The 57,671-nt window shown below is 30.5% G+C and carries 42 protein-coding genes and 1 pseudogene (2 of these 43 only partly in view); 34 read left to right on the top strand and 9 right to left on the bottom strand.

The window, feature by feature from the left end:
* The 3 genes from IMX26_RS08560 to IMX26_RS08550 form a co-directional block, all read left to right on the top strand.
* Positions 1 to 6,838 carry the 3' portion of a stalk domain-containing protein gene (locus IMX26_RS08560; protein WP_195161253.1) on the top strand. Its footprint begins 2,531 nt before the window's first position, so only the last 6,838 of its 9,369 coding nucleotides appear in the window; the start codon falls outside the window, past its left edge; its stop codon occupies positions 6,836 to 6,838.
* Between the two features lie 405 nt (positions 6,839 to 7,243).
* Positions 7,244 to 9,409, top strand: a complete 2,166-nt coding sequence (locus IMX26_RS08555; protein WP_195161252.1) for a stalk domain-containing protein — start codon at positions 7,244 to 7,246, stop codon at positions 9,407 to 9,409.
* Between the two features lie 26 nt (positions 9,410 to 9,435).
* Positions 9,436 to 11,568: a stalk domain-containing protein gene (locus tag IMX26_RS08550; RefSeq protein ID WP_195161251.1), complete on the top strand. Its 2,133-nt coding sequence runs from the start codon at positions 9,436 to 9,438 to the stop codon at positions 11,566 to 11,568.
* A 94-nt stretch (positions 11,569 to 11,662) separates the two neighbouring features.
* On the opposite strand, the gene IMX26_RS08545 is transcribed toward IMX26_RS08550, so the two are convergent.
* Positions 11,663 to 12,382 carry an AraC family transcriptional regulator gene (locus IMX26_RS08545; protein WP_195161250.1) on the bottom strand — a complete coding sequence of 240 codons (720 nt, stop codon included), beginning with the start codon at positions 12,380 to 12,382 and terminating at the stop codon, positions 11,663 to 11,665.
* Between the two features lie 191 nt (positions 12,383 to 12,573).
* Between IMX26_RS08545 and IMX26_RS08540 the strand changes: the two genes are divergently transcribed.
* From IMX26_RS08540 to IMX26_RS08495, 10 genes are all read left to right on the top strand, one after another.
* The gene (locus tag IMX26_RS08540; protein WP_243259332.1) at positions 12,574 to 12,975 is read left to right on the top strand and encodes a YbaN family protein; all 402 of its coding nucleotides are present in this window, start codon (positions 12,574 to 12,576) and stop codon (positions 12,973 to 12,975) included.
* Positions 12,944 to 14,722: an ABC transporter ATP-binding protein/permease gene (locus IMX26_RS08535; RefSeq protein ID WP_195161249.1), complete on the top strand. Its 1,779-nt coding sequence runs from the start codon at positions 12,944 to 12,946 to the stop codon at positions 14,720 to 14,722. Before IMX26_RS08540 ends, IMX26_RS08535 begins: the two co-directional genes overlap by 32 nt.
* Positions 14,723 to 14,744: 22 nt before the next feature.
* Positions 14,745 to 16,382, top strand: coding sequence for an ABC transporter ATP-binding protein (locus IMX26_RS08530; RefSeq protein ID WP_195161370.1), 1,638 nt, complete (start codon positions 14,745 to 14,747; stop codon positions 16,380 to 16,382).
* Between the two features lie 692 nt (positions 16,383 to 17,074).
* Positions 17,075 to 17,749: a GntR family transcriptional regulator gene (locus tag IMX26_RS08525; RefSeq protein WP_195161248.1), complete on the top strand. Its 675-nt coding sequence runs from the start codon at positions 17,075 to 17,077 to the stop codon at positions 17,747 to 17,749.
* A gap of 100 nt (positions 17,750 to 17,849) precedes the next feature.
* On the top strand, positions 17,850 to 18,818 hold the full coding sequence (locus IMX26_RS08520) for an aminopeptidase (protein WP_195161247.1): 969 nt from the start codon (positions 17,850 to 17,852) through the stop codon (positions 18,816 to 18,818).
* Between the two features lie 15 nt (positions 18,819 to 18,833).
* On the top strand, positions 18,834 to 20,315 hold the full coding sequence (locus tag IMX26_RS08515; RefSeq protein WP_195161246.1) for a leucyl aminopeptidase family protein: 1,482 nt from the start codon (positions 18,834 to 18,836) through the stop codon (positions 20,313 to 20,315).
* Between the two features lie 299 nt (positions 20,316 to 20,614).
* Positions 20,615 to 21,073 (top strand): GNAT family N-acetyltransferase, encoded by a 459-nt coding sequence (locus IMX26_RS08510; RefSeq protein WP_195161245.1) that lies wholly within the window; start codon positions 20,615 to 20,617, stop codon positions 21,071 to 21,073.
* Between the two features lie 207 nt (positions 21,074 to 21,280).
* A complete protein-coding gene (locus tag IMX26_RS08505; protein ID WP_195161244.1) occupies positions 21,281 to 21,904 on the top strand; it encodes a TetR/AcrR family transcriptional regulator in 624 nt (207 codons plus the stop codon).
* A gap of 139 nt (positions 21,905 to 22,043) precedes the next feature.
* Complete coding sequence (locus IMX26_RS08500; RefSeq protein WP_195161243.1) at positions 22,044 to 23,855, top strand: ABC transporter ATP-binding protein; 1,812 nt, start codon at positions 22,044 to 22,046, stop codon at positions 23,853 to 23,855.
* The gene (locus IMX26_RS08495) at positions 23,848 to 25,578 is read left to right on the top strand and encodes an ABC transporter ATP-binding protein (RefSeq protein ID WP_195161242.1); all 1,731 of its coding nucleotides are present in this window, start codon (positions 23,848 to 23,850) and stop codon (positions 25,576 to 25,578) included. The genes IMX26_RS08500 and IMX26_RS08495 overlap by 8 nt, the downstream gene beginning before the upstream one ends.
* Positions 25,579 to 25,877: 299 nt before the next feature.
* On the opposite strand, the pseudogene IMX26_RS08490 reads toward IMX26_RS08495, so the two are convergent.
* From IMX26_RS08490 to IMX26_RS08480, 3 genes and pseudogenes are all read right to left on the bottom strand, one after another.
* Positions 25,878 to 26,765: pseudogene (locus IMX26_RS08490) on the bottom strand (IS4 family transposase); the annotation flags it as partial.
* A 32-nt stretch (positions 26,766 to 26,797) separates the two neighbouring features.
* Complete coding sequence (locus IMX26_RS08485; RefSeq protein ID WP_195161240.1) at positions 26,798 to 27,184, bottom strand: hypothetical protein; 387 nt, start codon at positions 27,182 to 27,184, stop codon at positions 26,798 to 26,800.
* Between the two features lie 234 nt (positions 27,185 to 27,418).
* Positions 27,419 to 29,149 (bottom strand): ABC transporter ATP-binding protein, encoded by a 1,731-nt coding sequence (locus IMX26_RS08480; RefSeq protein ID WP_195161239.1) that lies wholly within the window; start codon positions 29,147 to 29,149, stop codon positions 27,419 to 27,421.
* Between the two features lie 293 nt (positions 29,150 to 29,442).
* On the opposite strand from IMX26_RS08480, the gene IMX26_RS08475 reads away from it, so the two are divergent.
* The 3 genes from IMX26_RS08475 to IMX26_RS08465 all read left to right on the top strand — a co-directional run bounded on the left by IMX26_RS08475 (position 29,443) and on the right by IMX26_RS08465 (position 31,468).
* A complete protein-coding gene (locus tag IMX26_RS08475) occupies positions 29,443 to 29,898 on the top strand; it encodes a DUF1893 domain-containing protein (protein WP_195161238.1) in 456 nt (151 codons plus the stop codon).
* The gene (locus tag IMX26_RS08470; RefSeq protein ID WP_195161237.1) at positions 29,899 to 30,417 is read left to right on the top strand and encodes an ECF transporter S component; all 519 of its coding nucleotides are present in this window, start codon (positions 29,899 to 29,901) and stop codon (positions 30,415 to 30,417) included.
* A gap of 94 nt (positions 30,418 to 30,511) precedes the next feature.
* Entirely contained in the window at positions 30,512 to 31,468 is a 957-nt protein-coding gene (locus IMX26_RS08465) for a phosphotransferase (protein WP_195161236.1), read from the top strand.
* Between the two features lie 87 nt (positions 31,469 to 31,555).
* Here IMX26_RS08465 and IMX26_RS08460 read toward each other — a convergent pair whose 3' ends face one another.
* Together IMX26_RS08460 and IMX26_RS08455 are read right to left on the bottom strand one after the other, a co-directional pair.
* Positions 31,556 to 31,954, bottom strand: coding sequence for a carboxypeptidase-like regulatory domain-containing protein (locus IMX26_RS08460; RefSeq protein ID WP_195161235.1), 399 nt, complete (start codon positions 31,952 to 31,954; stop codon positions 31,556 to 31,558).
* A gap of 3 nt (positions 31,955 to 31,957) precedes the next feature.
* Positions 31,958 to 32,818 (bottom strand): carboxypeptidase-like regulatory domain-containing protein, encoded by an 861-nt coding sequence (locus IMX26_RS08455; protein ID WP_195161234.1) that lies wholly within the window; start codon positions 32,816 to 32,818, stop codon positions 31,958 to 31,960.
* A 268-nt stretch (positions 32,819 to 33,086) separates the two neighbouring features.
* On the opposite strand from IMX26_RS08455, the gene IMX26_RS08450 reads away from it, so the two are divergent.
* Together IMX26_RS08450 and IMX26_RS08445 are read left to right on the top strand one after the other, a co-directional pair.
* Complete coding sequence (locus IMX26_RS08450; RefSeq protein WP_195161233.1) at positions 33,087 to 34,022, top strand: 4Fe-4S double cluster binding domain-containing protein; 936 nt, start codon at positions 33,087 to 33,089, stop codon at positions 34,020 to 34,022.
* A 257-nt stretch (positions 34,023 to 34,279) separates the two neighbouring features.
* Positions 34,280 to 35,608: a L,D-transpeptidase family protein gene (locus IMX26_RS08445; RefSeq protein ID WP_195161232.1), complete on the top strand. Its 1,329-nt coding sequence runs from the start codon at positions 34,280 to 34,282 to the stop codon at positions 35,606 to 35,608.
* 19 nt (positions 35,609 to 35,627) lie between these two features.
* On the opposite strand, the gene IMX26_RS08440 is transcribed toward IMX26_RS08445, so the two are convergent.
* Positions 35,628 to 36,527 carry a 4Fe-4S double cluster binding domain-containing protein gene (locus tag IMX26_RS08440; RefSeq protein WP_195161231.1) on the bottom strand — a complete coding sequence of 300 codons (900 nt, stop codon included), beginning with the start codon at positions 36,525 to 36,527 and terminating at the stop codon, positions 35,628 to 35,630.
* Positions 36,528 to 36,667: 140 nt separating this feature from the next.
* On the opposite strand from IMX26_RS08440, the gene IMX26_RS08435 reads away from it, so the two are divergent.
* The 12 genes from IMX26_RS08435 to IMX26_RS08380 all read left to right on the top strand — a co-directional run bounded on the left by IMX26_RS08435 (position 36,668) and on the right by IMX26_RS08380 (position 51,769).
* A complete protein-coding gene (locus tag IMX26_RS08435; RefSeq protein WP_195161230.1) occupies positions 36,668 to 37,300 on the top strand; it encodes a class I SAM-dependent methyltransferase in 633 nt (210 codons plus the stop codon).
* A gap of 153 nt (positions 37,301 to 37,453) precedes the next feature.
* Entirely contained in the window at positions 37,454 to 37,930 is a 477-nt protein-coding gene (locus IMX26_RS08430) for a GNAT family N-acetyltransferase (protein ID WP_195161229.1), read from the top strand.
* A 143-nt stretch (positions 37,931 to 38,073) separates the two neighbouring features.
* Positions 38,074 to 41,187 carry a DEAD/DEAH box helicase gene (locus IMX26_RS08425; RefSeq protein ID WP_195161228.1) on the top strand — a complete coding sequence of 1,038 codons (3,114 nt, stop codon included), beginning with the start codon at positions 38,074 to 38,076 and terminating at the stop codon, positions 41,185 to 41,187.
* 88 nt (positions 41,188 to 41,275) lie between these two features.
* Positions 41,276 to 41,743 (top strand): GNAT family N-acetyltransferase, encoded by a 468-nt coding sequence (locus IMX26_RS08420; RefSeq protein WP_195161227.1) that lies wholly within the window; start codon positions 41,276 to 41,278, stop codon positions 41,741 to 41,743.
* Positions 41,744 to 41,799: 56 nt separating this feature from the next.
* Positions 41,800 to 42,222 carry a hypothetical protein gene (locus tag IMX26_RS08415; RefSeq protein WP_195161226.1) on the top strand — a complete coding sequence of 141 codons (423 nt, stop codon included), beginning with the start codon at positions 41,800 to 41,802 and terminating at the stop codon, positions 42,220 to 42,222.
* A gap of 40 nt (positions 42,223 to 42,262) precedes the next feature.
* Positions 42,263 to 42,805, top strand: a complete 543-nt coding sequence (locus IMX26_RS08410) for a GNAT family protein (RefSeq protein WP_207729334.1) — start codon at positions 42,263 to 42,265, stop codon at positions 42,803 to 42,805.
* A 343-nt stretch (positions 42,806 to 43,148) separates the two neighbouring features.
* Positions 43,149 to 45,026 carry a molecular chaperone HtpG gene (gene htpG, locus IMX26_RS08405; protein ID WP_195161225.1) on the top strand — a complete coding sequence of 626 codons (1,878 nt, stop codon included), beginning with the start codon at positions 43,149 to 43,151 and terminating at the stop codon, positions 45,024 to 45,026.
* A gap of 337 nt (positions 45,027 to 45,363) precedes the next feature.
* A complete protein-coding gene (locus IMX26_RS08400) occupies positions 45,364 to 46,785 on the top strand; it encodes a peptidoglycan DD-metalloendopeptidase family protein (RefSeq protein WP_195161224.1) in 1,422 nt (473 codons plus the stop codon).
* Entirely contained in the window at positions 46,775 to 47,575 is an 801-nt protein-coding gene (locus tag IMX26_RS08395) for a hypothetical protein (RefSeq protein WP_195161223.1), read from the top strand. The genes IMX26_RS08400 and IMX26_RS08395 overlap by 11 nt, the downstream gene beginning before the upstream one ends.
* Positions 47,576 to 47,774: 199 nt before the next feature.
* Positions 47,775 to 48,050 carry a hypothetical protein gene (locus IMX26_RS08390; RefSeq protein WP_195161222.1) on the top strand — a complete coding sequence of 92 codons (276 nt, stop codon included), beginning with the start codon at positions 47,775 to 47,777 and terminating at the stop codon, positions 48,048 to 48,050.
* A 261-nt stretch (positions 48,051 to 48,311) separates the two neighbouring features.
* Positions 48,312 to 49,892 carry a hypothetical protein gene (locus IMX26_RS08385; RefSeq protein WP_195161221.1) on the top strand — a complete coding sequence of 527 codons (1,581 nt, stop codon included), beginning with the start codon at positions 48,312 to 48,314 and terminating at the stop codon, positions 49,890 to 49,892.
* Between the two features lie 719 nt (positions 49,893 to 50,611).
* A complete protein-coding gene (locus IMX26_RS08380; protein ID WP_195161220.1) occupies positions 50,612 to 51,769 on the top strand; it encodes an amidohydrolase in 1,158 nt (385 codons plus the stop codon).
* Between the two features lie 234 nt (positions 51,770 to 52,003).
* Here the strand turns inward: IMX26_RS08380 and IMX26_RS08375 are convergent, their stop codons facing one another.
* A complete protein-coding gene (locus IMX26_RS08375) occupies positions 52,004 to 52,210 on the bottom strand; it encodes a hypothetical protein (RefSeq protein ID WP_195161219.1) in 207 nt (68 codons plus the stop codon).
* 224 nt (positions 52,211 to 52,434) lie between these two features.
* Here IMX26_RS08375 and IMX26_RS08370 point away from each other — a divergent pair, with 224 nt between their 5' ends.
* A complete protein-coding gene (locus IMX26_RS08370) occupies positions 52,435 to 53,115 on the top strand; it encodes a helix-turn-helix transcriptional regulator (protein ID WP_195161218.1) in 681 nt (226 codons plus the stop codon).
* A 25-nt stretch (positions 53,116 to 53,140) separates the two neighbouring features.
* Here IMX26_RS08370 and IMX26_RS08365 read toward each other — a convergent pair whose 3' ends face one another.
* The gene (locus tag IMX26_RS08365; protein ID WP_195161217.1) at positions 53,141 to 54,100 is read right to left on the bottom strand and encodes a type II CAAX endopeptidase family protein; all 960 of its coding nucleotides are present in this window, start codon (positions 54,098 to 54,100) and stop codon (positions 53,141 to 53,143) included.
* A 364-nt stretch (positions 54,101 to 54,464) separates the two neighbouring features.
* Between IMX26_RS08365 and IMX26_RS08360 the strand changes: the two genes are divergently transcribed.
* The 3 genes from IMX26_RS08360 to IMX26_RS08350 all read left to right on the top strand — a co-directional run.
* Entirely contained in the window at positions 54,465 to 55,238 is a 774-nt protein-coding gene (locus IMX26_RS08360; RefSeq protein ID WP_195161216.1) for an HAD family hydrolase, read from the top strand.
* A gap of 165 nt (positions 55,239 to 55,403) precedes the next feature.
* Complete coding sequence (locus tag IMX26_RS08355) at positions 55,404 to 56,426, top strand: alpha/beta hydrolase (RefSeq protein WP_195161215.1); 1,023 nt, start codon at positions 55,404 to 55,406, stop codon at positions 56,424 to 56,426.
* Positions 56,427 to 56,806: 380 nt separating this feature from the next.
* On the top strand, positions 56,807 to 57,671 hold the 5' portion of the coding sequence (locus tag IMX26_RS08350) for an S-layer homology domain-containing protein (protein ID WP_195161214.1). 5,939 nt of this gene lie beyond the right edge of the window; only the first 865 of its 6,804 coding nucleotides appear in the window; it begins with the start codon at positions 56,807 to 56,809; its stop codon lies off the right edge, out of view.

The following is a 57,671-nucleotide window of genomic DNA, read 5'->3' as shown; positions in this document are numbered from 1 at the left end:
GAAAAAAGACTCTTTTGTTGAAGGGTTGAACAGTAACGCATTTAGCTGGATGGTAGACAATAATGATTTATCTCTGGAGTTGTGGAAATTTGTCACAGATGAAAATGGTGACTACCCAATGCTTAATGGTGTTGATAACATAAAGAGTATATCAAACACTAAACCCTATGTTGGAAAAGTAGCTATAGATGGTGTTGCCCATGTTGGGGAGAAACTTACAGGTACTTATAATTATCTTGATCTTGAAGGAGACGTTGTAGATAGAAGTTATCTGTGGTACCGCTCAAGCAATAAAAGTGGTACCGATATGGTAGTTATCCCTAATGCTACTGATAAAGAATATACTTTAACAGATGACGATATAGGTAAATATGTTTCATTTGAAGTAACTCCCATATCAAATGGTGATATGGGTACTGCTGTAAAAAGTGCTTTTACCTTAAAAGTATTGGGTTGTGATGTCTGGAATCAAACAATATCCACCGAGTTTGCTGGGGGTGATGGTTCAGAGAGTAATCCATATCAAATAGCTTCGGCATCTCAGCTTGCTTATTTAGCTCAATTAATAAACAATAGTACAACTAACTCAACATACGCTGATAAACATTACCTATTAATAAATAATATTAAACTAGGATATAAAGAATGGACACCTATAGGTACTGGTGCTAATAGCTTTAAGGGTAAATTTAATGGTGGTAATAAGGTAGTATCGTATATGACTATTGGTGTACCTACAAATTTAAACTCAAATCAACCAGTATGTGGTTTGTTTGGCTGTTTAAATAATGCGGTTATAGAAAATGTGACAGTAGAAAATGTTTTAATAAACTCTACCAAAAATGGCGTTGTCATAGGGGGCATATCGGCTCATGCAAAAGATGGATCAGTTATTACAAGTTGTTATGTAAATGGTCTGGCAAAGTGTGATGCAGAAGGAAGCAACTATAATGTTGTTGGAGGTCTTATAGGCTATGCTAATAACAATGTATTAGTCAAAAATAGTTATGCCTCAGCTAGTCTAACATGTAATGGTTCTAAAACATATAGCGGTGCTTTAATTGGTGTAAGTCAAAATAATACACGTGTAGTAAACTGTTATGCTTTAGGCAGTGTAACAGGTAATGGTTTAACCCATAATTATTTAGGGGGACTTGTTGGTTATGTTTTGTCAAGTACTACAATTAACAACTGTTACACTACGGTTGACATAATAGGTGTTAGAAATAATACTGCTTCAGTAGGGGGTATTATTGGATATAATCATGGAGGAACAGTGGTAAATTGTTACTACAATAATGAAGCAGTTCAGAATGTAGGTAGTGTAATTAGAACTGATGAAAACAGAAAAGGTGTTGGTACTGGTGCAGATAACACAACAAAAAAAACTTCAGCTAGTATGAAGCAAATTTCATTTGTAGATTTATTAAATCAAAACGCTCTTAATTGGATAAAAGCTAATGATGCAGAATTACTAAAATTATGGAGATTTGTATCAAATAAAAATAATAACTATCCGATGATAAACGGTTTAAATAACACTAAAATTGAAATTAACACTAAACCTTTTGTAACCAGTGTATTTATAGATGGTTTAAAACAAACTGATAAAATACTATTAGGGCATTATAATTATCATGATTTAAATAATGATGCAGAGCAAGGTTCAACTTATCAGTGGTATCGTGCCAACGACAGTAGTGGAACAAATGAAGTGAAAATAGCTGGTGCAACAGCTATAGCATATAAATTAACTGATATAGATGTTGGTAAATACCTTAAATTTGAAGTAATTCCTGCAGCAAATAATGGTGATGTTGGTGATGCTGTAAATAGCGTTTATACACAACAGGTTTGCACCCCCAAGACTTATACAGCTCTAAAAGATAAAAATGCCGGAGATATAGTTAAATTTGGGGGTAAAGAATGGATATTGCTTGATCCTGCAAAAGGTATGATAATATTAGCCTCAGAAGACTCTAGTAAACAATGGCATAATAAATATTTGGATAAAAACAATTATGCTAATAGTACTATAAGAGCATATTTAAACGGTGAATTTATAAATAGCTTAGGAGAAAAAAACCAAAATGTAATTCAAGTAAAAACATGGGATTGTACTAGAGCCAGCTATAAAGATTACACATATAATGGAAAAATTACCTATGAGAATCAAAAAAGACACGTTACCGATAAAGTAGGACTACTCACTATTAGTGACTGCGAAAAATATAAAAGTCACATAGCCCTTGAGGATACAAGACCTTATGAATGGCAATATTATTGGTGGTTAATAACAGCAGCTTCTGATGCTGATTATTGGGCATTCGTGGCTAAAAAAGACGGCACCCCATTTTGCATTAATGATACTGTTGTTGATGATTATTATAATGTAAGACCTGTTATTTATCTAGAACCCTGTCTTGTTTTAGATGAAGAAAACAAAGTAGATACAAATGCATTTTACTCTCCTATGGGGATATTGAAATCACCAACAAAAAATACAAAACCAACTTGGAGTTGGGAATCACGTAGTAATAGGGGTAGTGGAATATATCGTTATAAATTAAATAATAATGCTTGGGAGTATACTTATAAAATAACTATATTTCCAGTGCCAAAACTTGAGGTTCTAAGCCCAGAGTATACACCCTCAACAGATTTACCAGAAGGAACTCATACGCTTTATGTACAGGAGGCTGGTCTAGATTATTTCTTTAATCCATTGAATAGCAAATTTGAGGCAAGCTGGTCAGGATTAGGAGTAATTAAACTAACAATTGATAAAACTCTACCAGTTGTTGATACAAATTTAAATAGTGAATCTACTAACAATGTTAGCAAGCAATTTACAGTAACAGCAACAGATAATTTAGATAATACACCAACTATAACTGTAAAGCTAGGCAAAAATATTATTACGCCAAATGGTGGTGGTATTTATTCAGTAAACCTAGCTCTTGGCACAAATACAATAACTATTACAGCAGAAGATGATGCAGGAAACATTGCAACTGAGGTAAAAACAATTGACAGAACACCAGATTTTACTATGTTTGCAGGAGGAAATGGGACCGAATTTGACCCATACCAAATTGCTACTGCTGAACAGCTTATGTATTTTGCAGAGCTTGTTAATAATTGCAATGCCACTTGTGCGAGTTTACATTATGAACTAACAAATGATATTGATTTATTGAATAAAGAGTGGATACCAATTGGACTGCATGCCGGAAATAGCTTTAAAGGCTCATTTAATGGAAATGGTAAGGTGGTAAGTAACCTAAAAATAGGTTCAAAACAAACCCCTATTAGCTTTTTGAATGCTGGTCTTTTTGGTTATGCCGATGGGGCAATTATTAATAATGTTGGGGTAGACAATATTGCAATATATGCAAACTGCACAACTAGTCATCTTCATGTTGGAGGTCTAGTAGGATTTTTAGAAGATGTAAAAATAGCTAATTGTTATGCAACAGGTTTAATAGAAGGTATAAGCAGTAAAGCAAGTCATTATAGTGTATTAGGTGGTTTAATAGGATTTGCTACAGCAAATAACTCTATTAATAATAGCTATGCTATAGTTAATGTAACAGGAAGTGGAGAAAATAATTACTCAGGTGGATTTGCTGGAATATCTTACGCAAACTCAAAAATATCAAATTGTTATTCGGTAGGGTCTGTGGTAAGCACCAGTACTTTATTGAGTAATGCAGGTGGATTTATTGGTTCGGTAGGTACTAATGAAAACAATACACTAAATTGCTACTGGAATAGCCCAAGCACAGCTAATGGTGTAGGTAATGGCAATAGTAATACAACTGAAATGAGTATTAATGAAATGAAAAATGCTTCATTTGCCTTAACTCTCACAAAAAATGCTTTAGGGTTAATGAATGCAGATAAAACATTAGAGCTTAGTGAATGGAGTTCATTAGTTAATCTTAATCAAGGTTTGCCTATTCAAAACGGAATAGGTAATGCAATTATTAACAAAGCTCCAATTGTAAAAAATGGTGAAAAAATTCAAAGTGGATATGCAACTCCAGCATTAAATAATAAAGAAGCAGTTCCATATACTGCAAATATGGTAAATTGGTTTGAGGAGTTTAATAACGATAAACTAACATATTCAGTTGTTTCGGCATTAGATGAATCTTTAAATATTTCATCTGATGTAGATATAAATGGAAGTGCTTTAAGCTACACACCAAAAGCTGAACAAGTTAGTAAGCTGGTTAAAATAGTTATTAAGGCTAACGATGGTTTAACAGATAGTATTGATAATGTTGAAATTAACATAAGTGTATGTTCTGAACCTATAATAAATGCCCAAACACCAGTAATAACAAACAACCTAACCAATAAAGTAGCACAGGTAGGAGATGTAATTTCCTTAAATGCTACAGCAACTGTAAGTGATGGTGGAGCAGTTACGTATAAGTGGTATAAAGTAGATGATGTTAATAAAACAAATCCACAGGCATTACCCGAAACAACAGCAATCTATACTCTAAATACAAGCGTTGCAGAAACAAGCTACTATTACTGTGAGGTAACTAATACTAATAACAGTGTAAACGGAAAAAAGGTAGTAAAAGTAGATAGTAAGGTAGTAAAAGTGATTATTACAACAACAACACCTATAATAAATGCCCAAACACCAGTAATAACAAACAACCTAACCAATAAAGTTGCGCAGGTAGGAGATGTAATTGTCTTAAATGCTACATCAAAAGTAGATGATGGTGGAACAGTTACGTACAAGTGGTATAAAGCAGATGATGTTAATAAAACAAATCCACAGGCATTATCAGCAACAAAAGCAGCCTATACCGTTAATACAAATAGTGCAGGAACAAGTTACTATTATTGTGAGGTAACTAATACTAATAACAATGTAAACGGAAATAGGGTAGTAAAAGTAAATAGTAAGGTAGCGAAAGTAATTATTACAACACCACTAGTACAAAGTAGCGAAAACGACATAATAAGCTTTACTGTCAATAAACAAGTAGCAGAAGCTACCATAAATAAAGGAGCACATACAGTAAACGTAGAGGTAACAATTGGAACAGACCTAACGAGTTTAGTACCAATAATATATGTGTCATCAAGAGCAACAGTTGTTCCAGCAAGTGGAGTAGCTCAAGACTTTAGTAATGCTGTAATCTACACAGTAACTGCTGAAGATGGAACATCGCAAGAGTGGAAAGTAACAGTAACAGAGGAATCACTAGTACAAAGTAGCGAAAACGACATAATAAGCTTTAGCCTTAATGAACAAACAGCAGTAGCTACAATAAATAAAGTTAACAATACCGTAAAAGTAGAAGTAGTAAACGGAACAGATTTAACAAGTTTAGTACCAACAATAGCAGTATCAGCTAAAGCAACAGTTATACCCGCAAGTGAAGTAGCTTTAGACTTTAGTAATGCTGTAACCTACACTGTAACCGCCGAAGATGGAACATCGCAAGATTGGGTAGTAAGCGTGACTGAGACATCTTTAATAGACACTACACCACCAACAATTACTACAAACTTAACAAGTGGTACAACTTATGCAAGCAGTAAAATCTTTACTGCAATAGCTACAGATAATTTAGATAAAAACCCAGTTGTAACTGTTAAAATAGGCAATACTAACATAGTTGCAAATAAAAATGGAACATATACAGCTAACCTTAATATGGGTCTTAACATTATCACCATTATTGCTAAAGATAATGCTGGATATACTGCTACAGAAACAAGAGAGATAATCAGAGAACGTGAGCCAAAACAGCCTGATAATGATGATGAAAAAGATGTTAATTATGATTATATAATTAACAATGAAGAGCAAAATCAAAAACTAACAAAGCAAAAAACAGAACAAGGAGAAATAGTAACAGTAGATATTACTATTAAACAATCAGTATTATTAGGCTCAGTAAGAGCCGCAAAAAAAGAGCAAAAACCTGTATTAGTAGATATAGCTAATAAAGAAACAACTGAAGAGACTAAAGAAGTAAAAAAATTGAGGCTTACTTTTTATCAGGTAAAACAAGTAGCAGCCGTTGGTCTTAACATAAAAGATGCTCAGGGCGATTTCATAGAGTTGCCTAAGGCATTGTTGCAGTCACTTAGTGCAGCTAAGCAAAATTTGAGCTTAGAAATTAGTGAAGTATCTGCAACAAAAGCCCAAAAATATCTAAACGAAAAAGACACAGTATATGCAGTAAAAGAAATAAATACTAACTTTAGTGGTAAAACCAAACTTAAGTTTAGAGCTCCTAAAGATGTTAATCCAGCAGAGCTAAAAATAAAAGTAAAACACAGTGATGGAACACTAGCAGAAATAACTCCAACTATTGTTACTGATAAACAAGGTAATACTTACTTAGAGTTTACAGTAAATAAATTTAGTACCTTTATAGTTTATAAACCAGCAGAAGAAGAGGTTGTAAAAGAAACCAAAACTAAAATTGAATTAACAATTGGGAATACAACAGTTTTAGTAGATGGTAAAGAAATTAAGCTAAAAGCTGCACCGTTTATAAAAGAAATAACAAACAGAACTTTAGTGCCAGTTCGCTTTATTTCCGAAACCTTAGGAGCAAAAGTAGAATGGAATAGTGAACTACGTGAAGTGTATATTACCAATAATGGCAAAGAAATAACTCTTAAAATAGACTCAGATATAGTTGTAGTAGATAACGTAAATACAAAAATTGATAGCCCTGCTGAAATAGTAGATGAAAGAACCTATGTGCCACTACGCTTTGTTAGTGAAACTTTAGGAGCAGAGGTTAAATACTTGCCAGCTACCAATAAGATAGTAATTACGAAGTAGAAGTAATACAGTTACAATGTTGAAAGTGTCTTAGTAAAAAATTAAGTTGCTAAAATCTTAATAGATATATAAACCTGTTAGTAGATTAATGCTAACAGGTTTTTCACTTTTAAAAAGAGCAATCTCAATACCAACATAACATCATAAAGTAATAACTGGAATAAATTAATAATTATATTAAATGCTCTAATGCTACTAAAAGTAGTATAATTAATATATAAAATTGCTTTATGTAAAAATAAGTGTAATTAAGTGGCGTAGTATTTTAATGGATAGTCATATATAACAGTTTTATTAAGGTTATTTATAAGAATATTGCTAATTATATGTAAAATACATAAAAGCATTTTATTGATAAAGTTCGCAACGAGCTATGGTATTTAGTATTAATAGAGGGGTGCTACAATGAAAAGATTTAAACGAACATCGCTGTTATTTTTGGCGGTATTGCTTATTTTAACAAACCTATTCAATTATGGTGTTATTATAGCTAATGCAAATAATGAGGTTGTTAACTCAGCATATGAAAAGCTGTATGGCTCAATAGCATTATATGTTGGAAGTACGCAAGCACTAGTAGAGAACACTGCTGTACCTGTTGATACTACTGTGAGTAGTACTAAACCTATAATTAGCAATAATCGTACTCTTGTACCTGTACGCTTTGTATCAGAAAAATTAGGGGCTTATGTAGCTTGGAACAGTAGTACTCAAACAGTATCAATGAAATTTAATAAAACACAAATTAGTTTACGTATTAATGATATGCAGATAAGTGTTAACAATACCAAAGTAACCTTAGATGTAGCTCCAATTATCTTAAATGGTCGCACTTATGTTCCACTTAGAGCAATTTCAGAGGCCTTTGGAAATCATGTATTTTACTACAAAAGGTTAATTGTTATAAGTGACACACCTATCTTTAATATTAATAATGATACTATGGTAATTAATGAAATTTGCAATTGGTTTAAACAAGGAAAATTCCCTAATTACATTAAAAAAGAGTTATCGCTACAAGAGATTGCTGAAAATGAGCAGAGTGTAGTAACTGTAATTGGTTATGATAAAAATGGTCAGGCTTTAATTCAGGGTAGTGGTTTTGCAGTTGCTCCTGGTCTTTTTGCTACCTGTCTTCATGTACTACAAGAATGTGAAAGCTATAAAATTGTAGATAGCTCTGGTAATGAGTATACTGCTGAGGGTGCTGTTGCTTATGCAGAGGGTTTAGATTTAGCTTTATTGAAGTCACACCAAGCTACTGATATTCCTATGTTATCTATAGGTGGTCTTGCTAATATCACTAAGGGTGACTCAATTATAACTATAAGCAGTCCAAAAGGACTAACAAATTCAATCTCTCAAGGAATTATTAGTAATGTTCATAGCCGCGATGGTGTTAGTATAGTTCAGTTTACAGCTCCTATAGCTCCAGGAAGTTCTGGTGGAGCTTTGTTTAATATGTACGGAGAGGTAATTGGGGTTATATCTTTTGGTTATGAAAATAGTGAGCTAAACTTCGCAATTCCTTCACAATATCTTGAGTATTGGTTAACATCATATCAGGGTAAAAACTTAAATGATATTGCCTTAGTAACACTACCCGAAGTAAAAGAAGATGATGATGGTAATAATGATGTACCACCCAATACTAAACAACTAACATCAACCTACGAAACCATGTTGGATTTTGAACCCATAGATATTGCATTTAACCCTACAAAACCACTTATATATGCCGCTGATAAAGGAAATAAGTTGCTATATGAAATTAACTATGAAACTAACAAAATATCCAAAATGCCCCTATCATATATGCCAGAGGCTTTAACATTTGCCAATGGTCAGTTATATGTTGCTTTAGCACATCAACCACATAGCCATACTTGGTGGCAAGAGGATCAAACAGGTACAGTACTCATTATAAATCCCAATACTTTTACCGTAGCAGATAGTTTAAGTGTAAGTATTGACCCTTTTGATATAGCTGTAGATAAACAAGGATATATCTATGTATCATCTGGCTCAGGTCAGTGGACAAATATTCATAGCTACTCACCAACTACTAAGTCTTTGATATCAAAAGCAAACGTATACCAAAAGAGTAACATTGAAGTTAATCAAGTAGAGAATAAATTATATGTTACAAGAATAGAGACTTCTCAACGTGAAATGGGCTATTACTCTTTATTGAATGGCCAAATACTGCAATATCAAAAATATAATAACCAGGGAAATGTTAGCATAACTTCTAAGTTAGTAACAGGGCCAGATGGTGCATTTGTGTTTAATAGTTGGGGAGTCATTTTTGACTCGTCATTGAGTTATGTTGGTAAACTAAGTTTTACATTTGTTGATATGGCTTTTAATGCTTATAACAACGATATATATACTATTGCTTATAGTGACATTATTTATGTGTATGATTACCCAAGTTTTGAGCAAAAACATATCTTAAAAGTTAACCGAGATGCAAAGCGATTATTTATTAAACAAGACCATTTGCTTACACTAGAGTTGAAAAATAATCGTTACTATTTTTCTGTATATAATCTTAACTTGAACTCATAGGTTTATTAAAATAAGAGGAGAAACCAATGCCATATTTTAAACGCACAGTAATTTTTATAATAGCTATTGTTTTAATACTGTCAAGCATGAGCTACTATCCTGTTAAAACAGCATTTGCCATTAGTGAGATTGAAAAAACAGCCTATGAAAAAATTAAAGATTCAATTACTTTATATGTTGGAAAAAAACAAGCTCTAGTAAAAAATATTGTTGTTCCAGTAGATAATAGCGTTAGTAGTACCAGACCTTTCATTAGCGGTAGTCGTACATTTGTGCCTGTTCGCTTTGTATCTGAAAAATTAGGTGCAAAGGTTGAGTGGAACGGCAACACTCAAACGGTCTTAATGAAACTTGGTGAAACATCAATTAAAATGAAAATCAATAAAGCAGAAATAGTAGTAAACAATAAGGCTATAATCTTAGATGTAGCGCCAATGATTTTAAACTCTCGTACCTATGTTCCGCTTAGAGCTATTTCCGAAGCCTTTAATAAACACGTATTTTATGATAGAAGCTTAATAGTAATTAGTGATTCACCTGTTATTAATAAATACTACGATACTTGGCTAATCGATGAAATTATTAGCTGGTTTAAACAGGGTAGCTTTCCCTGGTTTCATGAAAATATTGAGTTATCTATTCAAGAGATAGCTAAAAAAGAACGTAGCGTGATAACAGTTTTAGGTTATGATGAAAATAAAAAAGTAGTAAGCCAAGGTAGTGGCTTTGCCATTGCTCCTGGTTTATATGCGACCTGCTTACATGTTGTACAAGCTTGTCAAAGCTATAAAATTTTCGACAATCTTGGAAACGAGTACCCAGCAGATGGTGTTATTGCATACTCCGAAGAATTTGATCTAGCTATTTTGAAGGCATATCGTTTAACAAATATACCAGCCCTTACCTTAGGAAGCGTTGCAAATGTATTAAAGGGAGATGCTATTGTAACTATAAGTAGTCCCAATGGATTAATTAATACTGTTTCTCAAGGGATTATAAGTAACATTTATACAGAAAATGGTATAGATATAATGCAGATTTCTGCTCCAATAGCCCCTGGTAGTTCTGGTGGAGCTATGTTTAATAAACAAGGGGAGGTAGTTGGAATAACTGCAACTAAGTTAAATAATAAAGCCTTAAATTTTGCGATAGCAGCAGATTACCTTGAGCCTTGGTTAACAGAGTTTAAAGATAAATGGCCAAGTGAAATACCTTTAGTTAAACCCCCAATAATTGTAGATCCGCAGGCTACTCAACTAGCTGCTATAAATGAGTTTAAGCTTGACTTTAAACCAACAGACTTGCTGGTACATCCCAATAAACCACTTATTTATGCTACTGATAAAGTGAGTAAAGCCCTTTATGAAATTAACTATGAAACTAAAAAGTTAACTAAAATTACTTTTTCATATGTACCAGAGTCAATAATCTTTGCTAAAGAAGAAGTGTATGTTGCTTTGTTACATCATGAACATGAATCATGGCGAGATGTGCAAGATCAAAAAGGCACAATAGCTATAATAAATGCCACCACCTTTAAAATAAAAGATAAACTAGAAATAGGACTTGATCCTTATGATATTGCTGTTGATAAACATGGTAATATTTATGTATCATCGGGGTCAGGTGGATCAACATATTTAAGAAGCTACTCTCGAGCTACTAAATCTTTGATTTCATCTAAAATGATTCAACAAAAGAGTAATATTGAAATAAGTCCAACAGCTAATAGAATATATTGTATAGACACCAGTTATTATAAACATAAAATTGAATATTACTCTTTTTTAGATAATGGTGTGATTAATTATAAAAGCCCCTTTATTAACGATGATTATGAAAGGGACAAAAATTTTAAAATAACACCAGATGGAGCTTTTTTGTTTAATGGAGCTGGTTCTATCTTTTACCCTTCTTTAAGTTATGCTGGAGATTTAGGATATAAATTTAATGATATAGCTTTTAATCTTACTAATAAGCAAGTTTATACTAGTGCGTATAATGGTATTATTAGGGTATATGATTATACTACATTTGCTTTTAATCAAAAACTGCAAATTAATGGTGAAGCAGAGCGTTTATTTTGCAAAGAAAATAAGTTATATGTTTTAAAATCTGTAGATGACTCTTATTATTTTTCAATATATAGTATAAAATAAATATTAATAGTAAAGAGCCCTTCTTGCAAAAAGAGGGCTCTTTACTATTATAAACAGATAATAATAGCATGGTAAGTTATTAGTTTTGTTTTTTTTACATGCATATACTCTTGCGGTATTCCGATGGAGTTTTGTGAACAAAACGTTTAAAAATTGTAGAGTAGTAATTTTGAATATTAAAGCCTACTGCTACCGCTACATCAAGCAAAGATAAGCTGGTATTTGCCAGTAAATGTTTGCTTTTTTCTACCCTATAATTGTTTAAAAAATTAGTAAAAGTAAAACCTGTTTCTTTTTTAAACACCTTGCAAAAGTAGCTTTTATTCACAGCTAAATGATTACATAAATTATCTAAACAAATAGATTGAGTATAGTTTTCATGAATATATTGAATAGCTTTTTTTACGTGTATATTAAACCTTAAGTTACTCATACCTTTGCTAAATCTACTGTCTGCAATATTTAACATTATATATGGCAAATACTCGATACAACTTGGCGGTTTAAAAGCAATATTATTGTTATTACTTTTTTGGTAGCTAAAAGGTCCAATAATAAAGTACCCTCTATATTTGTTAAATCTAGATATATAAACAACTAGGTAGTTAATATCATTATTATAGCTTAAGGTAAGGTTAAGTAAGTCTTTAGAATCAAAATGAATATGTTTAAAAACCTCATTTTTATTAAGTATTTGTTCTAAAGCTGGCTTGTAGCCAACTCTAGCAATTTCATTAAAGTCAGTGTCTACTGCTAATACGGGTAAATTACAGCAGTTGTAAAAGTCGGTAATAATATTTTTTAGTATATTCAAGCTTATACCCTCCAAAACAAATTATATATAGTTATAAAAAAGCAAATATGCTTAAGCTTAACGCCGTAGAATAGTATAGAATAATATATAGTAATGATAATCAATATCAATAACATACTTATATTATCAATTACCTATAATAGTTTGTCAAATTTTATTATAACTACTAGCGCCATTATGGAGGAATCATTATGAAAATTATATTTTTAATAATAGCATTTATCTCTTTTTGTATAGGTTTAGTAGGAATAGTGTTACCTATTTTACCTACAACTCCGTTCATGTTACTTACATCATTTTGTTTACTTAAAAGTAGCGATAAATTAAATGCAAAATTTCAAAAAACTAAATTTTATCAAGAACATGTTAAACCCCTAAAAGAAAACAAAGGCATGACTATGAAAACAAAATTAATAATACTGATTCCCGTAATTATAATGTTATCTTTATTATTTATTTTTATAAATAGTTCAATAATGAGAGTTGTTATTGTACTTTTACTTATAACAAAAATAATAGTATTTGCAAAAATAAAAACACTAAAAAAGGAGGCTGTAACTAATGATGAGCAAAAGATTACTATCATTGAATAGTGCAGCAAAAAAGTGGGTAGCACAAACAGTATTGATGAAATGGATAGCTATTATTTGTAATATCTCAATAGTATTGTTTATTGGTTATATGGTAGATAAACTATACAGAAATGATTTCAATTTTAATTTAACACTATCCATTATTTTTTTAGCTTTTATGTTACTTATAAGATTTATTTGCCATAGATTATCAGCAAAATATTCTTATTATTCATCAGCAGAGGTTAAAAAATCATTAAGACAAAGCATCTACAAAAAACTATTATCATTAGGTGTTAACTATACAGATACAATATCTACATCATCAACAGTTCAAGTAGCTGTAGATGGGGTAGAGGCTCTTGAAGTTTATTTTGGAAGATACCTTCCTCAGTTATTTTATAGTGTTTTAGCTCCTATTACCTTGTTTGCAGTAGTGTCATTTATAAACTTAAAGGTAGCTACGGTGCTTATTCTCTGTGTTCCTTTAATACCTCTTTCAATAATGGCATTTATGAAAGTAGCTAAAAAACTGTTAGGAAAATATTGGAATATATATACAGACCTGGGAGACTGCTTTTTAGAGAATCTTCAAGGGCTTACAACGCTAAAAGTTTTTAATATTGATGAAGAAAAAAATAGAGAGATGAATGAGCAATCCGAGAGTTTTAGAAAAATAACTATGAAAGTACTAGCAATGCAGTTAAATTCTATTACTCTTATGGACTTAATAGCCTTTGGTGGTGCAGCTATTGGTGTATTGATAGCACTAAATGAATATTCGGCAGGTAATATATCTCCTGGTGCAGTTATAATAATTATCTTGTTATCTTCGGAGTTTTTTATTCCATTAAGATTATTGGGTTCTTTTTTTCATGTAGCTATGAATGGCATGGCTGCCAGTGATAAAATATTTAACCTTTTAGATCAAGCCGTGCCACAAGAGCAAGAATTAACAGAAAAAGAGCAAAAAGCGTTTAACAATATAAGTATAAACTTTAATAAAGTAGAGTTTAGTTATGATAAAGAACGAGCAGTATTAAAAGACATAAATCTATCTATTAAAAATAAAAAAATGATAGCTTTAGTAGGTGAAAGTGGCTGTGGAAAAAGTACTATCACTAACTTACTACTAAAATTAAAAACAGTAGATAAGGGAGAAATCACTTTAAATGGAATCAATATAAATAAAATTCCCTTTACTGAACTGAGAAAAAAAATAGGTTTTATAAGCCATAACTCCTATATCTTTAATGGAACAATAGAAGATAACTTAAGGTTAGGTAAATACAATGCTAGCGCTCAAGAGTTAACTGATGCTCTTAAAAAAGCTAATTTAGCTGGCTTTGTTAGTGAACTGCCAAATAAGTTAAAGACTAAGGTAGGTGAGGGAGGCGCTCTTTTATCTGGAGGTCAAAAACAAAGATTAGCACTTGCCAGAGTTTTAATATCTAATCCAGAGATCATTATTTTTGATGAGGCAACCTCTAATATTGATGTAGAAAGTGAAGAGAAAATATGGCAGTCAATATACGAATTAGCTGAGAATAAAACACTATTAGTTATATCTCATAGATTAGCCAATGTAAAAAAAGCAGATAACATATATGTATTGCATAAAGGAGTTATCATTGAGAGTGGTAATCATAATGAACTTATTAAACAAAAATCAAAATACTATGAGTTGCTTACACAACAAGAGAAATTAGAGAGTATATATAACAAAAGAGCAAACATCATTGAAAGTGAGGAACAGCTCTGTGGATAAAAGACAATCAGGGATTAAAATAATGGCCAGATTAATAAAAATTTTAAAACCCTTGGCACCCATAATGGCTATAACAATTGTTTTTGGAGTGTGTGGTTTTTTGGCTTCAATCTCCATAACAACCTTTGGGGCAGTAGCATTAACTAAAAAAATGGGAATAGATATGGGCTATACGGTAACTCAGGCCCTAAGTATTATAGTTGTTTGTGCTGTGTTAAGAGGTTTTTTAAGATATGTAGAGCAATACTCAGGGCACTATATAGCCTTTAAAATACTGGCCATTCTGAGAGACAAGGTGTTTAAAGCTTTAAGAAAATTAGCACCAGCAAAACTAGAAGCAAAGGAAAAAGGAAATCTAATATCTTTAATAACTAGCGATATAGAACTACTTGAAGTATTTTATGCCCATACAATCGCACCCATTACAATTGCTATAATAACTTCAGTAATTATTGCTCTTGTTTTAGCTAATATAAATATTTACTTCGGCCTATTATCAGCCTTATTTTTTATTATCGTTGGCTATATTATACCTGTAGTATCATCTAAATTAGGAAAAAATGCAGGTTTGGTATATAGAAATGAATTTGCTAAAACCAATAGCTTTTTATTAGACTCATTAAGAGGAATTAAAGAGATTCTATTATTTGGAGAAGGCGATAGAAGGCTTAACCAAATAAATAATAATAGTGAAACACTAAACTCTAAGCTAAAGGATATAAAATCTCATGAAGGTTTAATTAAAGCTTTAACCGACATGACCATTTTAATAGCTATTCTTACCTTTTTATTTGGGGGGGTAACTCTATATCAAAGTAATATACTAAACTTAGGTGAGGTTTTGGTAGCCATAGTATTACTAGCTAGCTCCTTTGGTCCGGTAGTGGCCTTAAGTAATTTATCCAATGATTTAATCCATACATTCGCATGTGCTCAAAGGCTATTTAACATATTAGATGAAACTCCTGCCGTAAATGAAATAGCAGGAGAAACAAAAATGCAGTCACATAATATTGCCCTAAATAATGTGGACTTTAGTTATGATTCAAGAGATAAATTATTAAGTAAAGTAAACCTTAAAATTAATAAAGGGGATAAGGTGGCTATAATTGGCCCTAGTGGCTGTGGTAAAAGTACTTTAATAAAGCTTTTAATGAGATTTTGGGATGTTAATTTAGGAAGCATAAATTTTGGAAACAAAAACATAAATACAATAGCAACTAAAACCCTTAGAGAAAACCAATCACTAGTGAGTCAAGAGACCTTTTTATTTAATGATACTATCAGTAATAATATAAAAATAGGCAATAAAAATGCAAGCCATGAGCAGGTCGTAAATGCCTGTAAAAAAGCAGCTATACATGAGTTTATAAAAACTCTACCAAAGGGTTATGATACAAAAGTAGGTGAGCTGGGTGGAAAATTATCATCAGGAGAAAAACAAAGGCTGGGTATTGCAAGAGCATTTATTCATGATGCTCCAGTACTTATTTTAGATGAACCCACAAGTAATTTAGACACCTTAAATGAGGCCGAAATACTCAAAAGCATAAACGATGAGTGTAAAGATAAAACCATAATAATAGTATCTCACAGAAAAAGCAGTGTTTCGTTTTGTGATAAAAAGGTATTTATATGTAAAAACCAATTATCATTATAACTGCTATGTTGTTACTATAACATAAGATATAAAATTGTTCGTCGGTAGGGAATTACCTCTGTGTGATTCCGTTGAGGATGCTTACGTAACCTTAGTGTTTTTTTGGTTTTCCAAAAAAAACATTACATTAATAGTATTAAGCTTGATTTTTAAAGCTCTTACTTAAATTTTATATGAACTATTTAATTACTTTTCCACACCTTTTTAGTGATTAAAAAAGGATACTTTATAGCTCTAAAGATAAATATTTTCTATTTCTTACCACTAAGGATACTAAGGACACAAAGAGATTATTGATGGATTTAGTTAATGGTAGTTGAATGTCAGGTAAATTGCTTAAATATACTCATAAAAAATTTCTTTGCCTGAGATAATATTATTGTAGGGTTACTATGTTTCTATAATTGATTATTTAGTAAAAGTAAATCAAGCAAGAATAATTATGGCAAGACCTAAAGTTTCCATCTTCGTAACCTTAGCGTTCTTTGTGGTTTCCAAAAAAAATTATATTAGTATATTAAGCTTAATTTTTAAAGCTGAGGCAATAATTGAACTTATAAGAAATACAGAATAATATCCTTTAGTATTTTAGTAAAACTCTTTATTCTATAGAATATAGTATTGACAAGAACAACTCAATATGTAATTATAAAAGCATCAATGCTAAATAACATATGAGGTGCCTAAGATTTATGGATAATAAAAATTCACTAAACCACTTTAAAATATCATCAGTTGGTAGACAACCATTAAATGTTCAGGCATACGAAAATTTAAAAGCCGCTATTATAAATGGTGATATTTCTCCAGGAACTAAGTTATCCGAGACAAAAGTTGCTCAAATGATGAATGTAAGTGCCACACCAGTGCGAGAGGCATTTAGACGTTTAGCCGCCGAAGGATTAGTTAAAAGCGTTCCATGGAAAGGTGTAATAGTTCAAGCTTTTTCTGTAAATGAAATAAAAGAGTCTTATCAGTGCCGAGAGGCTTTAGAAATGATAGCTGCTGGTTTAGCAGTTGAAAGCATAGATGATAATGGAATAGCTAAGCTATATACCCTATTAGATTTATCCCAAAAAGCGGATTCAGCTTCTCAATTAGTTAATATAAATAGCCAAATTCATAATCTCATTATGGACTATGCCAATAATAATAAACTTAAAACTACAGTTGATTTGTTTAGTGATGTTATTTTTCGAGATAGAAATGTTTCTGCTTACAGCTTAGAGCGAAGGTTAGATATATACAAAGAGCATTTAGAATTAATTAGAGCCTTAGAAAAAAGAGATAAAAAATTAGCAGAAGAGAAAATGAGAAGACATATAAAAAATGGATTAGAGTATATCTTAAATATAAGTAATAAGTAAAACGTATTCCCTTAAGGGGAATATATTTTTGCGAATATATTCTATAGAATATATTATATATAAAATAGTATATTCTATAGTACAATAAAGGAGGATTCATATGAAAGATGTATTAATGAGCAAAGGTGCCTTAAAAATTGTGGAGGTATGTGCAGGCGTTAAACCAGCTGAAAGTGTGTTAATTATTACTGAGCCTAAAATGATAAACATAGCAAAAAGTATTTTTTCAGCAGTGTATGCGGTAGGTGCTGAGCCTGTAATAGCTGTTATGGAACCACGCACCATCGATGGTCAGGAGCCACCAAAATCAATAGCTGCTGCTATGATTAATTCTGATGTTTTTATTGCGGCTGTTTATAAATCTATAACACATAGCAAAGCAGTTAAAAATGCAGTAGAGGCAGGCTCAAGAGGTATTATGCTTACCCAATTTGAAGATGAATTAATGATAAGTGGGGGAATAGAAGCAGATTTTAACAAGATAGCACCTGTTTGTAAAGCAGTAGCACGTGCCCTAGAAAATTCAAATGAAGTAAAACTAACAACACCACATGGTACAGATTTAACTTTTTGTGCAACAAAACGTAGAGGTAATGCCATGACTTGTTTAGTTCAACCTGGTGAATTTGCACCTATGCCAACTATAGAGGCCAATGTTTCACCCCTTGAAGGAACAGCAACCGGTACAATAGTAGCCAATGCCAGTATTCCATATATCGGTATAGGAGTGCTCAAAGAGAATGTAGTTGTTAAAGTTGAAAATGGAATGATTACAGCTATAACTGGAGGAGAAGAAGCTAAAATATTGTCTAAAAACCTAGCATCTAAAAATGATCCTTTAGTCTATAATATTGCAGAATTAGGGGTGGGGCTTAATCCAAACTGCAAATTTATGGGTTTAATGCTCGAAGATGAGGGTGTATACGGATCTGTACATATTGGTATTGGTACCAATATAACGCTTGGTGGAAACCTTAAAGCTGCCTGTCACTATGATTTAATAATGACAGAAGCAACTATTATTGCTGATGGAAAAACAATACTAGAAAATGGCGTTGTGTGTGTTTAAAAAGGAGAGAATACAATGAAAATAAATATTAAAACACAATCACAACTTGTTAACGTAGAAACAAGAATTGTACTTAATAACAGTAATGGTCAAACATCCGAAGTTAATTCAACAATTATTAACATAATGGGAAGTCTCAAAAACAATAATAAAGTTGAAACTGCAATTAAAACATACAACCTAATAAATTCAAATCAAGCAAGTAAAGTTATTAGTGCAACAATAAATGCTAATACGACTAATGCTGAAGAGGTGCGTTTATTAGCAGGAAAAATTAGAAAAACCACAGAAACCCTTGAGTCTCAAGATGTTGCTGTTAGCTTTTTAAATTATTGTTGGCAGATTCCTTTTAAGAAATTTATACCAGCCTTTGTTGAGGGCTTTATGCTTGCTGGTTATATTTATGATAAGTATTTAAGTAAAAAGAAAACAAATAGTGTTAAAAATTTAACTATTATCGTTGCTAATAAAGATTTAGATTTAGTGAAAGCTTTAGTAGCTGAAGCGGTGAATTTAGTGAAATGGACCTGTGTGGCTCGTGATTTAGTTAATGAACCTGCAAACTTTCAAACACCTGCAATGTTAGCTGAGCAAGCTCAAAACCTAGCTAAAGAATGCGATGTTGAGTGTGAAATTTTTAATGAAAATTACCTTGCTGAAAAAGCAATGAAAGCAGTATTAGCAGTAAGTCAGGCCTCACCTAATCCCCCACGTTTAATAGTTTTGCGTTATCGTGGTAATCCCCAAAGCTCTAAAATATTGGGTCTTGTTGGTAAAGGTATTACCTTTGATAGTGGTGGTATGTCGCTTAAAGGTAAACAGCGTTTGTATCAAATGAAGCATGATATGGCTGGCTCTGCATCTGTAATTGCAGCTATAGGTGCTATAGCTAAACAAAAGTTATCAATTAATGTTACTGCTGTTGTGGCGGCTTGTGATAATTTACTATCAGGCAAGTGTTATAAACCAGGTGATGTTATAGGATCAATGGCTGGCAAGAGTATTCTAATTATTAGTACAGATGCCGAAGGTCGTTTAACATTAGCTGATGCCATTACTTATGCAATTAGCTGTGAGAAGGTAACTCGCATTTTAGATATAGCAACTTTAACTGGTGGTGCCAGAAAAATGTTTGGTGGCATTATCAATCCAGTATTATGCACCAGTGAAGATTATTTCTCTGTTTTGCAAGAAGCCTCTCTGTATTCAGGTGAAAGATTTCATTTAATGCCAATGTTGCAAGAAGCCCGTGATTTACTAAACTGTAATATTGCAGATATAAAAAACTCATCAAGCTCAGAGTATATGAAGATGATAGTTGGTGGAATGTTTATTTATGAATTTGTCAAAGAACTTGATATACCATGGTTGCATATAGATATTGCTGGGTCTAGCTTTTCTGATAATGATTTGCCGTATAGTCCCGCTGGAGGCACTGGCAGAGCAGTACGCAGTATTTATCATTTAACAAAAATACTAGCAAGAGAAAATCAATAAGCAGTTATTTTTTATTTAAAGTATTAGGTTATTTCTAAAGATTAAAGAAACAAGATTATTAATTATTACTCAGAACTTACGTTAATGATTAGGGGGGGGATATTATTAATCTTGTTTTTTTTACGTTTATTGCTTAATTTATTTCTACTCATGTTGTTACAAATATCTTAGCACAATGATTAAGTTGAAACTAAAATGTTTGTATAATATATGTTCACAACTGAATTACTCTTTAAATATAGTCATGCTTATGATTTAATAAAATTAGCTAATTACATAAATCAAAAAAGGATAAGAATATGAATTACAGAAAAATAGAAGTTAATGAAAATGAAGCACCTATTTTAACTCAAATTGCCAAGTGGCATAATTTTACTCCCAAACAATGGATGCCAAAATATAAACCAACTAATGACGATATAGAAGCTACTATTACTCAAATTAATAAGACAGCAAAAGAAGATTTATTTATAGCTATTGCTGAAGATAATCAACAGCAAATTCAGGGCTTTATCTGGGCATACAAACAAGATAAACCTCAAGATAGTGTTATGATTTTATCTTTGTATGTTACTACACAGTACCGTAAGTGTGGTGTGGCAACAAAACTAAAAACCTTATTAGAAGAGTGGTGCAAACAAAAGGCCGTTAAAAGTATTCAAACAACTGTGCATTATACTAATAATAAAATGATAGAGCTAAATAAAAAACTGGGTTATGCGCCAGGTATGGTTTACATGACTAAAAAAATAGAGTAGTGTAGAAAAATATGTAAATTTCAATAGAATGCGATATGTATAATACTTAAAGTAGGGCTTTAGTGCCTTTACAAAGTAGTATTGACAAGCTGAAGAACAGCTAATTAAATTAATTAATAAAAAATAGAATTAGCTAGTTGAAAAAGTATTAATTCAGGTCTATAATAAATACCAGTGGAATTTATTACTCAGTATTAGGTAGATATTATGCAAGTAAAAAAAGAAGATATTAAAGAAAGAATTTTAGATTCAGCACGTAGTGAGTTTTTGGAACACGGTTATTCAGCAGCTTCGTTACGTGTTATAGCTCAAAAAGCAGGTTTAACAAAAGGAGCAGTTTATTCATATTTTAAAAATAAAGATGCTTTGTTTTGTGAGCTCACTTCTCCAGCTACAAGCTTTATAGAATGTGAATTTCAGCCTAATAAATGTGACTATTTATTTCAAAGAGAGGTTAATTCATATGAAATAACTGTTGATTGTTTTAGAAGGTGTGCATATAAAGTACTTAATAATTATGAAAGTTTTAAACTGCTATTATTTTGTTCTGCAGGATCAAGTTTGCAAAATTATAAAGAAAGCATAATTCAGGTTTATGCCCAAAACTTTTATAGATTATTGATGTTTATTACAAACACAGATTCATGTGCGCCGGTAAGGATCAATGAGATGTTTATACATACACTTGCTACTACTTATGTGAGTTTTTTAGAGGAAATTGTTTTACATGAACCTAAAAGGAAAGAAGTGGATGACTATGTAGAGCAAATTGCAATATTTATACATTATGGTCTTAAAAAACTATATTTGCATAAAATAAAACAAATATAGTTAAGTAGTTTAGGTATTTTTTTTCGCTGACAGTTAGGTATAACTAACAATGAAAACAAAAATCATTATCATAATAGGATTTAGTTCTATTATTTTATAGCAATTTAAAACTTATCTTGGAAATGGGAGGATAAACAGTATGCCTAAAGAAAAGAAAAAACATATTTTAACAAGGTTTACACCTTATATGGGCAACAAAAAAATGCTATTACCTTTGTCCTTAGTATTATCGGGAATATCAGCAATACTTAATATTATTCCTTTTGTATTGGTGTGGTATATAATACGCAATATCTTATCAACTGCATCACAGTCAATAAGTTTTGCAAATGTTAGCTCTTATGCGTGGCTTGCTTTTGCAAGTGCAGTGGCAGCAGTAGTTATCTACTTTTGTTCACTATTAAGCTCTCATCTTGCTGCTTTTAGAGTAGAGATTGGAATGCAAAAGATCGGTATGCAAAAAATATTGTCTATGCCACTTGGATTTTTTGATAAACATGCTAGTGGAAAATTAAGAAAGATTGTTAACGATGGGGCAGCAACAACTCATACTTTTTTAGCGCATCAGTTGCCTGATATGGCCGGTAGCCTTATTACCCCAATTATTCTGATATCTTTAATTCTTATTGTCGACTGGAGAATGGGTTTAGCATCTCTTATCCCTATTATCCTAGGATTTATTACAATGAGATTTATGGTAAATACTAAAGGCAAAAACTTTCAAAAAGCATACTACGATTCTTTAGAAGAAATGAGCTCTGAATCAGTAGAGTATATTCGTGGTATACCAGTAGTAAAAACATTCGGTCAAACTATTTTTTCATTTAAACGTTTTTACAACAGCATAATTAAATATAAAGAAATGGTTTATGCCTACACTGTTCTTTGGCAAAAACCGATGTCATTTTACACTATTATATTGCAGTCAACTGCATTTTTTTTAGTACCTATGGCTATCTTTTTAGTGGGAAGAGGAGATAATCTACCACTTGTACTTGCAGATTTTGTTTTTTACCTTCTTATAGCTCCAATTTTCACTACACTGTTAATGAAATCAATGCATTTTAGACAAAAAACATTAATTGCAGAACAAGCTATTGACAGATTAGATAATCTCTTAGCTTATCCTAGTATGAGTTATATAAACAATTCAAAAAAGATTAAAGATTATAGTCTAGAGTTTAAAGATGTAGTTTTTTCATATGAGGGTAGTGATAAACCTGCCATAAATAAAATTAGTTTTAAACTAAACGAAGGCCAAACAATAGCACTTGTTGGTGCTTCTGGCGGAGGAAAAACAACTATTGCTCGCCTAGCCACTAGATTTTGGGATGTAGACCAAGGAGAAGTGTTGTTGGGCGGCGTTAATGTTAAGGATATTTCAAAAAAAGAATTAATGGATAACATTTCGTTTGTTTTTCAGAGTACCAAGCTGTTTAAAGGTTCGTTAAGAGATAATATAATTTTTGGAAAAGAAAATGCAAGTGAAGAACAGATTAATAAGGCAATTGATTTTTCTCAGTCAAGAAACATAGTGGATGCCTTGCCAGATGGCTTAAATACAATAATTGGCTCTAAAGGAACTTATTTATCTGGTGGAGAACAGCAACGAATTGCCCTTGCTAGAGCAATTGTTAAAAATGCTCCTATAGTACTTTTAGATGAAGCAACTGCTTTTACTGATCCTGAAAATGAACATTTAATTCAAAAAGCTCTTAAAGAGCTCAGTAGAGGTAAAACAACTCTTATGATTGCCCATAGGCTTACAAGTGTGCAAAATGTTGATAAAATTTTAGTAATAAATAACGGAAAAATTGCTGAAGCAGGAACCCATGAAGAGTTGTTAAGTAAAGGCGGCATTTATAAAAAAATGTGGCATGAATATCAAAAGTCTGTAGATTGGAAAATAGTTTCTAAAAGTGCTACCAGCAAAGGAGGACAAAATGCTTAATTTCTTTCAAAATAAATATGCTTTGTCTAAAAAAGGTGCAAAAGACCTTATGCACTCAATTATTTGGAGTGTATTAATGGATCTTAGCTTTATGATTCCAATAGTCCTTAGCTTTAAATTTTTAGAGCAGCACCTAGGTTTACTATTAAATGCAACTAGTAAAAGCGGCAGTATACTTTACTATGTTATTATGGCTATAGCGTTTTTTATTGTAATGTACATTATCGCATATTTTCAGTATAATTCTTCTTATACAAAAATATATGAAGAGAGTGCTCGAAAACGAATTAGTTTAGCTGAAACACTAAGAAAACTACCTTTAGCTTTTTTTGGCAAAAAAGATATTGCTGATTTAAGTTCAACCATAATGGAGGATGCTACTCAAATAGAGTTGCTTTTTTCTCATTCTATACCGCAAATTTATGCAGCTGGAATTACTGTTTTTATGATGGCAGTTATGATGTTTTCTTACAATTGGAGAATGTCTCTTGCTGTATTTTGGGTAGTACCAGTTGCAGCTTTAGTGTTTTATTTATCTACTAAGTTCCAAAGCAATGTTCATGCAAAGTTATACAATGTAAAAAGAGATATTTCGGATAAAATTCAAGAGGGTCTTGATTTAGCTCATGAAATAAAATCTTATAATAGAGAAGATGCTTTTTCAGATACCTTAAACTCAAAGTTAAATAATCTCGAAAAAACCATGATTAAAGGTGAGCTTTTATTAGGGGCATGTATAAACCTATCGTATGTATTTTTGAAACTTGGGCTTCCAAGTGTTATTTTATACGGAGCACATTTATTGTCAACAGGTTCCATAAGTATCTTTACTTATCTGGTTTTTTTAGTGATAACATCACGTATTTATAGCCCGATAATTGATGCTATGGATAATTTAGCACTGCTTATATTTTTAAATGTACGTATAAAACGTATGAAAGATATGGATGAAATGCCAAGGCAAGAAGGTAAACTTGAGTTTTATCCTCAAAACTACGATATTGAGTTTAAAAACGTTGACTTTTCATATCAAGATGGCGTACAAACACTAAAAAATGTTAGCTTTACTGCAAAACAAGGTGATGTAACCGCGCTTGTAGGCCCTTCTGGGGGAGGGAAAAGTACAGTTGCAAAGTTATCTGCAAGATTTTGGGATGTAAATAAAGGTGTTATTACTTTGGGTGGAGAAGATATTTCGCTTGTTGATCCAGAGGTTCTTTTAAACAATTATTCAATAGTTTTTCAAGATGTTACTTTGTTTAATTCAAGTGTTATGGAAAATATTCGCCTTGGAAAAAAAGATGCCTCAGATTCAGAGGTAATAAAGGCAGCTAAACTAGCTCAATGTGATGATTTTATCAACAAACTACCTTTAGGATATGATACCTTAATTGGTGAAAATGGAACAAAATTATCTGGCGGTGAAAGACAGCGTATATCTATTGCTAGAGCAATACTTAAAGATGCACCAATTATATTGCTTGATGAAGCTACAGCATCTCTTGATACCGAAAATGAGACTAAAATACAAAGTGCTCTTAGTGAGCTTATAAAAAATAAAACCGTATTAATTATAGCACATCGTATGAGAACAGTTTCTGGAGCAGATAAAATAGTTGTTATTAAAGATGGAACTATAGCAGAAACAGGTACTCCTCAAGCCTTAAAAGAATCACAAGGAATCTTTGCTTCTATGTTAAAAAAACAGTATCAAAATAATTAGTATTCTGTATTAACATAATTACACATTTTACTAAAGCAAATTAATAACTAAAGGGGTCTACAAAATTAATTGTAGACCCCTCTTATTTTCACACTAACTATTTCTGTAACAGTTTTCGCATTATTTAATCAACAACAAGGTAATGAACGGCACGGAGGCACGCAATGTCATTAAGTTTGTAAAAAGGTTAGGTAAAGATGCGAAAAGAATAATGAATGATAGTGTCGATTAAATAATTAAAGGTATGCTAATGAGACAGATTTAAAATCTGTCTAAAATATTTTGACCATTTACAATAATTAAGCTATCCTATAAATGAAACTTATAAAAGATTTTTTCTTAACATTACGAGAAAACTTGCGGTCTAAACGTATTGGTTGAACATATCTTTTTATAAGTGTTTCAACATCAGGTGGATTCTCATCTTTCCAAGAGAAAAAGCGCTTGCAAATGTATATAGCTTGAGTAAAATTGATTTGATAATAGTGTTTATTGCTAAGCTTCTGTTTTATTATTGTGTGGAGAGTAATGATAGCACAGAAATTATACATAGTAAGTCTAGCAAAAATTTCTTGGATGATGGAATCCATCTTTTTAGCATGGAAAGCAGTTAATCCAATAGAATATTTTAGTTCACGAAAAGAAGTTTCAATACCCCAACGCATATGATAAAGCATTTTAATCTTAGACTTGGGAAACTCATCGGTCGGAAGATTGGTAATGAAACTATGATACACATCTTTTTCAATTTGCACTCGAACAACCCTAAAGGAAAAAGGATAGAAGTGACATTTATCTTCATCAAAGTAGCTAAAGCTAGAGGTATGATGTATATATTTATATAGCTTTGAATTGGCTCTAACTTTTGATAATTTTCTAGTTAGTATTAAATTAAACTCAACGTCAAATTCATCAGAAGATGGTAATTTTAAGCCCTTGAGTATGCCATTACTTGTAGGACCTTTGACTCTAGCAAGGTATTTCCACCCTTTTCTATCCATATGGGCGATATTATTATAACTTTCTAAGCCACGATCAACGATGCATAAGACCCTTTTTATCTGTGAGCGGTCAATCATGCTAATTAAAGCCTTATGCTCATCATATATACCAATAGGTTGTATAATTGCATCTAAATACATCTTATTTTTAAGATCATACATAGTATTAAGATGCAACAAATTATAGCCTCTAGAAGTTACTTTTGTCTGACAATATGTTAAAGGGTTTTTGGGTTATGATGAATATGCAAATCTGAGCCATCGAAGGCCAATAAACGATATCCATCATAGGTTTTTAAGTTATTGAAAGATTGTGTAAATACATTAAAAATATGTTCCAAAGCTTTTGGTAATACCTTATTACGTTGTTGAACAAAGGCAGAAGAAGTGGGAGTATTAGTGTTAAAGGAATAGTAGTTTAATAACTCTGAATTTAAATTACTTCCCCCCATAGATATTAGCAGGTTTAATACTGTTTCAAAAGAAATCTTTCTTTTACGAGTAAAATCCGATTTAGGATTTCTGACATACTGGTCTTTATTTAGTGACATTCCATTAATAATTGATGTTAGTTTGCTCTTAATAAAACAAGGGTAGTTAGACATAGGGCGCCTCCTTAAAAATATTTCATCTAAAGGGCTGCGCCACATTTTTTGAACTATTTGCCAAGGATTCTTGCAAAAAAAAAGAAGTTTTTATTAAAACCTCTCTCATAATCTATTAGTATTTTAATTTATTTCTTAACTTAATGACATTGCGGAGGCACGTTCACTACGAGGGTAGGTTGAAAAATGAATACCTCCGTTTTTGTTGTTACCTGAACACCCACTACTTCATTATTACTCACCACCACTCAGCAAATACTGTTGCCACAGTAAATTAAAATAACCATTTAGTTTAATTAACTCTTTTAAACTACCTTGCTCAACAATTCTGCCGTTATCCATTACAATTATTTCATCAAACATGTTTAGTAAGTGTAAACGATGAAGAGTAAAAATAACACAGTTATTGTTAAAGTGTTTTAGAATTTGTTGGATAATCAGCTTTTCATTATGAGCATCTATATTACTGGTTACTTCGTCTAGTAGTAATATTTGTTTATTTTTAGCAAAAAACAAAGCTCTGGCTAAAGCAATACGCTGTTTTTCACCACCAGATAAGTTTAAACCCTTTTCTGCTAAACTGGTATTTAAACCTTTAGGTAACTTATTAATAACCTCTTGCAATTGAGCTATTTTAATAATTTGCTTTAATTCTTTATTGTTAGTCTGTAATGCAAAAGTTATGTTATATAAAACGGTGTTTTCGAATAACTCTGCATCTTGTGATGTTAAAATAGTGTTGGTAGTTATATTACTTATTAGAGCTTCTTTGTTATCTATTTGCAAATTAACTTTTAAAGGTTTATAAAATCCTGCTAGTACTTGCAAAAGAGTACTTTTACCCGAACCACTTTTTCCTACAATTGCTACTTTGCTTGTTTTGTTTAGAGTTATGTTAACATCTTTAAGAGCAGGTTTAGCATTATAGCTAAAGTTTAGTTTATTAATTTTTAGCTTATGCCATTCAACTAAGCCATTATTTGCTTGTTTTTCACTGGTCTTTTTTGCAGTATCCTCAATGTCTTTTACTGATAATAAAGCAGTTTTCCAGCGTAGAGTGTCGTAAAAACTACAGGCAAAGTCAAAAAAGCTTTTGCTTAATTGTCGGTAGTAATTAACTATCATAACCAAGCTTCCCACCATAATTGGCACCTTATAAATTTTATGGCTCCATAAAAAATAAGCAATAATAATAAGCTCCGTAACTATTAAGCCAAAGCCCATTATAAAACAACGTGGTTGATTAATTTTAAATTCGTTTAAACACTCTTGATAATAGTTTTGGAATTTACTATTAAGTTCAGCTGCTGTTGTTTTTAGCAATTTAAGTGATACTATTGTTTTTATATTACTGATAAAATCAACCAACTTAGCACTATAGAGGTGTTGTTTTTCTGTTTGTCTATACATAATCTTTTGAATAGCTTTATTCATAGCCTCAATTATAACTAAATTAATAGCTGTTAAGATTAAGCTAATTACAGCTATTTGCCAAGACAAAGTAAATAAAATAACTATAGGACCTACAGATAATATTAAATACTTTAAATAAACCTCTTGCTCATAACAAAAGTTTCTTAAAGCAAGTGCAGCAACATTAATTCTACTAACTGTGTCTCCTGTATGGTGATTTACATGCCATTGTAGAGGCAGATTATATACTTTTTTATACATAGTTTTAATAAAACGCTGTTGGTTTTTAAGAGCAACAGTTACCACAAAGTATTGACCAATTCTATGAAATACTTCAAACTGAAAAAAGCCTGCTAAATACAATAATAACCACATAATGGTGGGTTTTAAATTATTAACACCATAAATTTGTAAAGCATTAATAGCCCTACCAAAGGCATAAGGTTTTAATAACTCTCCGCCGATAGAAAGGCCGTGCAATATATAGTAGGTAATTACCTTCCATTTATCCTTACCAGAATAATTCCACGCTGTTTTAAGTAAATATATCATGTTAGCTCCTCCTTTTTTTTGTTCTTTAAAGAACTCAAAGGGTGGAGCTCGGGCACTAGGTAAACAATTGTTTAATCTAACATTAAGTCAATGTTATAATTTATTAAATAGCTTTTTCATAAACCTTACCTCATTTTTTAATTGATATTAGTATAACATAAACATGTATTGACTTCTAAAATTTAATGCATGGATATTGAAAAGTATAATTATTGCTTTTATATAACAAAACTGTTGAGCTTTTTAAGCATCTTGTTATAATAAATGTATTATTGTTTAGTTAGGGGAATAAAATGAACAAACAGTTAACTGATTTAGAAATAGCAAAAGATTTATTGTATCAAGAAAATTTAACTATCTGTATAGTTAAAAATGGTTCAGTAATTCACAAAAGTAATCAAAAAGGAATTTACCCTATGTATGAGGCAATTACTGAAAAATATCAGCAATTAGGGGGAGCTTCGGTGGCCGATAGAGTAATAGGCAGGGCTGCTGCTATGCTAAATGTATACGCAAATACTCAAGATGTGTTTTCGGAAATAGTATCAAAAAGCGCTGAAACAATATTACATAATAATGAAATTAATTTATCTTATAATCAATCGGTACCCTATATTAAAAATAGAAGCCAAGATGATTTATGCCCTATCGAAAAAATATCCTCTAAGGTAGCTGATACTGATTATGTAATTTTAATGAGCAAAATAAAAGAGTTTTTAATCTCTGTAAAGATTCTACAGGAGAACTAAATGAAAAGAACTACAACCTCTCAGCTTGTAACCGCATCACTTTTGTTGGCTATAGGTATATTGGTACCTATGATTTTTCATGTTTTTGGAGTAGCTGGTCAAACCTTTTTACCTATGCATATCCCTATTATCATAGGGGGATATATTTTGGCTCCTCAGTTGGCGTTTATTTTAGGTTTACTAACACCTTTACTTAGCAGTTTTTTAACATCAATGCCAGTATTGTTTCCCATAGCAATTATTATGATGGTGGAATTATCGTGTTATGGCATAACAATTTCTGTGTTAACTAAAGTATTTAAACAAAACACTATGGTAACTCTTATTATAGCTATGGTAGTTGGTAGAATAATGGCAGGTTTAACAGTGTATTGTTTAGTTCTGTTGTTCAACATAAAAATGAACCCTTTACTGTATGTTAAAGCGGCCCTTATTACAGGATTACCTGGTATAATTATTCAGCTTATTTTAATACCAGTATTATTACAGGCCCTAAAGAAGATTAAAATACTTAAGTAAATTAAAATAAAAATAATCTTGTTTGTTTCTATATAATTTAAAATATTTGTGAGCAGTAAAATAGTGTTAATATTACTTTAAGGAGGTGAGTATAATGACAAAACCTTATCTGAACCTTGTTGAAAAGGCCTTAAACTATTACAACATAACCGTTGAATCATATGACTATTTAACAGAAGCAACAAATATATTTTATAAAGTAATTACTAAAGATCAAAAAAAATATGTTCTAAAAATTTTTCAAGAAGAATCTAGCTCTTTACAAGATAACCTAGCTGAGCAGTTGTTACTAACTATAATTGCTGATAAAACAGATCTTTCAGTTCCTGAAATAGTTTTAGCTAAAGATGGTAGGGGTATTTTACAAATAGCTTATGCAGAAGAGGCTGTGTTAAAACGAGTAGCTCTTTATAAATGGGTAGCTGGTGAAGAGTATAAAGGCAGAGAGTCTTATGATGCTTTTACTAAGATTGGCGAAATTACAGCAAAACTACATAAAGCCACCCTCGGAGCTGTTATTCCTCCTTATATTAAGCCTAAAAAGTGGGATAAGGTATTTTATTATCAAGATGAAATAGCGGTATATAAACAAGAAAAGTATAGTGATATAATTAATGATGAATACATACAAATTATGGATAGGGTTATACCCATATTAAATACCCAGTTAAAAAAGTTATATCAAAATAGTAAACCTCAATTAATCCACGGAGATATTAACCCTTGGAATATTAGAATTCATAATGGAGAAGTATTTTTACTAGATTTTGAAGAAGCAATGTTAGCCTTACCTATTCATGATATAGCAATTCATTTATTTTATTATAAATATAATACTGATTTAAACTATTCATTTGTAAAAGAATCATTTATAAAAGGTTACAATAAGGTACTGTCTTTACCAAAGATAAATGAAGATATTATAGAGATGCTCATGACAGCAAGAAGAGTTAATTTTTTAAACTATATCTTAACCGTTAGTGATAATCCTAAAGAGTATATTAGGGTTAATATTCCGCGAGTTAAGGATTTTTTACAAAAGTATGATTAAAAAATACCATAATATTTTCATGCTTCATCCAAAAGTGGTGGACATTAAACCCACCACTTCACGTGTAAGCTAGTCTAATGTTTCTAATCAAAATATACAACGTAGAGCATGCCATTTTCTACGACATAAATAGAAACAAATTTTTATGTTTTCTGATTTAGTAACCTTAATAAATTTTACCTTTGAACGTTTATATTTATAATGTGTTGCAAATATTTTATATAGGCCAGCAGGCAGCTTACTAGTTATACGGTAATAGCCCTTATAGTTTGTTATAGCTTTACAAACTTTATTGCCTTTACAATCATACAAGTATACTCTTGCTCTTGGTAACCGTCTTGAGTAGCTTCTAACACAGCCTTTGATATTAATAATGTATACAGGTATAGGATTAATTCTTTCGAGCTGTAAGTCAACTCTAGCTTCACCTAATGAAGGCATAGTTATGATAGGGCTGTGTGCAATTTTATAGACATTACTAATCATTGTTTATATCTCAACTTGTAGAGTTGCTTTTACTTTATATTGTCCAGGCTGAATACTACCAAATAAATATTGACCTTCTAAATTAGTATGCATTACTCTAATTAAATACTCATCTTCACCTACTATTTCATATAAGGCTACGTCACAATCTGCAATTACATTACCAGTACTTTTATCAGTAATTACACCACATATTATACCCGTATTAGAGTTTGGATCTTCTGTTAATGTTAAGTCTATTTTGGAATACTCTTTGTCTGATAGCTCTAAATCAGCAGAATGGTTGCTGAAAAATCCTTCTTTAGAAGCTTTTGTATAGTAAGTTCCATCATTAAGTTGAGTGAAAAAATATTGACCTGAATCATTAGTTTTAGAATATCCCTTGTACTCTTCAACACCACTAACACGCTCAAATAATTGAACAAAAACATCTTCAATGGCTTTATTTCCTTGACTATTATGCACAATCCCAAATATTACATTTAAATTTGCATAAGGATCACTTACTAAAATTAGATTTACTGTTGAGGTTCTATTTGCATTTACTGAAACAGTAATTGCAGATGGTAATAAATAATCATCTTTTTTAGCAGTTATAAGGTATGAACCCACAGGAATATTATTAAAGGAATAACTTCCTTTTGGATTAGTTTTAGAATGTTTAAAAGTTGATAAATCAGTTAAACATAATTTAACAGTGGCATCTTTAATTGGATTTCCCTGTAAATCCGAAACTGTTCCTAAAACAGTTCCACCAGTTGCCCCACCGTTTAATTCTAATGCCAAGCTTATATTATTTTCTTCTCTTCCAGTAATATCAACGGTTTCACTAGCTTTAATTTTATATATATCTACTAAAGGCATTTGTATACATTCCTTTCTATACGATAACTTGTACATAATATTGTATGTAAACTAACTAAGAAGTTTACAAAATTGCTTTTATTAACTTATAATAATAGTAAATTATATTATTTTTTGCATTAGAAGTAATGAATAAGCAATTTAGAACTAGTATAATTACAACAAGCAAAAAATACCTACTCTAAGAGAGATATTTTATTAGCAGATGCTTTAGCTATAAGATATGGATTGCAGAAAATAATTAGTTTTTATATATGAGGTGGTAAATTTGATTAATTTATTAAAACAAGAGGTTATTAAACAAGGTGACAAAGCGAGCATACTAGCTGTAAACAGGCTTAAAGATTTAAAGCAAGATATTGATAGATTTAAAGAGCAAAACAAACTAAATAAATTCCAAAAATACATAGTCAATAATATTTATAACTTCGATGTACCTACAGTGGATTTTAATGTGCAATCAATTATAATAATAGCAGTGCCAAGGCCCATGTATGCTAATGTTGAGTTTATATACCAAGGTAAAAGTTATAAACTAAAAAGCTTAGTTATATCTAATATGAACAATGAAAATGCCTTTATAGAAACTGAAAAATACTTAACTAATTTACTTTCACCACAGGGTTACCATATTAAACTGGCACCTAATCTACCTTATAAACGGGTAGCTGCCCGAAGTGGATTAGCCACTTATGGCAGAAATAATATTTGTTATGTAGCTGGAATGGGTAGTTCATTAACCTTAGTGGCTTATTATAGTGATGTTCCTTGTTTAAAAGACGATTGGACTATAGTTAAAAAATCTCCTAGCTGTACTAATTGCAAAGCTTGTATTAATAGTTGCCCTACAAATGCCATTAAGGAACATAAGTTTTTAATTGATAACGATAAATGTTTGTCTTACTTTAATGAAAGTCCTCGAGAATTTCCTGAATGGATACCACTATCCGCACATCACTGTATTTATGATTGTTTAAAATGTCAAATTATTTGTCCAATGAATAAAAATTATATTAACAATATTATAGGTCCAATAAAATTTACAGAACAAGAAACAGAAATAATACTATCTCAAGTAAATTATCAAGAATTTGATTCTCAGCTACGGAGAAAAGTTGATATTTTAGGTATGAAGGATTGGCTTAAAGCTATTCCGAGAAATCTATTAGTTTTGTTTAAAGCCTACGATAGAATATGCAAATGAGTAATGGTTGATATTTGTGTTTAATAACAATATTTATCATACAAGCTTAGTTATTTTTCTTTTGTGCTCAAACTAATTATTAAAATGATAAATTATATATAACTACTACAACAAAACTCTTAAATGCTTTTTTTTATCTCTATTTTTTAATACTAATCCTAGTTGCTTAGTTCATGACATTTATTTTTGAGTATTAATACATAATTATGTAACTGCTTGAAAAAAATAAACAAGAGAATTAAGAAGGTAGGGTTAAGATGAATAGAAAATTAATTTTAGGATTATTAATTATTGCTGTTATAGTTACGTCTGGATATTTTTATTTTAGAAAAATTAATTCTGTGCCAAAACAACAACAAGTAGAAATAGACGAAGATATAAATGGTTATAGCTTAGTAGATGATATGAGACTAACCCAAATTGTATTACAAAATGAAGCCCATAGAGCTTACTGTGTAGGTCAAAATAAAAAAATAGAACTGTTTGCCAACTTATTTAATAGTAGCTCAGTTACTGTGCTTAAAGACTATAAAAGTAGACTTCCTAATAATATTAATAATGATATTAAGTATTTTCAATATAATTTGGCCTTTGATTATTTTTTAATAACTGCGGATGAAGCAAGTTTAAAAGAAAAACCCAAAGTTAATTCTCCTGTTTTAGCAACAATAGCTACCCTAGAAAAAATAACCTTATTACAAAAAGTACAAGCAGAGCAACAAGAAGGCTCAAATATTTGGTATAGAGTAGTACTAGAAAACAATAATGAAATTAAAGAAGGCTATATTCATAGTTCACAAGGCACTCCTCGTAAATTTCAATTTAATAAAATGCAAGCCGAAGTAGCTGATTTGCAAAAATTACTAAGAGAAGGTGAACTGCATTTTATACGAAACTATAAAAACTACAATGGCGCTTCACCTCGTATAAATAATGAAAATGTAGACGAGTATGGCTTTAGACATACCCATAGCGCTCCTGCTTATTTACAAGCAGATATAAATAGTAGTTTTAGATATATTCCCGATGGTATTTTAGTACGAGTTTTAGAGGAGATTAATGATTTTTATTATGTTAATGTGCCAACCTTTGAGGGCAATTATTATGTGCCAAAACAGTATATTAATTTAAATGAAAGTTTAAAACAGCTCAAAAAAGTAATTGTTGTAGATAGAAGTCAGCAAAACGAAGCTACCTTTGAAGTAGACAATGAGCAACTAAATCTTATATCTTATACAATAGCAACAACTGGAGTTAAAGCAGACTATTCATTTGTAACAACTTTAGGTATGTATAAAACACTCGAAAAAAAAGATAGGTTTCAATACTTAAAAAAAGGCACAAGTGAAATAGCTGGTTATGCTCCTTATGCAATACGCTTTACCGGTGGGGCTTACACCCATGGAGTGCCTGTAAATTACATAGTAGAAAATGGTGAGCAAAAAGACCCCGGTCATATAGAATACCTGCAAACTATTGGTACCTTTCCTCGCTCAAGTATGTGTGTACGTAACTTTACAAGTCATGCTCAGTTTATGTACGATTGGATTGATATAGAAAACGGAGCAGTGATAGTTATTGAATAACATAAGCTATTGAGATAACTTACACTGCATTATATAGTAGAGCTTTTAAGTTTCTAGGTATACTTTCATAAAACCATTTCATGTTAAGTATATCTACCTTATCTTTTAAGGTTGTTGGCAGTTTATCTATAGGTACACCTTTAAGTAACAACTCTGTTTCCATTTCATTAAATTCTACTGTACTATTTACAGCCTTTAAAACAGCTTTATTATATGGGCACGCTTTTTGGCAAATTAAACAGTCTACTATGCTTAGGTGTGACTCTTTAGGAATAAAATCTGGAAAAGGCTCTGTGCCCATTTCATTAAAATTTGATATACAATAATCTGGGTTTATTAAAAATCGGTCTTTTATAATAGCTGATGTAGGGCAAGCACTTATACAGGCCTTACATTTTTGGCATAAATCCATGTTTTTTACAGCTCGCCATACATAGTTTTTAGGGGGTTCAAGATCACTAAAAAATGAAGCGTGCTCAAAAAAACTTCCCCAACCTTTAACGTAGGTTATATTGTTGCGACCATATTCGCAAATGCCCGCTTTCACTGCTAAACGTTTTGAAGGTAACCAAAACTTATAGCTTAGTTTATAACCATAACTTTTAAATACCTTGGTGCAAGAATCTTTTAACTTAGTGTTAAATAAACTTAAATAATCAGTAATTTTTTTACCATGATAATTGAAAACAATTTGCTTTATGTCATGTTTTTTGGCAGTCAAAACAATAGACTTTGGTTTAAAGCTTAAAGATGAATAATCTAAAACGTACATTTCATTAATTATCCAGTTTTGAAGTTTGCCAATATTATTATTATCTTTTAATTCGTTTATTTCTCTCGCTACCTCCTGTAAACACTCAATGGGTATTATCGCAATTTTATAATTTAAGCTTTGTATGTCTCTTAAAATGCTTTTCATTATTACATTTCCTTTTATAATATTTTATGATAATATGTTTATGTAAACGCAAACTATTAGTTTATTTGTTTAATATAATACTAACACATTGTTTAAGTATAATGCAAAGGTTTAACTAATATTTATTTAAAGAGGTAACTATGAAAAACCAACAACAAGTATGGAATGAAGTGTTTAAAAACATACCACTAAAAACCCCTAAAACAGATGATTGGCTTGAAAAGTACATGTTTATTTTAAAAAAGCATAAACACAAACTAATAGTAGATTTAGGTTGTGGTTTTGGAAATGATAGTTATTACTTATCTCAAAGAGGGTTTAAAACATTGGCATGCGATTTTTCTCAAGAAGCCCTTAATAGAATAAATACATTTATGGAAAAAGCCAATGTAAAGTTAGTAGATATGCAACAGCCATTGCCATTTCAAGATGGGTCAGTAGCTATTATTATTAGTGACTTATCTTTACATTATTTTAGTGAAAAAACAACCCATGCTATTTTAAAAGAACTTAAAAGGGTTTTAATAAAGGATGGAGCAGTAATTTGTAGAGTAAATTCACTTAAAGAATTAGAGAAGAATCTAAAGAACTCTGTAGGTAAAAAAATAGAAGATAATTATTATTTAATTGCTAATAAATTAAAACGCTATTTTAATAAAGACGATGTACATAAATATTTTGCAGATTTTAATATTGGAGAAATTTATAGCTACATTATGCCAAGATACAACTTCGATAAACAGGTATTAGATTTTATAGCTCTTAAAAAGTAATAAAAGTAAACACTGTTAGGTGTTTTTTTCTTTTTAAAGTAATTTAGAGTTGACTTGTAAACATATTTTAATATATAAGTAAATAATAGTATAATAATATTAAATCAAAGATAAAATCGAAAGTAAAAATTATATTGATTAGGGGGTTGGTTTATGAATCAAATATCACTAGAAAATAGAGAATTACAACACGTAAAAAAATTTTATCAAGAATCAAAAGATCCACATTTGCAAATCCTATTTCCATTTCAAAAAATCACTTTAGAGCAAACAATAGAGCAATATGAAAATTCATTATTACCTAATGCCACAAGCTTTGGTAAAACAATTTATGTTAACAATAGTTACATAGGTGATGTTTGGTGTTATGGTATTGATCAAGTAGCAAAAAACTGCTTTTTAAGCATAGTTATATTTAATAAAAACTACTGGGGTAAGGGCATAGGGGCACAGGTGTTAAGGGACTTTATAGAACTAATTAAAGATAAATACAGCCTAATTAAAATAAGTGCCTTTACATTTAAAGCCAACATATGCTCAAGTAAAATGTTAAAAAAAGTAGGGTTTAAATGTATAGAAGAGTTTGAAGAAGAGGGAACTAAATCATTGTATTTTGAGTTAAAAATCTAACTAAGGAAGAGACACCTTGGTTAGATTTTTATATTATTGTATATTTCACAAAATACAAGGAAATAACCATACTATACAGAATATTATTATGTCTATATAAACATTAGAGATATTATTTTATATTTATAAATATGGAGAAATATATGAAACTAATAAAAGGTGCATATGAGCAAGTAATTAATAAAGATATATCTGCTCTTATTACAAGTGAAAAAGATATTGAAGTATTAAAAGACAAAATTGATTATACAGATTCAGCGAGTATATTAACTACCTATTTTAACTTAATAATGAAAAAAGGTTTAAACTACTTTAAGAGTTCAAATGATGATCTTGTAACTCAAATTAACATTGTCAATAACATAATAAGTCAATTATCTATACTTGTTGATGATAAGAGCTTTAACAAATATCAAGTAGCTGATTTTGAATTACTAAAAGGAATATTTGCAAAAGAGATTTTTAATAAAAACCAAGAGATAATATTTCCGGTGACCTCAATTGCAAACAGTACTCTTTTTACAGGTTCGTATACTGAACCAACCGTTTTTAGTGAATTAAGAAAAGAGATTGCAACTGCTGATAGAGTTGATTTATTAGTATCATTTATAAAACATAGTGGATTAAGGTTATTAATTGATTGTTTAAAAGAACATACAAAGAATAAAAAACTGAGAGTTATAACAACGTCTTATATGGGGGCATCTGATTTTAAGGCAATAAAAATACTATCAGAATTGCCAAATACCGAAATAAAGATTTCCTACGATACTAAAAGAACCAGACTACATGCTAAAGCTTATTATTTTCACAGAGAATCGGGTTTTAGTACAGCCTATATTGGTTCTTCAAATATATCAAAAGCAGCTTTATCAGAGGGAACAGAATGGAATCTAAAAATCTCTGAATATACTTCACCCGAAATAATAAATAAGTATAGGGTTACTTTTGAAACATATTGGTATGCAAATGACTTTGTACATTTTGATGGTAATAATGAGAATGATGTAAGAGTATTAAAAAAATCGCTTAGCAAAGAGCAAACCGAAAATAATATTAATTACTCTTTTATCATAAAACCTTATATGTATCAACAAGAAATTTTAGATAAACTGGAAGTAGAAAGAACAGTATATAAATCATTTAAAAACCTAATAGTTGCTGCAACAGGAACAGGTAAAACAGTTGTATCTGCTTTTGATTTTAAGCAGTATTATAAAAAAAATAAGAGCTGTAGGTTTTTATATTTGGCTCATCGTAAAGAAATTTTAGAGCAAAGTTTAATTACATTTAGAACCATTTTAAATGATAATAACTTTGGTGACCTTTGGATTGGTGAGCATAAACCAACTCAATATAATCAGTTGTTTGCTTCAATTCAAACCCTAAACTATAATAATAAGTTTTTATTATTTGAAGAAAACTATTTTGATTATATTATTCTCGACGAAGCCCATCATGGTGCTGCTTTTTCATATGACAAAATACTGTTGTACTTTAGTCCACAAATTTTACTGGGATTAACAGCAACTCCAGAAAGAACAGATAATATAGATATTTTGAAGTATTTTAATGATAGAATTTCATATGAAATTAGATTACATGAGGCTATAGATAGAAATTTACTATGCCCTTTTCATTATTTTGGTATAACAGATAGTGTGAGTTTAGATACTGTTACTTGGAGTAGGGGTAGATATGAAACTAGTGAATTAAGTAATTTGTACACAGGAAATGATATGAGAGCAGATTTAATAGTCAGGCAGTTAGATAAATACATAAATGACATTAATGAAGTTAAAGGCATAGGCTTTTGTGTAAGTCAAGACCACGCAAAATTTATGAGTTATTACTTTAATAAATGTAATATTCCATCAATAAACATCGACTCTAGTTCTTCTAAAGAGCAGAGAAAATCAGCTAAAGATAAACTAAAAAGTGGAGATTTGAAATTTATTTTTGTAGTTGACATATACAATGAAGGTGTAGATATACCAGCTATAAATACGGTATTATTTTTAAGACCAACTGATTCAGCCACTATATTTATTCAGCAGTTAGGAAGAGGATTAAGAATTTCTGAAGATAAAGATGTGTTAACTGTTTTAGATTTTGTGGGTCAAGCAAATGGTAACTATGACTACAACTCTAAAATAAGAAGTATTATTGGAAAAACTGCACACAGCATAAAGAATGAAGTTGAAAAAGACTTTCCTACACTTCCAAAAGGGTGTTATATACAATTAGAAAGAAAAGCAAAAGACTATATTCTTGAAAACTTAAAAAATATATATGTAGATAAAAATAAATTAAGAAGGCTGATTAGGAACTATAAACATCAGACAAATCTTCCTTTAACGGTTTTAAATTTTTTAGAATATTATCAGTTAAAATCTTGGCAAATCTATAAAACATCAAGTCTATATGAACTAGGTGTTTTAGAAAACATTAAACAAAATGTAATTCAAAAGGATAAAAATGATTTAAAAAGTGTGTTTCAAAGAGTACTATATATTAACTCTAAGAAATTTATAGATTTTATTTTGAGTTACTTAAAGCAAAAGGTTTACACTTTACAAACGCTAAATTCAGATGAAAAGCTTATGTTAACAATGTTTCACTATACTGTTTGGAATAAGTCACCAGATGGCAAGACAGTTGAGTATCTTTACAGACTAAAAAATGATAATTCAGAAATTTTTAATGAGATAATAGAATTGCTTGAATATAACAAACATACAATAGATTTTATTGGTAAAAGTATTTCCTTAGAATACAATTGTCCACTTGAGCTATATGCAAAATATAATATAAAGCAAATCTTAACTGCCTTTGCTGTAAACACGGAATACTATCAAAAGCCTTTTAGAGAAGGGGTATTATATATTAAAGAAAAAAACACAGATTTATTTTTTGTAACCCTCAATAAATCAGAAAAGGACTTTACAAAAACTACTCTTTACGAAGATTATGCCATTAGCTCTAAGCTTTTTCACTGGCAATCACAAAGCAGAACATCTATTACCTCAGCAACAGGTCAGAGATATGTTAATCAACGTAAAAATGAAAATACTGTGATATTGTTTGTTAGAGAAAATAAAAGAGAAAATGGTATAACGAGCCCTTATTACTTATTAGGCAAAGCAAACTATGTATCTCATGCAGGATCAAAACCAATAAGTATAACCTGGGAGTTAGAGCATGAAATTCCTACTTTTATATTAAAGAAATCGAACAAATTGGCAGATGTTTTATAATAATATTAATCCTATAATGACGTAAAAAAGGCAAAACTATTTATTTTTAGATTATATAACGAATTAGTAATTTTCAGGAGGGCATCCAATGAACAATAGCATAGATATTAAGATAAAAAGAATAACTAAAAACAATTATCATAAATTTGATAACATGGTGTATTGGCGACAAACAGGTTGTGCAAGAACAAATGAAGAAAAAGAGCTGAACGCAAAAAAAACTTTTGGTGACGCTTATAGTGAACTAAATCATAACGATTTTTACGTATTTGCGGCCGAATATCAGAATATACTTATTGGCTGGATTTCACTCATTTATATGCCAAAAGTGGGTAAGTGGAATAAAGGAGTGTTGTATGTTGACGAGCTTTGGACCGCACCAGAGTTTAGGCGTAGGCAAATTGCTTATAAGCTAATGAGTAAAGCCATAGATATACAAAAACAAACACGGGCCCAATCCATAAGGTTATATACCCATAATATTGCTGCCCAAAAGCTTTATGATAAATGTGGATTTAAAGAACTAGGTAAAGCTATATTTTTAGAGAAAGAGTAAAAGAGGTAGTTGTATAATAGTAAAATCACTAAAATAAATTATAGGTAGGAGAAAAAATGGGCATTTTAATTTACATTATTTTTTTTATAATATGCATAGCAAGTATGGTTCCTATAAATATAATTATAGATTTAAAGGAGATTCTGTTTGTAGTTTTAAACTTATTTTTATTTATGTTAGCTACTAAAACTGTTAAAGATTTTTATAAAATAATAAAATGTTATTTTAAAAGTAACATTGATATTAATATTAAAAAATCTCTAGTTATACTACGTAAATACAAAATTGTTACCTTAATCATTGGAGTAATTGGTAGTTTAACAAAATATATTGCGGCTGGAAATTACATTACAGAAACAGAGGTCTATGCCTTTAGTATTCATGCTAAGTTTAGACCTATATTATACGCACTAGTAGTAATTGTTTTAATTTTATATCCTTTAGAGATGTACTTAGAAAAATATCAAGATAATAAGTAAATAATAATCATTTAATATTAACATAAGGAGGTGTTCATTTTTGATAAATAATATAGCAGGCGAAAAAGTAATATTAAGACCACTAGAAACAGCTAAAGATTTAGATTTTATAGTTGATGTTGAGACCAATAAAGACTTATGGTATTACGAGGAATATGTAAAAGAGGATAAACAAAAAACACGAGAGTTATTTATTAAGAGAATGAGGCCAGAAGTAAAAAATTTTGATTTTATTATTAGTAGAAAAAATGATAATACCAAAACAGCAATTGGGGTGGCTTATACTTGGCTTTATAGTGAGTATCGCAAAAGTTATGAAATAGGCTATGTCATTTTACCCCAGTATCAAAAACAGGGCTTTGGCTGTGATGCAACTAAAAGTTTACTCAAGTTTGCCTTTGAGCAACTTAAAACACATAAAGTAGTAGGTATGTGTAATGCTAACAATGTAGGTTCAGCCACTATAATGCAAAAGGTAGGTATGAGAAAAGAAGCAGTCTTTAAAGAAGAGCTGTTTTGGAATAACAAATGGACTGACCAATATTTTTTTGCTATTTTAGAGAGCGAATATTTTAATAAGTAGCTTATAATAGGTATTTATATTTTCCTAATTAAGAGTAAGTTATCTTTTATTTTTTTCACTTTTTTTAGTGAGTAATAATGACATGCAAGCTTAATTGCTGTTAAAGCCAAGCTTAATATTTGTAGAACACAATGAAGGTGTTTGCTAACAATGTAGCTACCAAAATAATAAATATGTAGTTTTTAGTTTAAAGACAATTATTAAGTATTTAGTTTATAGTGAATAAAAAAGGAACTATAAAAAATTAATCATTTACAAAAATAAGTAAAATAATGTATAATAAATTAGCACTCGCAGCACGAGAGTGCTAATAACTACTTATAATACTTAAGGAGAACTCAAAATGGTTAAAAAAGCGTTTAAAACCGAATCTAAAAGATTGTTAGATATGATGATTAATTCAATCTACACCCACAAAGAAATATTTTTAAGAGAACTAATCTCCAATTCTAGTGATGCCATTGATAAAATCTACTACCGAGATTTAGCTGATAGTTCTCAAACTTTTAATAAAGACGATTATTATATAAAAATAATTGCCAATAAAGAAAACAGAACATTAACAGTTATTGATACTGGTATAGGTATGACTAAAGATGAGTTAGAGAATAATTTAGGAACAATTGCTCAAAGTGGCTCATTGGCATTTAAAAAAGAAAATGAAATGAAAGATGGCTTTGATATTATTGGTCAATTTGGAGTAGGCTTTTACTCAGCCTTTATGGTAGCCGAAGATGTTACTGTAATAAGTAAAGCTTTAGATAATAATGAAGCCTATAAATGGCAGTCTAGTGGTGCTGATGGTTATACAATTGAAGAGTGCCAAAAGCCAACAACAGGTACCGAAATTACACTTACTTTAAAGCAAAATACCGAAGACGAAAACTATGATGAATACTTAGAAGAGTACAAATTAAAATCAATAATAAAAAAATACTCAGATTTTATTCGTTACCCAATTAAAATGGATACTACTAGCCATAAATTAAAAGAGGGCAGTGAAGAAGATTACGAAGAAGTTGTAGAAGAAAAAACAGTTAATAGTATGGTTCCAATTTGGAGAAAAAACAAAAAAGAGCTAACTAAAGAAGATTACGAAAATTTCTATACCGAAAAACGTTATGGTTTTGATAAACCTTTAAAGCATTTACACATAAGTGTAGAAGGTATGATTAGTTATAATGCTATATTATATATACCAGAGCAAATTCCCTTTGATTATTACTCCAAGGAGTATGAAAAAGGCTTAGAGTTATACTCTAATGGTGTATTAATAATGAATAAATGCCAAGACCTTTTACCAGACTACTTTAGCTTTGTTAAAGGAATGGTTGATTCAGCAGATTTATCTTTAAATATCTCACGTGAAATGTTACAGCATAATAGGCAGTTAAAACGGATTGCTAAAAATATTCAAACTAAAATAAAAAATGAACTTGAAAACATGCTTAAAAATGACCGTGAGAGTTATGAAAAGTTTTATAACTCTTTTGGCAGACAATTAAAATATGGCGTTTATGAGAAATTTGGTAGCAATAAAGATGTACTTGAGTCTTTATTAATGTTTTATTCATCTACAGAGAAAAAACTGGTTACCCTTAATGAGTATGTTTCACGTATGAAAGAGGATCAAAAGTATATCTATTATGCAGCTGGTGAGAGTGTAGAAAAAATTGAAAAGCTACCTAAAACAGAAATTGTTGCAGATAAAGGTTACGAAATCTTATACTTAACTGAAGATATTGATGAGTTTGCCCTAAAAGTTTTAAAAGAACATGCTGAAAAAGAGTTTAAATCTGTTTCTAGTGGTGACTTAGGTATTGATACAGAGGAAACCGATACTCAAGATACTAAAGCCGATGAAAACAAAGATTTATTTGTCAAAATGAAAGAAATTTTAGCAGATAAAGTTAAAGAAGTACGAGCCTCTAAAAGATTAAAAACTCACCCTGTGTGTTTAGCTAATGAGGGCGAAGTCTCTATTGAAATGGAAAAAATCTTAAATACTATGCCTAATAATCAAGGAATTAAAGCAGATAAAATATTAGAAATTAATCTTAATCACCAAGTTTTTGAAGCCTTAAAAAATGCCTTTGATAAAGACAATGATAAACTAGAGGTTTATACCAACCTATTGTATAATCAGGCTTTATTAATAGAGGGTTTACCAATTAGTGATCCTGTAGAGTTCTCTAATAATATTTGTAAAATTATAAAGTAATTATTAAAAGCGGCTGTACAGAAGTAGTATAACAATAGTTAGTTTTATTCTAATCAACGGAAAACAACATAAAAGGTTTTAATATAAAGAGAAGTAGTTTGCGAAAAACTACTTCTCTTTACGTTATATAAATAACATTATTATGAAATGAAGTAAAATAATGTTTTATGCCAGTTTTTATTTAACCTAAATTCACATACATAAGTCGACATAATATAAGCAAAATATGGTATATAATAACATATAAAAAAAATAAGCTTCCAATTGAGAGGCAGATAATTTTGCAAAGATAAGGAAGCAATTTAAGATTAAATTAACATTAAGGAGGGTTAAACCTATGAAGAAGAAGTTAGGATTATTTGTTGTGTGTCTGTTTTTAATAATACCTTTACATGCTTTTAGTATATCTCTTAATATGGAGAAGGAGAACTTAATAAATTATAGTGATTCTCAGATTCAAGTAAAGCTTCAAGATGGTAAGTCAAACTATATCGAAGAGTTTATAGTTGAAAACATATCAAAAACAAGTAATGTTTCAATAATGGCAGTATCTGAATCTGAGCCTAATAATGAGCCTCACCAAGCTAATTCAATAGCCTTTGCAACTGAAATTACAGGAACAATAAGTTCTACCAGTGATATAGACTGGTTTAAAATTTCTATGCCTAATCCAGGGAAAATAACTGTAGAATTAAAAAATATCCCTACCAGTTGTGATTATGATATATACCTTTATAAACTTGTCAGTAATACCTTATATTTAAAGAGCAAATCTCACTACTCAGGTAATAGCAAAGAACAGTTTAGTTATATTGGTGCAACAGCAGATTATTATGTTAGAATTGTGCCTGATAATAGTTTTGATGCAAATAATAGCTATTCATTATCTACATATTTTTCATCTAGTTACGACGATTATGAGCCTAATGATAACCTTTTGTATACTTCAAATCTAACCTTTGGTAACTATGAATATAGAGCAACTATAGATAACGCCATTGATCAAGATTGGTACAAAATTTCTGCTTCAAGTGGCGAACAAATTGTAATTGATATGTATAAATTACCGAATGATTATGATATTTTCTTATATAACCCTAACGGTAATTTAGTAGGTACGTCGTTAGAAAGTGAAACTACAGCTGAGCATATTGTCTACAATACAACCTCTACTGGTGATTATGCATTTTTAATTAAAGCATATCAATGGTCTAGCTCTGATGGGGAATATAGGCTTAGAGTAAACAAAAAGTCAATAAAAGAATACTCAAGACCAGTAGCTGAATTTATTCCCATTTCCTCTTTTTTTGATTTAGATACTACTAGTGGAAATATAAGAGATTGGACAGGATGGACAGGTACTTCTTGGGCGTATGGTCATGCTTATGATGGGCATAAGGCAACAGATTACGATGGTAAAACAGGTGATAATATTTACGCAGCAAAGGGTGGAAGAGTAATAAAGGTGGAACAAGACGAATATAATAATTACCCAGCAGGTCCTCCAGATTGGGGTACTTATATCAAAATAGACCATCTTGATGGCACTTATAGTGTATATGGGCACCTCAAATATCAATCTAATATTGTAAATTTAAATGACAACATAAACCAAAATGTAAGAATTGCATTGATGGGAAACACAGGATATTCCAGCGGTGATCACTTAGATTTTAATGTTTATACTAACTCAACAACACGAATATGCCCCTATGATAATAATTTAATTCATTATGGAGGTGCTAAGAATGAAAACTAATAAAATATTAATAGTAGCTATCTGTATTATGATTGTTGGAGCATGTGTGTTAATAGGAGGATATACTAATAATTTAAGGCGCATGAATCTTCAACAAAATGACAAAGTGGAAATCACACTATTATACGGAGAGGTGCTACCAGAAATAAAGTTGAGTGTAAAATACTTGGATACAAATAAAACATTAGTTTTAGATGGTCTTTCAGCTGATGCTTTCCCTAATGGCGATATTATTTATGTAGGAAAAGATTATTCTCTTCGTAAGGTTTTATTTAATGGAGAAGAGGAAGTAATTCTTGAAAAAGAGCAAGCAAGCTCACAAATTTTTCTTAATCAAAATGCAACAATGGCAGTTTACACTAAACCCAAAGATTTTGAAGGTGGTAATATTCCGTTTACTAACGGGATAGCTGTGTATGATTTTAATACTAATATGGAAAAGGTCTTATTAATGGAAGAAGGTAGTACCATTTTGCATTGTGGTTGGCTTGAAGAAAAAATAATAATTCAAACTTCAACCGAAAAAAACAATGAGTTTTTACTTTTAGATTTAGCTGGAAACCTGTCTAAGTTTGAAGCTAAAAATCTATTGCCACGAAGTAGAACAATGTCTTTAAGGAGTTTAGATGGTAGATACTTAGCATATGAATCAACAGACGGTGATGTAATAGTTGTAGATTTAACAACAGGCTGTGATACAAGGATAAAAAATTCCTTAGAGCCTCGATGGACAAAGCAAGGGCTAAGGGTACGTGAAGAAGGCGGGTATAAAATTCACAAATTACAATAAAAATAGTTATATTAAGTATAAGGCTATACTCAAAGTAATTTTGACTATAATCTTATATTTTTTTTTAAAAATAACATACTTATCTAAATAATACTTTTGTGGTTCATAAATAATAATTATATTTTATTTAGCCTTGTCCCATATTTCCTTAAAAATTCATATGCTATTATGTAATACTTTTTAAAAGGAGAGAGGAATAATGCCTAAAAATAAAAAACTTGGCATTGTATATAATAGGAAACGAAGGTTAGCAAGTGTTGCTAATATTAACTGGAGTAACTACCATAACAAATGGTTACTGTTAAAAAATATGAATGGTTATTGGAGATTTGGCAGATTAAAAAATCATAATCCAACTACAAAAACACTTACTCTTTTTGCCCTAAGAAACGGTTCATTTGGTAATATAGTTATTCCTCAAGCCAATCAAACTGAAGTATGGCTAGTTGAAAGATGGTCACAAATTAAACCATAAACTAAATAAAAAAATACACGTATTAATAAGGAGTGCCATAATAGGCTACTCCTTTTAACTATGTTTATAGATAATCTCTTAAGAGTTCAACATTCTTACCAAAATGTACTGATTATTGTAAATGTAAAATAATTATTAAAAATAACTTTATTAATTTGATTATAACAGTAAGATAAAGGGTATATAATTAACTGTAATGTTGTTTACGTATTTTATAGTGGTGGTTATGAAACTGCCAAGAAGGGATGAGGGAGAGAAAAAATGAAACAGACTATTGTTGGAGCTATAGTAGCAGCTATTATAGTTTTACTAATTTCATTTATTATGTTGCCTGTAATTAGTTTAAAATTTATTCATTTAGCAATACTAACCTTAATTTTTGCAGTAATTATGATTTTGGTTGGTTATCTTACAACAATTAAAAAGAAAACAAAACATCAACACGCTAAAATTGGTGGTTTAATAATTATTGTTACATTGCTTTATGTGCTTATTGCAACTGTATCTTCATCAGCTATTTTTAAAGCATCTGTAAAACAAAAAATGTTAGATGTAGAAGAGGTAGTTTTTGATGAAACTGTACCAAATGTAGATATGGCCAACTTAATTATTTGGGATGAATCAGATGCAATTAGATTTGGTGAAAAGTTAATAACCGAAAAAGATCCATCGCTAGGTTCAATGTATTCAATATCTCAAAAATATGGAACTTTATCGGTAATAAACGGTAAACCGTATTGGCTTTTTCCTTTAGAACACTCAGGATTTTTTAAGTATATAAAAAATAAAACTATTCCTGGTTATATTAAAGTTAGTGCAACCACTGGTAAAGCGGTGTTTGTAGAAAAACAGTTTAAGGTTGCTCCATCGGCCTATTTTAGTAATGACTTAAAACGGGTAGTGTATAAAAAACATAAAAACTTTGCTTTAACTGACTATTCTTTTGAGGAGGATTCTAATGGTAATCCTAAATGGGTTATTACAGCTTATACCCATAAAGCTGGCGTAGCTACTTCTCAAGTATTGGGAACAGTTATTGTAGACCCTATTACCAAAGATGTTAACTACTATGAAAAAGGTAAACAGCCTCAATGGGTAGACCGAGTTTCATCTGTAGGTATTTTTCATGAACATTTACGCAATTGGGGTAAACTAATTAACGGTTGGTGGAATCCTTCTGATACTGGTAAATTAAGAAATACCAATGGCATTGGTTATGTGTTTAAAGATGGTAACATTTATTTTTATACCGGTATAACATCTTACGGTGGCGATGAAGCTACAACAGGTTTTTTAATTTACAACCCACGTACCGCTAAAGCTCAGTATAATAGAATTTCGGGTTCTACAGAGCAAAAGGCAATGGGTTTAATGGAAGAGCTTGTGCAAAACGCTGGTTATATAGCCAAGTATCCCTATTTAATTAATGTTAACGGCGAAGCAACCTATTTATCTACCCTAAAAGGTAATAGTGGCAATGTAGTAGGTTATGCCTTATGCTCAGTTAAAAATTATCGGGCAGTTGCTTGGGGTAAAACCCTAAGAGAGGCTCAAACTGAGTATAACAGAATTTTAATTACAGAGGGTGGCTCAAACTCCTTAAATAATCAGTATAGTAGCCTTGAAAAAATCGCTGGTAAAGTTGTGAGAGTGGGAGAGTTTAAGGATGGTTATTTTATAGTAAAAATCGAAAACAGTGATTTACTATATGTAGTATCTGTAGATCAATTCCCAACCATTGCATTAACAGAAAAAAGTGACGAGATAAGTATCTCTTACTTAAAAACTACTAATGCCAATAAAATAGACGCAATAGAGTTTACTAACAATTCAATTAAGTAATAAGTGAGAGAGAGGAATGTCTCACTAGCTCTACAAAGAGAAGACCTAAATAAAAGTAAACTTTAACAGGATTTTAAAGACTAACAATGGTAAGTCAAATGGTAGGTAAAAAAATAATTAGAGAATATTAAAAGGGGCAAGGAAAGTTTTTTTAAATTTCCTGCCCTTTTGCTGTTATATGTAATATTAAATACATGTTCAAAATCATACAGAGAAAATTCTCTACATACGCACAATTTTATTAGATGCTGAGATAACAACAAAAAATTAAACTTATTATTAATCTCTTGAACATGGATTAACTATACATTGAGGTGGCTGAGCCATAAATATTATCGGCTTGCAATACCATCTTCTTTTCCCTTCGTGTGCTTTGTGTTTTTAAACAATATTACTGATTTACCCTTGATTTTGATTTTAATGTGTCTAGACTTACTCATTAGCAATAATAAGAATTTAAAATTAGTAATTTACTTTACTAGTATAACTAAAATTTTTAGATGTATTTTTTCTTTTAAACATCTATATTTGCAAATTATTTTGTTTTGCTAGAAAACACAATTGTAAATACACTATCACATATCATTTTTTGCTCTTCTGCTATGCAAACAGCCCCTTTTTTTATGCAATATTTTAAAAGCAATAAAAGGTAAATTTAATTTAAAATTGAATAATAAATTGTATATAAAAAAACTGTGTTTAGAAAAGAGGAATATACAATGTTCGCAATTGTTGGTGCTAAAATTTACACAATAACAAAGGGTATTATTAATAACGGAGTAGTTTTAGTTAAAAATGGACTTATTGAGGCCGTAGGTACTAGTTCTTTAAAGGTTCCAGCTGGCTATAAAATAATTAATGCAAAAAGCAAATGTTTAACGCCGGGTTTAATAGATGCGCATACACATTTAGGTACATTCGGTGAAATTAATGTGCCAGCAACTGCAGATGGTAATGAAATGACAAACCCAGTTAGCCCTTTTGTAAGAGGAATAGACTCCTTTAATCCTCAAGACCCAGCTATTAAATTATCTTTACAGGGTGGTGTCACTACAGCATATACTGGTCCTGGTAGTGGAAATATTATAGGCGGAACGGGCTTTGTCATTAAAACCCATGGCAACACTGTATACGATATGGTAGTGCAAGGTAAAGAGGCAATGAAATTTGCTTTAGGAGAAAACCCTAAAGGTGTATATAAAGAGCAAAAAAAAATACCCTCAACACGTATGGGTAATGCCGCTGTCATGCGTCAAGCTCTTATGAAGGCAGAAGACTATGTGATAAAACAAAAACAAGCCCAAAAAGAAGGTAAACATTTTAATAGAGATTTGGGTTTAGAGCAACTAGCCAAAGTTTTAAACAGAGAATATAAAGCCAGAATACATGCCCACCGAGCAGATGATATTATAACTGCTATTAGAATAGCGGAAGAGTTTAACTTAGATTATTCAATAGAGCATTGCACACAGGGTTATCATGTGGCAGATATATTGGCTGATAAAGGGTGTTTTTGTGTAATAGGACCATTAATTATTGGGCCATATAAACACGAGCTGTGGGATGTAAGAATGTCGACCCCTGCTGTATTAAATAAGGCTGGTGCAAAAGTAATAATAACTATGGATGCTGTAACCCCTGCTTCGCATACAAAGTATTTAGCAATGAATGCTGGCTTAGCAATACGGTATGGCTTAGACGAGGAAGCAGCATTTAAGGCTATTACCATTAATGCAGCTGAGTTAATAGCTATGAGCGATAAAATTGGCAGTATCGAGGTGGGTAAAGAGGCAGATTTAGTTATATTTGATGGCCACCCTTTAAGTAACTTTACAAATGTGGAGCAAGTATTTATTGCAGGTGAAAGAGTAGTGTAAAATGTTTTTCTTCACAATTGCTTATTTAACTATTAAAGAATTAATGGTAACATAATCCTGCATTAATGCATTAAGTATAATTTACTATTATTTCATATAAAGATAAACATGGACTAAAATAAACTTAAAATTAGTTAGGTATAAGCAGTAGCTTAAATAAAAATAGGTATACATAAATATTTTAAAGGACACATATTATATTTTTTTGTGTCCTTTACACTTAGTTTAACTTGGTTACTTTAGTTGGTTCTTTTTAAGGTTTTTATTATGCTCTACTTGAACCTCAGCTACAGGTTTAGTACGTAGTTTATCCATTTTGCTTTCAAGGTTCTCTAAATCTTGTACTTTACTGTTTTTAAAAGACTCGTTATACTCAATTGGCTTGCCATAGGTTACATTAGTTTGGTTGGTTTTGTTGTTAGCATTATTTTTCTTTTTCATTTTTACACCTCTAAATATTTAATATAGCTATTTTTCCCTTCTATAATAATTTTATTAGGTAATCATATTTAGTAGAGTAAATCAAATATAAATAAGTAGAGCAATAAGTAATATAATGCAACAATATGTAGAACAATGACGTTGCCTCTGAATAGCAATTAAAGGATAATTAAGGTTAAAAATAGAAAATTATTACAATAAAATAATTGTTATGGGGTTTTATAATGAGTACAAACAGTGTTAGTGAAAATTATTATAAAATACTACAGAATACCGAAGAAATATATCACTATATAGAGTTAGGAGACAAACAAAAGGCCTTAATTGGTTTACAAGAGTTGCTTAAACTACATAATTGTCCTATTGTTATACTCGAAGAGTGGAAGAACTACCTTACTAGGTTAAATAGCAATATAAGAAAATCTGCCTGTATAGGAGGTTTAGACTTTATAGATTCACTTATAATTAGTTTAAATTTTACATTTAAACTTAAAAAATTACGCCAAATAAGTGAAATCCATCAACACTTAAGCCAAACAGTAGGGCTATATGCTCAAGCTGTATTTGAAAGCAAGTGTTTTAATAGCACAGGGCTTACAAAAAAAGTATGTGAGTATATACAGCAAAACTATAAAAAAAATATCTCTACTAAACAAATAGCTAAAAAGTTTAATGTGCAGGATTTACATTTATCTAGGCAGTTTAAAAAAGACATAAAAATATCTGTAACTCAATATATTCAGTTAAAAAGAATAGCAGAAGCTAAAAGATTACTTAAGCTTAATAAGTATAGTATTAAAGAGGTAGCAGAAATAGTTGGTTTTGATAACGAACAATACTTTATTAAGATATTCAAAAACCTAGAGTTGACTAGCCCTAAAAAATATTTATATAGCTATGAGTAAAAAATAGATAATTATTTTTTTGCATTTACAAAATAGCCCAAAACATATAAATTAAAGTAGTAATTATCAAGGCTGTAACTATTAAAATTACAGCTCTGTTTTTATTTAAACCAGATTGTGTCATAACCTGTTGGTTTTGAGGTTCAGCTAGCTTTTTAAGCTGTTTTAAAGCTATATAACAAGCTAAACTACCTAAAATAAAAACCATGAATAATGCAAAATTATTGCTTAAAATGTTATGCTCTGTATTGGCTACATTACTGTATATTTGAGCCATATTAGCTTTGCCTTGAATATATGTATATACCTCAAATACTGTATTGGTAATGATATGAATTACCATACCAGGTATAACAGAATTTGTGTAGTGTACAATTAAACCAACTAAATAGGCATATAAAAATAAGGTTATTAACCTATGTGGATTATTATGATTTATGGCAAAATAAAAAGCAGACACAAATATAGCAAATTTTATACCTAAACCCTCGCAGCCTCTAATTAAAAGCCCTCTAAAAAATAGTTCTTCACCAATAGGAATAATAATTCCAGCTGTGATAATTAAAATAATTAAGGTAGGTAGGCTTTCTGCTAACATATAATTGTTCATCTCAAATTTTAAGCCAAACATATTGATAATAATATCTTGTGCTTTTATTAAAAATACTGCCATGGCATTAAATCCTAAAAAAATAACCAAGGTAAGTAGTAATTGTTTTAAAGATACTTTATTTAATCTCAATAAATCTTTAAAAGACTGTTTTTTTAGTTTAGCAAATAAAAAACAAGGAAAGTAATTGGTAAGTGATTGAATGCAAATAACAATTAAAAAAAATATAGATATAGTTTTAAATGATTGAATTGCAGGATGAAAAGGATTATTAAACAAAAGTCTAAACATAGTCCATACAGAGTAATAAATTACAAGAATAGCTGCCGTAAAACGATAATTTAGATTGTTACTGTTCGATTTGTAGTTGTTCATAGTACCTCATATGTTATTTATTTTGTATTTATAGCAATTATGTTTTAGCTAATATGAAAAAAGCTCCTTTCAATAAAAGCTTTTTCAGGATAATCTAGTTGCTTTAGTTGTTTAATAAAGCTACCTCTATTATACCTCACTAATACTCTTTCGATATTATATTTTTTTTCTATAACAGTTAACAAAATATAATGAGTAAAACAGTCCTTAGTGCAGCCGCTTAATCCTACTGAACATATTTATTTCACTTTATTATAGTATATTAGCATAATAATTTTCACTAAAAATACAAATTATTTCAATTATATAACATTTAATCTTGAGGTATGTTATAATTATCAGAAAAATTAAAGGGGGCTCTTTAATGACAAGTAATTTCAAACTAATACTTACAGATTTAGATAATACTTTTTTAAGGTCAAACAAAGCAATATCTCAGTTTAGTTTAGATGTGATAAATGAGTGTAAACAAAAAGGAGTTATTTTTGGTGTTGCTACTGCTAGGTCGGAGCGAACAGCTGAAAAATATTTAAATATAATCAAGCCAGACTTAATTATTTCTAATGGAGGAGCATTAGCTAAATATAAAGGCAAAATAATTTTTGAGAGCATGTTGCCTGTAGAGTTATCTAATAACTTTATTAAAGACTGTTTAACTGATAAAAACATTGGTGAAATAACAGTTGAAACAAGAGACTTTTATTTTAGAAATAATAAAAAAAGAATAGAAGCTGAAAGAGACTATTTAAATGCAACCTTTAATGATTATAGTAAACCACTAAATAAAGAAACCTATAAAATAACCTGCGAGGTTTATAAACCCGAGTCTGCTCAAAAATTACTAAAAAAATACCCTCTATGCTGTTATACACCCTATAGAGGTGAACTATGGGGTAGGTTTGCCCATAAAGATTCTAATAAAATTGATGCCATAAAAGCCGTAGCACAGCACTTTAATATTAAAAAAGAACAAGTAATTTGTTTTGGTGATGATACTAATGATATTGGCATGATAGATTATTTTTACGGTGTTGCAGTAAGTAATGCTATAGCTGAAGTAAAGCAGGTTGCCAAAAAAGTAATAGGTAGCAATGATGAAGATGCTGTTGCTAAATATATTAAAAATAATATATTGTAAAATATTTCAATTAATGATATTTTAAGAGTAGTTATATAATTTTAGTTTTAAATATGAAATACACCAAAATATTTGCGATTACCAGTATGAATTTTATTATACCGGTGTTTGTTATGTCTGCTTCTTGGTATTACACAATTTGGTACTAACAAAAAGGAGAAAAACATGAGTGTAAAATTACGTTCAAAACTAGGAGTATGGGCTATTCTAAAAAAAGTTTTTGTGGTCATTTTAATTCTTGTATTATTAATTTTATTAGTAAGTTATCTGTATGAGAGTTACTTCTTAAACAAAACTACAAAAACATTAAAGCCTGCTGGTTTATTAGTTAAAGTTAATAGCCATGATATGCATGTATATGCAAAAGGTCAGGGCAACGAAACAGTTGTATTTGCTGCTGGAAATGGAACCCCCAGCCCGTATGCAGATTTTTATAATTTACATAACGAAATAGCTAAACATAGCAGAGTTGTAGTATATGAACGACCAGGATATGGTTTTAGTGAAACTGCCAATGACTCAAGAGATATTGATACCATAGTTTGGGAAATTCGAGAGTGCCTTAGTAAAACTAACCAAGAAGCACCCTATATCTTTGTAGCACATTCATTATCCTCTTTGGAGGTATTTCGGTATGCCCAGCTTTATCCTAATGAGGTAAAAGCAATACTATTGTTAGACGGTGGCTCACCAAACTATTATTTAAATAATCAAGATGCCAAAAAATTTGAAAAACAGGTTTCAGTAATGAGAATATTAAAGAAGTTTGGTTTATTTAGGCTACAGGCTAATTTACAAAAAGATAAGTTTTTTGCCAATATTAATAGCAACAAAAATAACTTAGAATTGCTTCCTACCCAGTACAAAGATCTTAATAATACCATGTTTTTAAAACATTTAATTAGTAAAGATGCTCTTAACGAAATAAAAAGCCTCAAGAGCAACGCCCAAAAGGTAGTAGACGGTGGTTATTTAGGTGATATTCCACTAAGAATATTAACTGCAGAGGTATCTGCCCAAAGATTAGAAGAAGGTTTATTAAAGTGGAAAACTAGTCAAGAACAACTAACACGTTGGTCTACAAATAGCAGTCAAGTTGTAATTAAGGATACTAATCACTTCATTCATCAGTATAAACCTCAGCTTATTAATAAAGAAATACTGGATTTAGTAAATAGTGTAAAATAAAAAATAATTAGTTAAAGCTCTAATCTTTAGGGATAGGGGCTTTTTTATTTACAAAATTATGAATAGTAACAATGTGTCATAAAACATTAAAATAGAAGAGCATTTAGTCTTATAAGGAATTATGTTAAACCGATAATGTTTTAATAATAAAGCCTTAAGGGAGCTATACAATGAGTGTACTAGAGTTTATTAATGTAACAAAAACAAGTGAAACAAACTCAGCTATAAATAAAATTTAAGTTTAACTAGTGAAGAGCTTAATTCTTTAAGTATAAATGTTTATTAACTATCATTAATAATTATGCACATAAGTATGGAATGATTATTCATATTAAACTATAATATTTAATTGGAATATGATAAGTAAAGGAGAAAGCAGCATGAGAATAAGACTAAAGTTTCTGGCAATTGTAATAAGTGTAATTATTTTTTTATCAATAACCACAACACCAGCACAAGCAGCTACGTCTTTAAATACAGGGGATATTGCCTTTGTTGGACTTAACGCAGATGGCAATGACGACTTTGCTTTTGTTTTATTAAAAGATATAGAGTCTGGAACTATTTTGTACATAACTGATGAAGGTTGGGATGATAGTACTGGATTTGTAGATGATGGTTCAGATGGGATATTGAAGTGTACAGTAAAGCAAGACTTAGATGCTGGAACTGTAGTACATATAAAAACCAAAGGAGATAATCCGGTAGTATCTAATGATAATATAGAGGTAATTAATGAACCTAATAAACCTGCAATGTATCTTCATTTTAATGGTGATCAGTTATTCATTTACCAAGGATCTGATTATACTAATCCTGAAACTTTGATAGCTGGTATTCACTATAATTATGAAATAGGTACTCCTAGCACTACTGAAGAAAACTGGGATGGAGGAGTTAGTTCTGGTTCAACCTCTGCCTTACCAAATGTTTTAAAAGATAATAATGCTGCAATATGGGTATACGGTATTAAGAACTCTCAAATAATTGAAAAAGATAATTTTATGTATAATGACGAATCAGTTACCTCAGGTACTCCAGAGGTTTTAAGAGAAGCAATAAATGATTTAAATAACTGGGATGTTGATGCTACAAATAGTACACCATATTCCATTAATCCCTTAGCTTATAATTTTACAGTAATTCAAAAACCAACAGCAACTAGTTTTACAGTATCATCCATTTATCAAGACACTGCTCATACCTTTAAAACCACAGACTTTGATAGAAAAAATGAAAATAAAT

This window comes from Clostridium sp. 'deep sea', assembly GCF_014931565.1.
In the GTDB taxonomy this organism is placed as follows: domain Bacteria; phylum Bacillota; class UBA994; order PWPR01; family PWPR01.
Note: the sequence above shows the minus strand (reverse complement) of the source record. Positions and strands in the feature narration are given on the sequence as shown.

Coding starts and splice junctions, on each gene's coding strand:
- IMX26_RS08465 (WP_195161236.1), top strand. CDS start 30,512: ATGACAAAACCTTATCTGAACCTTGTTGAAAAGGCCTTAAACTATTAC.
- IMX26_RS08555 (WP_195161252.1), top strand. CDS start 7,244: ATGAAAAGATTTAAACGAACATCGCTGTTATTTTTGGCGGTATTGCTT.
- IMX26_RS08495 (WP_195161242.1), top strand. CDS start 23,848: ATGCTTAATTTCTTTCAAAATAAATATGCTTTGTCTAAAAAAGGTGCA.
- IMX26_RS08395 (WP_195161223.1), top strand. CDS start 46,775: ATGAAAACTAATAAAATATTAATAGTAGCTATCTGTATTATGATTGTT.
- IMX26_RS08470 (WP_195161237.1), top strand. CDS start 29,899: ATGAAAAGAACTACAACCTCTCAGCTTGTAACCGCATCACTTTTGTTG.
- IMX26_RS08400 (WP_195161224.1), top strand. CDS start 45,364: ATGAAGAAGAAGTTAGGATTATTTGTTGTGTGTCTGTTTTTAATAATA.
- IMX26_RS08370 (WP_195161218.1), top strand. CDS start 52,435: ATGAGTACAAACAGTGTTAGTGAAAATTATTATAAAATACTACAGAAT.
- IMX26_RS08505 (WP_195161244.1), top strand. CDS start 21,281: ATGCAAGTAAAAAAAGAAGATATTAAAGAAAGAATTTTAGATTCAGCA.
- IMX26_RS08515 (WP_195161246.1), top strand. CDS start 18,834: ATGAAAATAAATATTAAAACACAATCACAACTTGTTAACGTAGAAACA.
- IMX26_RS08420 (WP_195161227.1), top strand. CDS start 41,276: ATGAACAATAGCATAGATATTAAGATAAAAAGAATAACTAAAAACAAT.
- IMX26_RS08535 (WP_195161249.1), top strand. CDS start 12,944: ATGATGAGCAAAAGATTACTATCATTGAATAGTGCAGCAAAAAAGTGG.
- IMX26_RS08550 (WP_195161251.1), top strand. CDS start 9,436: ATGCCATATTTTAAACGCACAGTAATTTTTATAATAGCTATTGTTTTA.
- htpG (WP_195161225.1), top strand. CDS start 43,149: ATGGTTAAAAAAGCGTTTAAAACCGAATCTAAAAGATTGTTAGATATG.
- IMX26_RS08500 (WP_195161243.1), top strand. CDS start 22,044: ATGCCTAAAGAAAAGAAAAAACATATTTTAACAAGGTTTACACCTTAT.
- IMX26_RS08380 (WP_195161220.1), top strand. CDS start 50,612: ATGTTCGCAATTGTTGGTGCTAAAATTTACACAATAACAAAGGGTATT.
- IMX26_RS08480 (WP_195161239.1), bottom strand. CDS start 29,149: ATGATATATTTACTTAAAACAGCGTGGAATTATTCTGGTAAGGATAAA.
- IMX26_RS08485 (WP_195161240.1), bottom strand. CDS start 27,184: ATGTCTAACTACCCTTGTTTTATTAAGAGCAAACTAACATCAATTATT.
- IMX26_RS08425 (WP_195161228.1), top strand. CDS start 38,074: ATGAAACTAATAAAAGGTGCATATGAGCAAGTAATTAATAAAGATATA.
- IMX26_RS08460 (WP_195161235.1), bottom strand. CDS start 31,954: ATGATTAGTAATGTCTATAAAATTGCACACAGCCCTATCATAACTATG.
- IMX26_RS08530 (WP_195161370.1), top strand. CDS start 14,745: ATGGCCAGATTAATAAAAATTTTAAAACCCTTGGCACCCATAATGGCT.
- IMX26_RS08415 (WP_195161226.1), top strand. CDS start 41,800: ATGGGCATTTTAATTTACATTATTTTTTTTATAATATGCATAGCAAGT.
- IMX26_RS08445 (WP_195161232.1), top strand. CDS start 34,280: ATGAATAGAAAATTAATTTTAGGATTATTAATTATTGCTGTTATAGTT.
- IMX26_RS08360 (WP_195161216.1), top strand. CDS start 54,465: ATGACAAGTAATTTCAAACTAATACTTACAGATTTAGATAATACTTTT.
- IMX26_RS08475 (WP_195161238.1), top strand. CDS start 29,443: ATGAACAAACAGTTAACTGATTTAGAAATAGCAAAAGATTTATTGTAT.
- IMX26_RS08525 (WP_195161248.1), top strand. CDS start 17,075: ATGGATAATAAAAATTCACTAAACCACTTTAAAATATCATCAGTTGGT.
- IMX26_RS08355 (WP_195161215.1), top strand. CDS start 55,404: ATGAGTGTAAAATTACGTTCAAAACTAGGAGTATGGGCTATTCTAAAA.
- IMX26_RS08510 (WP_195161245.1), top strand. CDS start 20,615: ATGAATTACAGAAAAATAGAAGTTAATGAAAATGAAGCACCTATTTTA.
- IMX26_RS08375 (WP_195161219.1), bottom strand. CDS start 52,210: ATGAAAAAGAAAAATAATGCTAACAACAAAACCAACCAAACTAATGTA.
- IMX26_RS08430 (WP_195161229.1), top strand. CDS start 37,454: ATGAATCAAATATCACTAGAAAATAGAGAATTACAACACGTAAAAAAA.
- IMX26_RS08455 (WP_195161234.1), bottom strand. CDS start 32,818: ATGCCTTTAGTAGATATATATAAAATTAAAGCTAGTGAAACCGTTGAT.
- IMX26_RS08540 (WP_243259332.1), top strand. CDS start 12,574: ATGAAAATTATATTTTTAATAATAGCATTTATCTCTTTTTGTATAGGT.
- IMX26_RS08435 (WP_195161230.1), top strand. CDS start 36,668: ATGAAAAACCAACAACAAGTATGGAATGAAGTGTTTAAAAACATACCA.
- IMX26_RS08520 (WP_195161247.1), top strand. CDS start 17,850: ATGAAAGATGTATTAATGAGCAAAGGTGCCTTAAAAATTGTGGAGGTA.
- IMX26_RS08385 (WP_195161221.1), top strand. CDS start 48,312: ATGAAACAGACTATTGTTGGAGCTATAGTAGCAGCTATTATAGTTTTA.
- IMX26_RS08440 (WP_195161231.1), bottom strand. CDS start 36,527: ATGAAAAGCATTTTAAGAGACATACAAAGCTTAAATTATAAAATTGCG.
- IMX26_RS08365 (WP_195161217.1), bottom strand. CDS start 54,100: ATGAACAACTACAAATCGAACAGTAACAATCTAAATTATCGTTTTACG.
- IMX26_RS08390 (WP_195161222.1), top strand. CDS start 47,775: ATGCCTAAAAATAAAAAACTTGGCATTGTATATAATAGGAAACGAAGG.